Raw genomic sequence first — 57,671 nt, 5'->3', positions numbered from 1 at the left:
TGTGCCTGACCAAGCTGGACGTGCTCGATGGCCTGGACAGCATCAAGCTGTGCGTCGGCTACACGCTCGACGGCCAGACCGTCGACATCCTGCCGCGCGGCTCTGACGCCGTGGCGCGCTGCGAGCCGGTCTATGAAGAGTTCCCGGGCTGGAACGAGTCGACCTTCGGCGTGAAGTCGTGGGACGCGCTGCCCGAGGCGGCCCGCGTCTACCTGAAGCGCGTGGAAGAAGTGGTCGGCATCCCGATCGACATGATCTCGACCGGTCCGGACCGCGACGAGACCATCCTGCTGCGTCACCCGTACAAGGCCTGACCTGGCAACCACCGGAAGCACGACGTAGTGCCGCGGCGCCACGAACGCCGCGGCCTGCAACAGATCATCGGCCCGCGCAAGCGGGCCGAGCCTTATTGGCGATCCGGGCCAACCGGCCACGAAGATATCTAGAGCAAAACGATGAACCTGCCAACCAACGATGAAGAGAACCTGTGGGTCTCGTGGGACGAATACCACCGCCTGATCGCACGCCTGTCGCTGAACGTGCATGAGTCGGGCTGGAAGTTCGACAAGATCCTGTGCCTGGCGCGCGGCGGCCTGCGCGTGGGCGACCAGATGTCGCGCATCTTTGACGTGCCCCTGGCGATCCTGGCCACCAGCAGCTATCGCGAAGCCGCCGGCACGCAGCAGGGCGACCTGGATATCGCGCAGTACATCACCATGACGCGCGGCGAGCTGTCGGGCAAGATCCTGCTGGTCGACGACCTGGTCGATTCGGGTATCACGCTGGAACGCGTGGGCCGCCACCTGAAGGAACGCTATCCGGCGGTGACCGAGGTGCGCTCGGCGGTGCTGTGGTACAAGGCCTGCTCGAAGATCGAGCCGGATTATCACGTGACTTTCCTGCCGTCGAACCCCTGGATCCACCAGCCGTTCGAAGAGTACGACACGCTGCGCCCGCACAACCTGGGCGCGTGGCTCAAGCGCGGCAAGCGCGCCAGCCTGCTCGACGACGACGCGAGCGCCTGAGCGCGGCTCGCCGCACCTGTGCCGGCGTCGCCCGCCGCGCGGCACGGGCACGGATGGCGTCAATAGCCGACCGTGTAACGCTGGCGCGAATGCGCCGGCTTTTCGATCTCGTCGAGCATCGCAATCGCGTAGTCCTCCATCGCCAGTTCTTGCCCGCGGCATCGCTCAGCAGGGCTTCCTCGCCGATACGGAAGTTGCCGGTGCGCTCGCCCGGCTCGAACAGCGCCGACGGCGACAGGAAGGTCCAGTCGATCTGTTGCTCGCCATGCAGCGCATTGAGGAAATCGCGACCCGCCAGGGCTTCGGTCTGGTACGCGTGGGGAAAGGTCGGCGTATCCACCAGTTGCACATCCGGTGCGACATGGAGGCTGCCCGCGCCGCCCACCACCAGCAGGCGAGGCACGCCGGCCTGGCGCACCGCCGAGGTGACCTGATGCGCGTTCAGTTGCGCGAAGCGCGCCATGCTGATGACGACGTCACGATGGCAGGGACGGGGACGCGATATGGTGGTCGTCGGAATGCCGGAATCGCCACTGAAGCTGTTACACTCCTCGACATTGCCGGGCCGATGTGGTTTGGTTGCCGCGCAAGGCATTGCGCGCGGTTTCAAGGACGGGAAAAACCCCGTACGCTCACGTATGACACCGCGGCGGATTGCCGCCAAGCAAGGAGTGGAAGTTGCCGGATCTGGTACGCCAACAATGCGCCGAAAACAAAAAACCCGCAGGGCTCGAAAGCGCTGCGGGTTTCCCGGTGATCTGGTGCCCAGGAGAGGACTCGAACCTCCACAGTGTTGCCACCGCTAGGACCTGAACCTAGTGCGTCTACCAATTCCGCCACCTGGGCAGGTGTCGAAACAACCGAAGCGCTCATTATAGAGAGCGCGAGAATTTTGTCAAATAGTTTCCAGAAAAAATTGAATCAGAACAACTATCCGATCCCCAGCCGGGAAGAAATCCTGGGCGTGCTGAGAACGTCGGGATCTCCGCAGTCGGCAGGCGATATCGCCAAGGCCTTGTCGGTCACGCGCAAGGAGCATGACGGCTTCCAGAAGCGCCTGGCAGCGATGGAACGCGACGGCCAGATCGAACTGAACCGCAAGGGCCGCTATGAACTGGCCCACCAGCCCAACTTCGTCACCGGCCGCGTGCAGGGCCATCGCGACGGCTTCGGCTTCCTGATCCGCGACGATGGCGAAGACGATATCTTCCTGCCCGAGCGCGAGCTGCAGAAGGCCATGCACAACGACCGCGCGCAAGTGCGCGTGGTGGGCTACGACCGCCGCGGCCGGCCCGAGGGCCAGATCGTCGAGATCATCGAGCGCGCCAACCGCTACGTGATCGGACGGCTGCTGAGCGAGGGCGGCGTGCTGGTGGTCGCGCCGGAGGACAAGCGCATCAGCCAGGACATCCTGATTCCGCCCAAGGCGCAGGGCAAGGCGCGCGTGGGGCAGGTGGTCAGCGTCGAGCTGATCGAATATCCCGACCGCTATGTGCAGCCGGTGGGCCGCGTGGTGGAAATCCTCGGCGAGATCGACGATCCCGGCATGGAGATCGAGATCGCGGTGCGCAAGTATGGCGTGCCGCACGCCTTCTCCCCGGCGGCGGCCAAGGAAGCCGCCGCATTGCCGGACGAGGTGCGCCAGGCCGACCTGGACCACCGCATCGACCTGCGCGATATTCCGTTGGTGACCATCGACGGCGAAGACGCGCGCGACTTCGACGACGCGGTCTATTGCGAGCCGGTCAAGATCGGCCGTGCGAAAGGCTGGCGCCTGATCGTGGCGATCGCCGATGTGTCGCATTACGTGCGCCCCGGCGCGTCGCTGGATGCCGATGCGCTGGACCGCGCCACTTCTGTCTACTTCCCCCGCCGCGTGATTCCGATGCTGCCGGAGAAGCTGTCCAACGGACTGTGCTCGCTCAATCCCAACGTCGACCGGCTGTGCATGGTCTGCGATGCGGTGCTCACCGCCAAGGGCGAACTCAAGGGCTACCAGTTCTATCCCGCGGTGATGCACTCGACCGCGCGCCTGACCTACAACGAGGTCTGGTCGGTCCTGTCCAACACCAAGGGTCCCGAGGCACACAAGCGTGCCGAGCTGGTGCCGCACCTGCAGAACCTGTACGAGCTGTTCCAGGTCCTGCTCAAGGCGCGGCGCGAGCGTGGCGCGATCGACTTCGACACCACCGAGACCTATATCGTCTGCAATGCGCAGGGCAAGATCGAGCAGATCCTGCCGCGCACCCGCAACGATGCGCACCGGCTGATCGAGGAATGCATGCTGACCGCCAACGTGTGCGCGGCGGATTTCCTCGAGCGCTTCAAGCACCCGGCGCTGTACCGCATCCACGCCGGCCCCAGCGAAGAGAAGCTGAAGAACCTGCGCGAGTTCCTGAAGACCGCCGGCCTGTCGCTGGGCGGCGGCGACAAGCCGCAGGCGTCCGACTATGCCGAGGTGATGGACAAGATCAAGTCCCGCCCCGATGCGCCGATGCTGCAGACGATGCTGCTGCGCTCGATGCAGCAGGCCGTCTACAGCCCCGACAACATCGGCCACTTCGGCCTGGCGTACGGGGCCTATGCGCACTTCACCAGCCCGATCCGCCGCTATCCCGACCTGCTGGTGCACCGCGCGATCAAGGCCGTGCTTGCGCACACCAAGTACCAGCCGGCCTTTGCGCACGGTACCGAGCTGAACACCGCGATCTCGCCCAAGGCGCGCCGCCTGCAGGCCAAGGACGCCGAGCAGAAGGCGGAACTGGCCGCCGCGCGCGCCAGGCGCAACGAGGCGATCTGGGACGAGCTTGGCCTGCATTGCTCGGCCAACGAGCGCCGCGCCGACGAAGCGTCGCGCGATGTCGAGGCCTGGCTCAAGTGCTACTTCATGCGCGACAAGCTGGGCAGCGATTTTGCCGGCACCGTCAGCGCCGTGACGTCGTTTGGCATCTTCGTGCAGCTCGACGAACTATATGTCGAGGGGCTGGTGCACGTGACCGAACTGGGCAGCGATTACTTCCAGTACGACGAGGCCCGCAATGAACTGCGTGGCGAGCGCACCGGCATCCGTTATCGCCTGACCGACCGCGTGCGCGTGCAGGTCTCGCGTGTGGACCTCGATGCACGCAAGATCGATTTCCGCCTCGTGCAGGAACCGTCGGCCAAGACATTGCGCGCGCGCGCAACGGGCACCGACACCCAGCCGCGCGTTCCGGCCGCCCATGCGGTGCCGGCGCGCAAGAAGGGCCGCCAGCTGGCGGCGCTGCTGGGCGGATCGTCCAAGCCGGAGGAGTCGTTCGACGAGACGCTCGACCGCGTGATCGAGGAGCAGCCGGTGTTCGAAGCGGTGATCACGCCGCTCAAGCCACACATCGGTACTGGCGGCAAGCCGGCCAAGCGCGCGGCCAAGCCCAAGCCCGCGCACCTGGAGAAGCCGCGCAAGCCGGCTTCGAAGTCACGTCCTGCCAAAACGGCCGGCAAGTCCGCCGCCAAGCGCACGCCGCGCAAGCGTTAAGGCACGTCAGGCCTGGTTAAGGCTAACCGCTGTCCCCGCTGCGCGGGGACAGCGCCCGGGCGAGTACAATCGCGCCCATGGCTAAACAAAAACTCCTGATCGGCTTCCACGCCGTGACCGCGCGCCTGCGGCAAGATCCCAAGGGCGTGTCGGATATCTACATCGAATCCGCCCGCCGCGACCGGCGCATGCAAGACTTCGTGCGCCTGGCCGAAAGCCTGGGCGTGCGCCTGCATCCGGTCGACGCCGAGCGCCTGCGCGGCATGGCGGGCACCGACCGGCACCAGGGCGTGGTCGCGCGGGCCGAAGACGTTGCCCTCGCGCTGAACCTGGACGAACTGCTGGATGGCATCGAAGGCACGCCGCTGCTGCTGGTGCTCGACGGCGTCACCGATCCCCACAACCTGGGTGCCTGCCTGCGCGTGGCCGACGGCGCCGGCGCGCACGCGGTGATCGCGCCCAAGGACCGCAGCGTCGGCCTCAATGCAACCGTGGCCAAGGTGGCCAGCGGCGCGGCCGAGACCGTGCCGTATATCACCGTGACCAACCTGGCGCGCACGCTGCGCGAGCTGCAGGAACGCGGCATCTGGGTGATCGGAACCGCCGACGGTACCGAGAAATCCCTCTACGACATCGACTTCAAGGGCCCGACCGCGATCGTGATGGGCGCCGAAGGGGAGGGCATGCGCCGCCTGACGCGCGAGACCTGCGACGAACTGGTCGGCATCCCGATGGCCGGCGGTGTCGAGAGCCTCAACGTCTCGGTGGCCAGCGGCGTCTGCCTGTACGAGGCGGTGCGCCAGCGGCGCGTGCCGCGCTGACGCCATGGTGGCCGATCCGCTGCGCCCCACCTCTGAGCCCTGGCCCGGGATGGAAGAGGCGCGTCGGCTGATAGCGCAGGCGCGCAGCATCTTCGTGCTGACCGGCGCCGGTATTTCGGCCGAGTCGGGCGTGCCGACCTTCCGCGATGCGATGACTGGCCTGTGGGAACGGTTCAATCCGGAGGAACTGGCCAGCGAAGAGGCCTACCGGCGCCAGCCCGAACTGGTGTGGGAGTGGTATCTGCACCGGCGCGCGCTGGTCGCGGGCGCGCATCCCAATCCGGCGCACCACGCGCTGGTGGCGCTGGCCGTGCAAAAGCGCGTCACGCTGGTGACGCAGAATGTCGACGGCCTGCACCAGCGTGCCGGCAGCCAGCATGTGATCGAGCTGCATGGCAACCTGTTCGCCAACAAATGGCTGGAGGGGTGCGGACGCTGCGACGAAGCCAGCGCGTTGCCCGGCATGCCGCCGCGCTGCCACTTGTGCGGGGCGCTGATGCGCCCGGGGGTGGTGTGGTTCGGCGAAGACCTGCCGCGCGTGGCGCGCTTTCGTGCCGAGCATGCGGCGCAGACCTCGGACCTGTGCCTGGTAGTGGGAACGTCGGGACTGGTCTATCCCGCTGCCGCGCTGCCGGCGCTGGCGAAGGAGCACGGCGCGCCCGTCATCGTGATCAACCCGCTGCCGTCCGCGCTGGACCAGACCGCGGACCTCGTGGTGCAGGCAGCGGCAGGCGCCTGCCTGCCGCTGCTGTGGCCGCAGCCGGGCGTGGAGCCCGACTGAGCGCGACTGAGCCGGCCCTGCCGGCTTACCTGCCGACTTACCTGGCGCTTATTTGGCAATCTCGCCGATCAGCTTTTCCAGCTTGACCGCATCCGCCGCGAACAGCCGGATGCCTTCGGCCAGCTTCTCGGTGGCCATCGCGTCTTCATTCAGCTGCCAGCGGAACGATGCCTCGTCCGCCGCGATGCGGGCGATATTGGCGGCCTGGGCCTGGTCGACCGACAGCTTGCGCTCGGACGCACCCTGGCCGGCGGCCAGTTGCTCCAGCAGTTCCGGGCTGATGGTCAGCAGGTCGCAGCCGGCCAGCGACAGGATCTGCGCGGTGCTGCGGAAGCTGGCGCCCATCACCTCGGTCGGATAGCCGAACTTCTTGTAGTAGTCATAGATCTGGCGCACCGAGCGCACGCCGGGATCGTTGTCGCCGCCGTTGGCGACCGGGTCCCACTGCTCGCCGGCCTGCTTCTTGTACCAGTCGAAGATGCGCCCGACGAAGGGCGAGATCAGCTGCGCGCCGGCCTCGGCGCAGGCCACGGCTTGCACGAGCGAGAACAGCAGCGTCATGTTGCAGCGGATGCCGTCGCGCTGCAGGATCTCGGCCGCGCGGATGCCTTCCCAGGTCGACGCGATCTTGATCAGCACGCGCTCGCGCGCGATGCCGCGCTGCTCGTACAGCTGGATCAGGTGGCGGGCCTTGTTGACGGTGGCGGTCGTGTCGAACGACAGGCGCGCGTCGACTTCGGTCGAGACGCGGCCAGGCACGATCGCCAGGATCTCGCAGCCGAAGGCGATCAGCACCTCGTCCATTACCGCATCGACGCCGCCGTTGCCGTGGTGGTCTTGCACCGCCTTCTCCAGCAGGTGCCGGTATTCGGGCTTCTGCACGGCCTTCAGGATCAGCGAGGGATTGGTGGTCGCGTCCTGCGGGGTGTATTGCTTCATCAGCTGGAAGTCGCCGGTGTCGGCCACTACCGTGGTGAACTGCCTGAGTTGTTCGAGCTGGTTCATGTCGCTTAGTCGTTGGTGCTGAATTGGCGCTGAATCGTTGGCGATTCGGTTTGCGGTGGCGGCGCGGCAAGCGCTTGCCCCGGCTGATCCATTGTACCGCCGGTGGCGGGGTATGCCGCTCAATCCGCTACACTATGCGTTTCCCCAACGCAATCTGGCTGTTGTCATGACTCAGGACGAACTCAAGGCGCTGGTGGCGCAGGCCGCCGCCGACTATGTGAAGCAGGAAGTTCCCGAAGGCGCCGTGCTGGGCGTGGGCACCGGCTCCACCGCCAACCTCTTCATTGACGCCGTGGCGGCGTTCAAGGAGCGCTTCGCGGGTGCCGTGTCGAGCTCAGAGGCTTCCACGCGCCGCCTTCAGCAGCACGGGTTCAAGGTGCTGGACCTGAACGAAGTCGACGAGATTCCGGTGTACGTCGACGGCGCCGACGAGATCGATGCCAGCGGCGCCATGATCAAGGGCGGTGGCGGCGCGCTGACGCGCGAGAAGATTGTTGCCTCGGTGGCGAAGCGTTTTGTCTGCATCGCCGACGGCAGCAAGCTGGTTGGTACCATGGGCGCCTTCCCGCTGCCAGTCGAGGTGATCCCGATGGCACGTGCGGCGGTCGCGCGCAAGCTGCAGGCGCTGGGCGGCCAGCCGAAGCTGCGCATGACCAAGGAAGGCGGCATCTACAAGACCGACAACGGCAATGTGATCCTGGACGTCGCCGGCCTGAAGATCGACGATCCGCGCGGGCTCGAGCAAACCGTCAATCAGGTGCCGGGCGTGGTGACGGTGGGCCTGTTCGCGCTGCGTGGCGCGGACGTGCTGCTGCTTGGCACCGGCGACGGTGTGCAGCGCACGGACTACTGATCCGATGCATAGGTCAGTCGGCCGTTAAGCGGTAGTCGATCGGCCAGCAGTCGATCGGCCAGCAAAAAGGGGTGCCTCGGGCACCCCTTCGTCGTTTGACGCGGTCCGGGAATCAGGACTGCGGCGGCACGTAGCCCTGCGCCTGATCGGCGCCTTCGCCGAAGAAGTACTTTTCGGTCTGCTTGATCAGGTACTGGCGTGCGCGCGTGTCGGCCATATTCAGGCGGTTCTCGTTGATCAGCATGGTCTGGTGCTTGAGCCAGCCGGCCCATGCTTCCTTCGACACGCTCTGCCAGATCTTCTTGCCCAGTTCGCCGGGCAGCGGCGGGAAGTCGAGGCCTTCGGCTTCCTTGTTCAGCTTGATGCAATGGACCATGCGGGCCATGGGGGACTCCTTGTTCGTTCGTTAGACTGGGCTAGAGGGCGCTGGCGCTATTGTAGCCAAGCAGGGCGGCTGGCCGCGGCGCGGCGGCCATTGACCCTACGCCGTCACAGTTTTTTCATCAGCACCATCGACTTGCGCTGCCAGTTATAGAGCTTGCGCTTGTCTTCGGGCAGGTCGTCCACCGTGGCGTGGACGAAGCCGCGCTTGAGGAACCAGTGCTCGGTGCGCGTGGTGAGCACGAACAGCTTGTCCAGGCCCAGCGTGCGCGCGCGACGCTCGATGCGCTTGAGCAGGCGCTCGCCATCACCGGTGCCCTGGGCCTCGGCGGAGACCGTCAGGCAGGCCATTTCCCCCATGTTCTCGCGCGGGTAGTCATAGAGCGCGGCACAGCCGAACAGCACGCCATCGTGCTCGATCACCGAGAAGTTGGCGATATCGCGCTCGATCAGGTGGCGTCCGCGCGGCACCAGCGTGCCGTCCGCTTCCAGCGGCGCGATCAGCTGCAGGATGCCGCCAACGTCGTCCAGCGTGGCTTCGCGCAGGCTTTCGAGGTCGGTATCGGAAAGCATGGTGCCGACACCGTCGTGCAGGAACAGTTCCAACAGCACCGAGCCGTCCAGCGCATAGGGAATCAGGTGCGCGCGCGGCACGCCGCCCTTGAGCGCCTTGACCAGGTGGCGCAGGTAGTCGGCCACGTCGGGCGGCAGGTGGTTGTTCTGCAGGCGCTCCACGGCCGTGCGCAGCGACATTTCCGGCATCAGCTTGCCGACCGGGTCGGGCACGCCCGGCACCTCGGTGATGAAGATCAGCTTGTCGGCCTTGAGCGCGGTGGCGGTGGCGCTGGCCACGTCCTCCATCGACAGGTTGAAGGCCTGGCCGGTCGGAGAGAAGCCCAGCGGCGACAGCAGTACCACCTTGCCATGCGACAGCGACATGCGCACCGACTCGGCATCGATTTTGCGCACCAGCCCGGTGTGCTGGTAGTCGGTGCCGTTGACGATGCCGACCGGGCGCGCCGTGACGAAGTTGCCGGAAATCACGGACAGCTGCGCGCCGGCCATCGGCGTATTGGGCAAGCCCTGGCTGAATGCGGCCTCGATATCGAGCCGCAGCTCGCCGGCGGCTTCCTTGGCACATTCGAGCGCGGCGTTGTCGGTGATGCGCACGCCGTCGACGAATTGCGACTCGACATGGCGCAGCGCCAGTTGCTCTTCCACCTGCGGGCGCGAGCCATGCACCAGCACGATCTGCATGCCCATCGCATGCAGCAGCGCCACGTCGTTGACCAGCGCATTGAGCACGCCCGACTTGACCAGTTCGCCCGCGAAGGCGATCACGAAGGTCTTGCCGCGGAAGGCATGGATATATGGCGCCACCATGCGCAGCCAGTCGACGAACTGCTGGTGGTCGGGGCCGCCGCGTTCGATGGTGTCGGCGGCCACCGGCACCGGCGCGGTGGCGGGCGCGGTGGAAATCGGGGCGGGCGGTGGGAGTTCGGCCGTGGCGGGCGGCTCCGCCGCCGTGGCGGCTGCCGTGTCGGTAGAGGTCGCCGGCTGCGGCGTATCGGTTCTGGCGTTCATCCCGCGGATTATAATCCCGGCCAATGTCAGAACAACGCCCCTTCAAGGCTGCAAAGCCCGTCAGGCCAGGTCAACCCGCCGCCCCGCAGACGCCGGCCGGTGCCGGCCAGTCCACGCCATCCCATCCGTCCCGCCCGCCCAAAGGGCAGACGCCGGGCCAGGCCCCGGGGCAGCCCCGAGGACAGGCCCAGCGCCCGGCCAGGCCGCCCGCCGGACGCCCGGAGCCCGCTGCCGCCCGCCCGGCCGGCGAACCCGGCCAGCGCCAGCCGCGCGGCCCGCGCCAGGAGCGCCCGCCGCGCCCGCCACGGGTGGTCAATCCGCTGCCCTCGATCACGTTCCCCGAGGCCCTGCCGGTCTCGGCCCGCCGCGACGAGATCGCCGCCGCGCTGCTGGCCAGCCAGGTCGTGATCGTGTCGGGCGAGACCGGCTCGGGCAAGACCACGCAGCTGCCGAAGATCTGCCTGTCGATCGGGCGCGGTCCGGGGCGCGAGGGTGGGGGGCTGATCGGCCACACCCAGCCGCGCCGCATCGCCGCGACCTCCACCGCCAAGCGCATCGCGCAGGAGCTGGGGTCGCCGGTGGGCGAGCATGTCGGCTACCAGGTGCGCTTCAACGACACCATGTCGGCGGGCGCGTCGGTCAAGCTGATGACCGACGGCATCCTGCTGGCCGAGACACAGAACGACCCGCTGCTGCGCGCTTACGACACCCTCATCATCGACGAGGCGCACGAGCGCAGCCTGAACATCGACTTCCTGATCGGCTACCTGCGCCAGATCCTGCCGAAGCGGCCCGACCTGAAGGTGATCATCACCTCGGCCACCATCGATGCGCAGCGCTTTGCCGAGCATTTCACGCTCAACGGCAAGCCAGCGCCGGTGATCGAGGTCAGCGGCCGGCTGTATCCGGTGGAAGTGCGCTACCGCCCGATCACCGACGACGCGCCGCCGGGCGCCGCGCCGCGCAGCGCGCAGGCGCGCGAGCGCGACCTCTACGACGGCATTGTCGATGCCGTTGACGAGCTGTGCCGCGTCGGCCAGGGCGACGTGCTGGTGTTCCTGCCGGGCGAACGCGAGATCCGCGAGGCTGCCGAGGCACTGCGCAAGCACCATCCGCCGCATACCGAGATCCTGCCGCTGTTCGCGCGGCTGTCGGTGCAGGAGCAGGAGCGGGTATTCAAGCCGTCCAACGCGCGCCGCATCGTGCTGGCGACCAACGTCGCCGAGACCTCGCTGACGGTGCCGGGCATCCGCTACGTGGTCGATACCGGGATGGCCCGCGTCAAGCGATACTCCTATCGCAACAAGGTCGAGCAGCTGCAGGTCGAGTCGATCTCGCAGGCAGCCGCCAACCAGCGCGCCGGCCGTTGCGGCCGCGTGGCCAACGGCGTGTGCATCCGGCTATACGAAGAGTCGGATTTCACCGGTCGGCCGCGCTTCACCGACCCCGAGATCCTGCGTTCGTCGCTGGCGGCGGTGATCCTGCGCATGAAGGCGCTGCGGCTGACCGACATCGAATCGTTCCCGTTTATCGAACCGCCGCTGGGCCGCGCCGTCGCCGACGGCTACCAGCTGCTGCAGGAACTGGGCGCGGTCGATGACGCCAACCAGCTCACGCCGACGGGGCGGCAGCTGGCCAAGCTGCCGCTCGATCCACGCGTGGGCCGCATGATCCTGGCCGCGCGCGAGCACCAGTGCCTGCGCGAGGTGCTGGTCATCGCCAGCGCGCTGTCGGTGCAGGACCCGCGTGACCGCCCGCAGGAGGCGCAGGAAGCCGCAGACCAGGCGCATCGCAAGTTCATGGACGAGAGGTCCGAGTTCCTGGGCTGGGTCAAGCTGTGGAAGTGGTTCGAGGACGCGGTAACGCACAAGAAGTCGAACCGCCAGTTGCAGGACCAGTGCCGCGCCAGCTTCCTGTCGCACCTGCGCCTGCGCGAATGGCGCGACGTCCATTCGCAGCTGCTGACCACGGTGGCCGAGCAGGGCTGGCGCCTGAACGAGAGCGAGCCGACCTACGAGCAGGTGCACAAGGCGCTGCTTACCGGCCTGCTCGGCAACGTCGGCGTGCGCATCGAGGATGGCGACGGCAAGGGCCGCGAGTACCTGGGCGCGCGCGGCATCAAGTTCCACCTGTGGCCGGGTTCGCTGATCGCGCGCAAGGTCGGCCGCTGGATCGTGGCGGCCGAGCTGGTCGAGACCAGCCGCCTGTTCGCGCGCACGCTGGCGCGCATTGAGCCGGAGTGGCTGGAGCAGATCGGCGGGCACCTGCTCAAGGTGAGCTGGAGCGATCCGCACTGGGAAAAGAAGGCCGGCCAGGTGCTGGCGCTCGAACGGGCCACGCTGTACGGCCTGGTGGTCTACCAGCACCGCCGTGTCCACTACGGTCCGATGAACCCGCAGGAAGCGCGCGAGCTCTTTATCCGCCGCGCGCTGGTCGAGGGCGAATTCGATACGCGCCTGCCATTCTTCGCGCACAACCAGCGCCTGGTGCGGGAGATCGAAAACCTGGAGCACAAGTCGCGCCGGCAGGATGTGCTGGTCGACGACGAGCTGATCTACGCCTTCTATGATCGCGCCATCCCGGCCGAGATCAACCAGCAAACAACCTTCGAGCAGTGGTACCAGGCCGAAAGCGCCAAGGACCGCAAGCTGCTCTACCTGAACCGCGACGAGCTGATGCGGCACGAGGCGGCCGGCATCACCACCGACCTGTTCCCCAAGACCATGAACGTGGCCGGGGTGGACATGGGGCTGACCTACCACTTCGAGCCGGGCAGCCACCGCGACGGTGTGACGCTGACCGTGCCGCTGTACGCGCTCAACCAGGTGCGGCAGGAGCGCGCCGACTGGCTGGTGCCGGGCATGATCAAGGAGAAGGTCCACCTGCTGCTGAAGTCATTGCCGCAGAAGCTGCGCCGCCATTGCGTGCCGTTGCCGGACTTTGCGGCCGGCTTTGTCTCGCGCCAGCCGTTCGGCGAGGGCGAGCTGCTGGACGTGCTGATCGCCGATATCCGCGAGCAGACCGGCACCATGGTCAAGCGCGCCGACTTCAAGCTGGAAACGCTGCCGGCGCACCACGCGATGAACTTCAAGGTCATCGACGAGCACGGCCGCCAGCTCGACATGGGCCGCAACCTGGCGCAACTGCGCGCCGAGCTGGGCGGCCAGGCTCAGCAGTCGTTCCAGCGCGTTGCGGCGCAGGCGGCCGCGCAAGCCGGCTCGCCCGACCAGGCCGCGCAGCTGCCGGCCGCAGAGCCTGGCCAGTATGAGAACCTGACCGGCTGGACCTTCGGCGAACTGCCGGAGCTGCTTGAGATCCGCAAGGGCAGCCAGACGCTGTTCGGCTACCCGGCGCTGGTCGACCGCGGCACGCACTGCGACGTCGAGGTCTTCGACGATCCGCAGGAAGCCGCGCGCATCCACCACCTGGGGCTGCGCCGGCTGTTCGCGCTGCAGCTGCGCGAACAGGTCAAGTTCATCGAAAAGAACATACCCGGGCTGCAGCAGATGGCGATGCAGTACATGACGCTGGGTACGCAGGAAATGCTGCGCGACCAGATCGTGATGCTGGCGCTGGAACGCGCCTGCATGCAGGCGCCGCTGCCGCGCAATGAGGCCGAGTTCAACGCCCGCAAGGACGAAGGCCGCACGCGGCTGTCGCTGCTGGCGCAGGAGATTGCACGGCTGGCCGGCGCGATCCTTGCCGAATACGCCGGGCTGCCGCGCAAGCTGCTGCAGGCCAAGCCGTTCGCGGCAGCCTACGCCGACATGGAAGGCCAGCTTGGCCGGGTGATGAGCAAGCGCTTTATCGACGAGACCCCGTACACGCAGCTGGTCCACTTCCCGCGTTACCTGAAGGGCATCGCCATGCGCATCGACAAGCTCAAGGGCGATCCGGCGCGCGATACCCAGCGCATCCAGGAGATGGCGCCGCTGTTGCAGCAATGGCAGCGCGCCGAAAAGCAGCTGCGCACGCAAGGGCGGGGCGGGGAGGACGCGCGGCTGGAAGAATTCCGCTGGATGCTGGAGGAACTCCGCATCGCCCTGTTCGCGCAGGAGCTGCGCACCCCCGTGCCGATGTCGGTGAAGCGGCTGCAGAAGGTGTGGGAATCGATGCAGCGCTGAGGCGCGAGCGCCCGTACGGCCCGAATGGTCGTGCCGGCGCAACAATCTGCCAAATTCTTCTCCGCCGTCAACCGAGACGTCATCGGAATTAGCCGCCCAAACGTTAGAATCGCCGATTCAGTTCTTTCTTGTAGCGGGTCTTATGTTCGCATTGCGTCGGTGGGTGGCTGGTGGGATCACGGTGGGCGCGCTCGCGCTGGGCCTGATGGCCGCGCCGGCATCGGCGGAAGTGGTGGTGATCCTTAATTCGGGTGATGCAACCGTCACGCTGATCGACAAGGACACGCAGAAGGTGCTGGAGACCTTCCCGATTGGCAAGGAGCCGCACCACCTGATCGCGACGCCCGACGACAAGTCGCTGATCATCGCCAACGCGGTCGGCAACGACCTGGTGTTCCTGGACCCGGTAACCGGCAAGGTGCAGCAGCGCATGCCCAATATCGACGACCCCTACCAGATCGGCTTCTCGCCCGACCAGAAGTGGTTCGTCGCCACCGGCAACCGGCTCGACCGCGTCGACGTCTACCGCTGGGACGGCAAGGCGCTGAAGCTGGCCAAGCAATACCCGCTGGCCAAGACCCCCAGCCATATCGCGTTCACCGCCGACAGCCGCATCGCCTTTATCACGCTGCAGGACTCCAACGAGGTCGCCGCGATCGACCTGATCACGCAGAACGTGTTGTGGCGCATGGAGACTGGCTCCGCGCCGGCCGGCATCTGGGTCACGCCGGACCAGAAATACCTGCTGGTCGGCATGACGGGCGCGGACTACGTTGCCGTGATCGACTGGCGCACCCGCGCGGTGGTCAAGCAGATCCAGACGGGCAAGGGCGCGCACAACTTCCGCGCGGTGGGAGACAGGCGCCACCTGTTCCTGAGCAACCGCGTGACCGGCAGCATCAGCATCATCGACCAGCAGACGCTGGCCAAGATCGGCGACATCACGGGCCTGCCGCCGGGCCCTGACGACATGGAACTGACCTCCGACGGCAAGACGCTGTGGGTGACGTTCCGCTGGGCGCGCGCGGTCGGGCTGGTCGACGTGCCGAGCCGCAAGCTGGTCAAGACCGTGCGCGTTGGCCGCTCGCCGCACGGCATCTATTTCCGCACGCGCGCGCCGCTGTACTGAACCGGGCGGGGCAGGACCAATGCGCGATACCAGGGCTTCGCGATTCCGAGGATTCGTACGATTCGGCAGGATGCTGGCTGGGCTCGCGCTTGCCTGCGCCTTGCCCTCCGCGCTGCATGCGGCGGATGCCACCGGGGCGGCTGCGAAAGCCTGCCCGGCCGGCACGCTCTACCTGACCTTCGATACCGGCAGCATGAGCCAGGCGCAGCTGATCGCCGACACGCTGCGCCGGCACAAGATCCGTGCGACCTTCTTCCTGGCCAATGAACCGACGGTGCGGCAGGACAGTTCGCTCGACCGCTCCTGGGCGCCATACTGGAAGGCGCTGGCCGGGGACGGCCATGCCTTTGGCACGCATACTTTCGACCATGTCTACCTGCGCGGCGTGCGTGCCGGGCAGGTGACCATGCGGCCGCAGTTCGGTGCGCAGGCGGGCAAGGACACCGTGATGGATGCTGCCGGTTTCTGCAGCGAACTGCGTCGCAGCGCCGACGCTCTCCGCGACATGACCGGTGCCGAGATGATGCCGCTCTGGCGCGCCCCGGGCGGCCGCACCGCGCCGCAGACGCTGCAATGGGCCGAGCAGTGCGGCTTCCGCCACGTCGGCTGGGCGCCGGCCGGTTTCCTGGGCGATGAGCTGGCGTCGGATCGCTACCCGAATGCAATGCTGCTCGAGCGAGCGCTCGGCAAGCTGCGCGATGGCGACATCACCATGGCGCACCTGGGCATCTGGTCGCGCAAGGATCCGTGGGCGCCGGGCGTGCTGGAGCCGCTGCTGTCCGGGCTGGAGCGCAAGGGCTTCTGCTTCGCGACGCTGCGCGAGCATCCGGCCTACCGCGACTGGATCGCCCGGCATGCCAGCGGACAACAGGAGGGCAGGCGGTAATGTGGGAGTCGCTCAACGGCTGGATCGGGCAGGTCGAAGGCACGCTGTTCCAGGACGTGGTGCTGCCTGTGGTCTATGACCTGGGCTTCGGCCGCTATGCCGAAGAGGCCTTCACCGGCACCGAATGGCTGCTGGTGGGGCTGGTGCAGATCGCCGTGATGTTCCTGATCCTGGGTCCGCTGGAAAAATGGCGTCCCGTCGAGCCGGTGGCCGACCGCGCCGCGATCCGCACCGACATGATCTACACGGCGATCCACCGCCTCGGGCTGTTCCGGCTCGCCATGTTCTTCCTGCTGGCGCCGCTGACCGACTCGCTCGAAGGGCACCTGCGGCTGATGGGCTGGCACCGCATCAACGTCGAGGACTGGTGGCCGGGCGTGACTTCGGTGCCGCTGGTCAGCTTCTTCGTCTACCTGCTGCTGTTCGACCTGCTCGATTACTGGTATCACCGCCTGTCGCATACGTTCCGCTGGTGGTGGCACCTGCACGCGGTGCACCACAGCCAGCGCCAGATGACACTCTGGAGCGACAACCGCAACCACCTGCTGGACGACATGCTGCGCGACCTGGTGTTCGCGCTGGTGGCGCTGGGCGTCGGCGTCGAGCCCTCGCAATATGTGCTGCTGGTGGCGCTGTCGCAGTTGCTGCAGAGCCTGCAGCATGCCAACCTGCGGCTGCATTTCGGCAACATCGGCGAACGCCTGCTGATCTCGCCGCGTTTTCATCGCACCCATCATGCCGTTGGCATCGGCCATGAGGCCGACGGTGCCCCGGCGCGGCTGGGCGGCTGCAATTACGGGGTGATCTTCCCATGGTGGGACATGCTGTTCGGCACCGCGGTCTTTGCCGAAAGCTACCACCCCACCGGTATCCGCGACCAGCTGCCGCCGCCGCTGGGCAAGGGCCACGACTACGGCACGGGCTTTCTCGCCCACCAGTGGTACGGCATCAAGCGCCTGCTGCGGCTGCGCTGAAGCGATCCTCTACCGCCCCCGCCGCAGTCCGCGCGGCGGGGGCAAGTGGCGTATGCTAGTGTTCCGGTTTGCCGCCGGCACCGGCGCCGGCTCCAACGCCGGCTGTATTCGCCTTCCACCGCATAAACGCCGAGTCCACGCTCGGACCCACGCTGCATGAACGATATCTTCCGCTCGTTTGGCCGCGCGCTTGTCAGCCAGCTGCATCCGCGCATGCTGCTGCTGACCGTGCTGCCTTTCGTCCTGTCCACGCTCTTCTGGGGCGGGCTGCTCTGGTGGGGCTGGGATCCCATCATGACCGCCACGCGCGGTTTCCTCGAAGCCTCGGTGCTGACCAGCTGGATCTACAGCGCACTGGACTGGCTCAGCCTGCAATCGATGCGCGCGGTGGTGGCGCCGCTGTTCGTTGCCGCGCTGGCGGTCCCGCTGGTGATCGCATCGATGCTGATGTTTATCGGCGTGTTCTCGGTGCCGGCGGTGGTGCGCCACCTGGAGCGCAGCTACCCGGACCTGGCCAAGTCTCACGGCGGTAGCTTGCTCGGCAGCGTGTTCCAGTCGCTCGCCAGCACCGTCGTGTTCCTGTTGCTGGTGCTGGTGACGCTGCCGCTGTGGCTGGTGCCACCGTTCTTCGCCCTGATCCCGCCGGTGCTGTGGGGCTGGCTGACCTACCGGGTGATGACCTATGACGCGCTGTCCGACCATGCCAGCGCGGAAGAACGCAAGACGCTGATGCGGCGTCACCGCACGCCGCTGCTGGTGATCGGCGTGGCCGTGGGTCTGCTGGGCTCGGCGCCCACGCTGCTGTGGGTGTCGTCCGCGGCGGTGATCTTCCTGTTTCCGTTCGTGCTGGCCGGCATGCTATGGCTGTACGTGCTGATTTTTATCTTTTCGGCACTGTGGTTCGGCCATTTCTGCCTGCGCGCGCTGGCGCAGCTGCGCGCTGAACGCGCCGCACCGCCGCCGGCACAGCAACCCTCCGGTCCATCCGCGGGCGGCGACATCATCGACCTGGCGCCCTCCGACGTGCGGCGCATCGAACATTCCTGAAGCGAGGGCAACATGGGTTTCGGCCTGATCATCATCGGCGACGAGATTCTGTCGGGGCGACGCGAAGACAAGCATCTGCGCCGCACCATTGAACTGCTGGGCACGCGCGGCCTGGCGTTGGACTGGGCGCAGTATGTCGGCGACGACCGCGACCGCATCACCGCCACGCTCAAGCGCACCTTTGCCGGAACTGACGTGGTGTTCTGCACCGGCGGCATCGGCGCGACGCCCGACGACCATACGCGCCAGTGCGCGGCCGCGGCGCTCGGCGTGCCGCTGCAGCTGCATCCCGAGGCGCGCGAGCAGATCGCACTGCGCATCGCGGAGACCGCCGGCGGCGATCCCGTCAAGGCCGACCTGAACCAGCCGGAAAACCAGCACCGGTTCAAGATGGGCGAATTCCCCGAAGGCGCGCGCATCATCCCCAACAGCTACAACCGCATCCCGGGCTTTTCCGTGGGACATCACCACTTCATGCCCGGCTTCCCGGTGATGGCATGGCCGATGATGGAATGGGTGCTCGACCATGCGTATGCGCACCTGTTCCACCAGGTCCAGCGCCAGGAGCGCGCCTTCTATGTGTTCGAGGCGCCCGAGTCCACGCTGACTCCGCTGATGGAGAAAGTCGAAGCCGCCTTTGCCGGCATCCGCGTGTTCAGCCTGCCTTCGGTCGGCGACGTGCAGCGCGGCGACCGCTTCGCGCGCCGGCATATCGACCTGGGGGTCAAGGGGCCAGCCGACCTGGTGGCGCCCGCCTATGCCATGCTGCTCGACGGGGTGCGCGCGATGGGGTTTGAAGTCGTCGAGCAGCCGGCGAGGGAATCCGCGCAGGCCTGAGCGTCCGCGGCGGCGGTACAAACAAGAAGGGGCAGCCAGGCTGCCCCTTTCGTCATGCTGGCGTGGTAGCGCAGGTAGCTCAGGCCCCGTGCCACGGCAGGCCGCGCACGCACCAGCCTTCGACCGTCTTGCGGTGGTGGTGCTCGTCGCGATTGCCCTCGAACCCTTCCAGCACGTCCATGGCAAAGTGGTATCCGGCTTCGGTCGCCACGCGCGCGGCGTGCTTGGAGCGGGCCGCGCTGCGGCACAGGAACAGCACCGGCACGTCGGCCGGGACGCGCGCCTTCAGTTCCTCGACGAAGCGGGAGTTCTGCGCGCCGCCCGGGTAGGACATCCATTCGACATGGGCGAACTGCGCGTCGGGCACATCGACGCCGCCAACCCAGTCCAGTTCGGCCTGCGTGCGCACGTCGACCAGCACCGCGGCAGGGTCGTCCTGCAGCAGGGCATAGGCTTCCTGCGGCGACAGCGCACCGAAGTACGGAAGCTGGTTCTGTTGCTGGCGCTGCTGGGCGGCCTGGAGGAGATCGTCTCGGGTGGTCATCTGCGTGACAAAAGAAATGGATGGAATAGTGGCGCGAAGGCCGTAACCCGGTATTCTATAGCGCCGCGACAGCGCGGCGGCCGGAACGCGCGCTAGCGCTTGCGGGATGGCGCCACGAGCGGGCAGGAAATGACCGTTTTTGGTGCCACTGCACTATATCGGTGCTATTGCGGTGCGATAACTTGCCCATTGCACCATTCTGGTGTTTTATGGGTGGGCGGCCCGCGGATGTGCATGTCGATGGTGCGCCACCCGGCCGCAGCGTGGCGCGACGATACGGTCGGTGCCTACCCGCGACGGTGCGCGGTTCGCCGGAGTTGCACAATTTTCGGGCCGGGGAGGATAGTGGGGAGCTTGCTTGGCACGCTTTCTGCTAACATTCCTCGTCCTTTCGTGGCAAGGTCGGCAAGCGCGGCAACATGTAGCGGCGGCGCCGGCGACAGGCCCAAGAATTGGCTTTCTCAGACCTCAGATATTTGCCGAATACCCAGGAGATTGGCATGGCCCACAGCGTTGCAGACGTGATGAAGCTGGTGAAGGAAAACGACGTCAAGTTCGTCGACTTCCGTTTCACCGATACCAAAGGCAAGGAGCAACACGTGTCCGTGCCCGTGTCGCACTTCGATGAAGACAAGTTTGAGAGCGGCCACGCTTTCGACGGCTCGTCGATCGCCGGCTGGAAGGGTATCGAAGCTTCGGACATGCTGCTGATGCCGGATTCGAACACTGCTCACATCGACCCGTTCTATGAAGAGCCGACGCTGGTGCTGTCGTGCGACGTGATCGAGCCGTCGGATGGCAAGGGCTATGACCGCGACCCGCGTTCGATCGCCAAGCGCGCCGAAGCCTACCTGAAGAGCACCGGCCTGGGCGACACCGCCTTCTTCGGTCCGGAACCCGAGTTCTTCATCTTCGACGGCGTGACCTGGAACGTCGACATGCAAGGCTGCTTCGTGAAGATCCATTCGGAAGAAGCCCCGTGGTCGTCGGCCAAGGAATTCGAGCACGGCAACGCCGGCCACCGTCCGGGCAAGAAGGGCGGCTACTTCCCGGTTGCCCCGATCGACACCTTCCAGGACATGCGTTCGGAAATGTGCCTGATCCTCGAATCGCTGGGCATTCCCGTTGAAGTCCACCACCACGAAGTGGCTGGCCAGGGCCAGAACGAAATCGGCACCAAGTTCAGCACGCTGGTGCAGCGCGCCGACTGGACCCAGCTGCAGAAGTATGTGATCCAGAACGTCGCCCACACCTACGGCAAGACCGCTACGTTCATGCCGAAGCCGGTCGTTGGCGACAACGGCTCGGGCATGCACGTGCACCAGTCCGTGTGGAAGGACGGCCAGAACCTGTTCGCGGGCAACGGCTACGCCGGCCTGTCGGAATTCGCGCTGTACTACATCGGCGGCATCATCAAGCACGCCCGCGCGCTGAACGCCATCACCAACCCGGGCACGAACTCGTACAAGCGCCTGGTGCCCGGTTTCGAGGCTCCGGTCAAGCTGGCCTACTCGGCCCGCAACCGTTCGGCTTCGATCCGTATCCCGTATGTGGCCAACCCGAAGGGCCGCCGCATCGAGACCCGCTTCCCGGATCCGCTGATGAACCCGTACCTGGGCTTCTCGGCGCTGCTGATGGCCGGCCTGGACGGCGTGATGAACAAGATCCACCCGGGCGAAGCCGCCGACAAGAACCTGTACGACCTGCCGCCGGAAGAGGATGCAAAGATCCCGACCGTCTGCTCGAGCCTCGACCAGTCGCTGGAGTACCTGGACAACGACCGCGAGTTCCTGACCCGCGGCGGCGTGTTCTCGAACTCGATGATCGATGCGTACATCGAACTGAAGATGGAAGAAGTCACGCGTTTCCGCATGACCACGCACCCGGTCGAGTTCGAAATGTACTACTCGCTGTAAGCGGCCCTTGCCCGGGAATGACGCAGGTTGTGACCGGGCAACAGTTGCACCAGAAAGGGGCGGCTTCGGCTGTCCCTTTTTGCTTTGCTCGCTAGAATGGGGAATCCGATCCCATCCCGATCCATCCCCTGTTCACACCTGACGCCATGTCCATGGACGCTTCTTCGCGCAATGCCGGCCGGTCCGCATCGCCGCACCAATTTCGTGTTCGATTCCCTGTTCTGGTGAGTGCCGTGGCATTGACGCTGGGTGGCTGGGCCGGGCTGTCGCAGGCGCAGTCGTCTTCCGACGTCTACGTTTGCACCGGGCCCAACGGCGTCCCCGAATATCGCAATGGCAACGCCGGCAAGGGGTGCAAGAAGCTGAACCTGCCCGACGTGGTGACCGTGCCTGGCGGGCGCGTCGCGCCGGCTCCGGCCAAGGGCAGTGCGCCCGCGGCCAGCAACACCAGCTTCCCGCGCGTGGACAGTGCCACGCAGCGCAGCCGCGACAGCGAGCGCCGCACCGTACTCACGCAAGAGCTGCAGGCCGAAGAGGCCAAGCTGCAGGCGCTGCGTGTCGAATACAACAACGGCCAGCCCGAGCGCCAGGGCAACGAACGCAATTACCAGAAATACCTGGATCGCACCGCGGCGCTGCGCGACGACATCGCGCGCAGCGAGGCCAATGCGGCATCGCTGCGGCGCGAGCTTGGCAACCTGAAGGACTAAGTCTTATGCGTCGCCTGATTCGCGGTGTGTCGCGCAAGGCCGGTGATTCCGACAGCGCCCGTGGCGAGATCTCCGCGCCGGACTTCGCGCAATCGGGCGGCAGCGCCCAGGTGTTGCCCATGGGCGTGGCGGCCTTCCATGCCGGCCTCGACGTGGTGGCCAACCCGGTGCTGCTGGTGCGGCAGCCCGGCCTGCGCGTGGTCTACGCCAACCCTGCCGCCGAGGCGACCTTCGGCGTGTCGCGCCGGGGCATGGTGGAGCTGTCGCTGCCCGACCTGTTTGGCCGCTCGGATGAGTTGCACAACATGCTCGACACCGTGGTCGCGCGCCAGTTCGACGTGCGCCGCCAGGACCTTGTGCTACACCCGCCGCTGCAGGAGCCCATCCATGCGCACGTGGTGATCGCTGCGTTGGAAGCGGCGGGCGACACCGTGGTGGTGGAAATCCTCCCCAACGAACAGAAGGTGCGCAGCGATCGCGAGGAGCGCATCCTCGACCTGACCTCGGCCAACAAGGAACTGATCCGCAACCTGGCGCACGAGATCAAGAACCCGCTCGGCGGTATCCGCGGCGCCGCGCAACTGCTGGAGTTCGAACTGCCGGAGCGCTCGCTGCGCGAATACACGCAGGTCATCATCAAGGAGTCGGACCGGCTGCAGACGCTGGTGGACCGCCTGCTGGAGCCGCACCGCCATCCGCATATCGTGTCGAGCCTGAATATCCACGAGGTGCTGGAGCGGGTGCGCTCGGTGGTGCTGGCCGAGTTTCCAAACGGGCTCGAGATCGTGCGCGACTACGACGCCAGCCTGCCCGAGCTGCAGGGCGACATGGAGCAGCTGATCCAGGCGGTGCTCAACATCGTGCACAACGCCGCGCAGGCGCTGGCCGATCGCATTGCGCGCGGCGATGCGCAGATCGTGCTGCGCACGCGCGTGGCGCGCCAGGTCACCATCGCCAAGCGGCTGTTCAAGCTGGCATTGGACTTGCATGTGATCGACAACGGCCCGGGAATCCCCGAAGACATTCGCGAGCGCATTTTCTATCCACTGGTATCGGGTAGGGATGGCGGCAGCGGTCTCGGTCTCACACTCGCTCAAACCTTCGTGCAGCAGCACGAGGGCTTGATCGAATGCGAGAGCCGGCCGGGCTGTACCGACTTCCGCATCCTGCTGCCGTTGCACTAGCTGTCCGCGAGCGATCGCGCTGCAGTGCCGGGCATGCGGAAGACCAAATGACACCGAGCAGACAAGCGACGCACATGAAGCCGATCTGGATAGTCGACGACGATCAATCAATCCGCTGGGTCCTGGAAAAGGCCCTTGCCCGTGAAAGCCTGCTCTCGCGCAGCTTCACCAATGTGCGAGACGTGCTGGCCGCGCTGGAAGAAGACCAGCCGCAGGTGCTGATTTCCGATATCCGCATGCCCGGCGGCTCCGGGCTGGACCTGCTGCAGGCCATCAAGGCACGGCATCCGGGGCTGCCGGTCATCGTGATGACCGCCTACTCGGACCTGGACAGCGCCGTGGCGGCGTTCCAGGGCGGCGCCTTCGAATACCTGGCCAAGCCGTTCGATGTCGACAAGGCGGTCGAGCTGATCCGCCGCGCGCTCGAAGAAAGCCTGCGCGAAGAGGAGATGGATGACCGGCTGGTCGACGCGCCCGAGATCCTGGGCCAGGCGCCTGCGATGCAGGACGTGTTCCGCGCCATCGGCCGGCTGTCGCAATCGAACGTCACGGTGATGATCACCGGCGAGTCGGGTACCGGCAAGGAGCTGGTTGCGCGCGCGCTGCACAAGCACAGCCCGCGTGCCAATGGCCCGTTCATCGCGCTCAATACCGCAGCCATTCCCAAGGACCTGCTTGAATCCGAACTGTTCGGCCACGAGCGCGGTGCCTTCACCGGCGCGCAGACCATGCGGCGCGGCCGCTTCGAGCAGGCCGAGGGCGGCACGCTGTTCCTCGATGAAATCGGCGACATGCCGTTCGACCTGCAGACCCGCCTGCTGCGCGTGCTGTCCGATGGCAATTTTTATCGCGTGGGCGGCCACAACCCTTTGCGCGCCAACGTGCGGGTCATTGCCGCCACGCACCAGAACCTGGAGCTGCGCGTCAAGGAAGGTCTGTTCCGCGAGGACTTGTTCCACCGCCTGAACGTGATCCGGCTGCGCTTGCCGCCGCTGCGCGAGCGGCCCGAGGACATCACGCTGCTGGCCCGCCATTTCCTGCAGAAGAGCGCCAAGGAACTGGGTGTCGAGCCCAAGCGCATGTCGGACGAGGCGCTGGCCTATGTCAGCACGCTGCCATTCCCCGGCAACGTGCGCCAGCTGGAGAACCTGTGCAACTGGCTGACGGTGATGGCACCGGCCCAGACCATCGAGGTCAAGGACCTGCCACGCGAGATGCTGGAGGCGGGCACCAGCGAGCCGATCAATGCGCCGCGGCCCGAGCGCGTGGTCGAGGCGCGTGCGGCTGAGTACGAAACCGCTCACGAACTGGCTGACTACGGCGGGTTTGCCATGCCGGTGGCGGAGGCGGATACGGCTACCGTGGTGCGGCCGGCGCCGGCCGTCAGCGCCGCTCCGGTCGGCGCCGCCGGCTGGGAACACCTGCTGGCCGGCGAAGCGCGCGCCATGCTCGAGGCCGGGCAGCCGGAGGTCATGGATGTGCTGACACGCCGGTTCGAGAAGGCGGTGCTGGAGGCCGCGCTCGGTGTCACGCGCGGGCGCCGGGTCGAGGCCGCGACGCGGCTGGGTATCGGGCGGAACACCATTACGCGCAAGCTGCAGGAATTGGGATTCGACTGAGCGGCTGAGAGGCAACAACCAGACGGCCGGGCAATGCCCGGCCGTTTTGCATTCTTGCGCTTTTTGCGTTCTGCCTTGGGTGGTGCTCAGCCGCGCGCCTGCACCAGCCGCTGCGCCATTTCCGCGAACCCTTCGCCGCCCGCCGCCGCGGTGATATAAGCCGGCGGCACAGGCAGCTGCGGCAGGATATCCCGCACATTGGCCACCCCCACCGACAGCGGAAAATGCGCGAACATGCTGGCATCGTTGGCTGAATCGCCGATAAAGAGCCATTCGTCCCGGCACGCATCCAGGTCTTCCCCCAGCAGTTCCGCCACGCACAGCTTGCTCATCGACAGCTTGTCATGCTGTCCGAACCAGCCGTTGACATGGATGGAACTGACCGTGGCGGTCATGCCTGCCTCGCGCATCAAAGCGGCGATACGGGCCACCGCTTCCTGCGGTAATGGTGGCACGTCTTCGGCATGGTCGATCGCCAGGTCGGCGGCGTGCCAGGCCTGGTCCGACGCCAGCGCGCTGCCCGGCACCTCGAGCAGGATGCGCTGGCCAAGCGCATGGATGCGCTCGAGGTTGCGCGCGCGGGTGGGCGCATCATCCAGGAAGCGGGTATGCAGCCGGCCATTGCGCAGGTGCGAATAGAAGGCACCGTTCTCGCCGATGATCGCGTCCACCGGCCACAGGCGGGTCAGGATCTCGGCCCACGCAATGCAGCGCCCCGTCACCGGGATAACGTGCAGTCCAGCCTGGCGCAGCCTGTCGAGCGCCAGATAGGTGGAGGCGGGCAGCCTCCCATCCGTAGTCAGCGTGCCGTCGATATCGGTCAGCACGCCGCGCACGCGCTGCAGCGCGGAATTAGAGAGCTTGTTCAGGGATTGCATGGCGGGCCATTGTAATCGGCATCCTGCCGCCTTCGTCGCTTATATCGCTTATTGCGCTGCAAAACGGCCGGGATCCGTGAAGTTGCTGATTTGCTTGCCCGGGTGCGACCGGCGTAACATGCCGCTGTCACAAAAAAATCACATGCTGTCGGATTTTCCCTACCGCACAGAAACAGACAGACCAAGGAGAGCATCGATGTCCGTATCCCGTACCGCGCTCAAACTTGCCGTGCTGGCCGCCCTGACCGGGGCCGGCAGCGCGCAGGCTGCCGTTGAAATCCAGTGGTGGCACGCCATGCAAGGCGCCCTGAACGACAAGGTGAACGAGATCGCCAACAAGTTCAACGCGAGCCAGACCGAATACAAGGTGGTGCCGGTCAACAAGGGCAACTACGACGAAACCATGGCGGCCGGCATCGCCGCCTTCCGTGCCGGCGGCGCGCCGGCCATCCTGCAGGTATTCGAAGTCGGCACCGCCACCATGATGAGCGCGAAGGGCGCGATCAAGCCGGTGTCGACGGTAATGAAGGATGCCGGCGAGAAATTTGACCAAAAAGCCTACATCCCGGCCGTGGCGGGCTACTACACCTCGTCCAAGGGCGAGATGCTGTCGTTCCCGTTCAACAGCTCGACCACGGTCTTTTACTACAACAAGGACGCCTTCAAGAAGGCCGGCCTGGACCCGGAGAAGCCGCCCAAGACCTGGCCGGAGGTGATGCAGTACTCGGCCAAGCTGAAGGCATCGGGCACCAACTGCGCGTACACCACCGACTGGCAGGGCTGGGTCCACCTGGAAAGCTTCTCGGCCTGGCACAACACGCTCTATGCCACCAAGAACAACGGCTTCGGCGGCACCGACACGCGCCTGGTCTTCAACAGCCCGCTGCACGTCAAGCACATCACCAACCTGCAAGACATGGTGAAGAAGGGCTACTTCAGCTATGGCGGCCGCAAGGCGGAATCGCAGGCCAAGTTCTATAACGGCGAGTGCGCGATGTTCACCGGCTCGTCGGCCTCGCTGGCCAATATTCGCAAGAACGCCAAGTTCGCGTTCGCGGTGGCCCAGCTGCCATATTATCCGGACGTGCAGGGCGCGCCGCAGAACACCATCATCGGCGGCGCCTCGCTGTGGGTGATGGGCGGCAAGAAGCCGGACGAGTACAAGGGCGTGGCCAAGTTCTTCAACTTCCTGTCGCGCCCGGAAATTCAGTCCGACTGGCACCAGGCTACCGGCTACCTGCCGGTGACGATGGCCGCCTACGAGATGACCAAGAAGTCCGGCTACTACGACAAGAACCCGGGTGCCGATGTGTCGGTGCAGCAGATGGTGGTCAAGACCACCGACAAGTCGCGCGGCGTGCGGCTCGGCAACATGGTGCAGATCCGTACCGTGGTGGACGAGGAACTGGAAGCCGTCTGGGCTGGCAAGAAGGAGCCCAAGGTGGCGCTGGACTCGGCCGTGGCCCGTGGCAACGACCTGCTGGAGCGCTTCCAGAAGACCGCGCGCGAATAAGCGCGGCCTGAAAGCAAGCTGACAAGAAAGGGCGGGCGGCGGCGAAACCTCCGCCCGCTTGCATTGTGGCCGGCCACACCGGGCCGGCCGCAGCGCCGTACCTAGAACGATGCCGCAACCCGCGGCATCCGCCGGAATCCGTTCATGGAAAAACGCGTCGTTTTCCGCTCGCCATGGCTGCCGTATCTGCTGGTCTTGCCGCAGATCGCGATCACGCTGATCTTCTTTTTCCTGCCCGCGGGGCAGGCGCTGTACCAGTCGATGCTGCAGCAGGATGCCTTCGGCATCAACCTGGAGTTCGTCGGCCTCGACAACTTCCGCATGCTGTGGAACGACCCGCTGTATGTGGAGTCGTTCCAGACCACCGCGATCTTCGCCATCGGCGTCACCGTGGTGGGCCTGACCACCGCGCTCGCGCTGGCCTATTTTGCCGACCGCGTGATCCGCGCCGCGGTCGGCTACAAGACCTTGCTGATCTGGCCGTACGCGGTCGCGCCGGCGGTGGCGGGCGTGCTGTGGATGTTCATGTTCAACCCGACGCTGGGCGTGGTCTCTTACGCGCTGCGCAAGATGGGCGTGGAATGGAACTTCCTGCTAAACGGCAACCAGGCGCTGCTGCTGGTGGTGCTGGCCGCGGCATGGAAGCAGATCAGCTACAACTTTCTGTTCTTCCTGGCCGGGCTGCAAAGCATCCCGCGCTCGCTGATCGAAGCCGCGGCCATCGACGGCGCCGGGCCGTGGCGCCGCTTCTGGTCGATCATCTTCCCGCTGCTGTCGCCGACCACCTTCTTCCTGATGGTGATCAACGTGGTCTATGCGTTCTTCGATACCTTCGCGATCATCGACGCAGTCACGCACGGCGGCCCGTTCAACTCGACCAACACGCTGGTGTACAAGGTCTTCCATGACGGCTTCCGCGGCATGGATATCGGTGGCTCGGCCGCGCAGTCGGTGGTGCTGATGGTGATCGTGATCGCGCTGACCGTGGTGCAGTTCCGCTACGTGGAACGCAAGGTCCAGTACTGACGGAGGCAGCCATGGTAGAACGACGTCCTTTCCTTGATTTCCTGACCCACGCGGTGCTGGTCCTCGGCATCGTGGTGGTGGTGTTCCCGGTGTACCTGACCTTCGTCGCGTCGACGCTGACCGCGGAAGAAGTGCTGGACGCACCGATGACGCTGATCCCAGGCAGCCACCTGATCGAGAACTATCGCACCGTGCTGTTTCAGGGTGTGGGCGAGGCGGCTTCGCCGGTCTCGACCATGATGAAGAACAGCCTGATCATGGCGCTGGGCATCGCGCTGGGCAAGATCGCGATCTCGATCATCTCGGCCTTTGCCATCGTCTATTTCAAGTTCCCGCTGCGCAAGACCTTCTTCTGGCTGATCTTCATCACGCTGATGCTGCCGGTCGAGGTGCGGATCCTGCCGACCTACAAGGTGGTGTCGGACCTCGGGCTGCTCGACAGCTATTTCGGGCTGACCGTTCCGATCATCGCGTCGGCGACGGCGACTTTCCTGTTCCGCCAGTTCTTCCTGACGATTCCCGATGAGCTGGCAGAAGCCGCGCGCATCGATGGCGCCGGGCCGCTGCGCTTTTTCTGGGACGTGGTGCTGCCGCTGTCGCGTACCAGCATCGCCGCGCTGTTCGTGATCCAGTTCATCTATGGCTGGAACCAGTACCTGTGGCCGCTGCTGATCACTACGCAGAAGTCGATGACGCCGGTGGTGGTGGGCGTCACGCAGATGATCTCGCGCTCGGGCGATGCCGCCACCGACTGGAACCTGGTGATGGCCACGGTGATGCTGGCCATGATCCCGCCGGCGGTGGTGGTGGTGCTGATGCAGAAGTGGTTCGTCAAGGGCCTGGTCGAAACCGAAAAATAAGCGGAACAACAAGCGTGGCGCGCCACCCGCGCGCGCGCAGGACAACAGCAATGGCAAAACTGTCGCTTCGCAACGTTCAGAAAACCTACGCCGGCGGTACCCAGGTGGTGCACGGCATCGACATGGAAATCGCCGACGGCGAGTTCATCGTCATCGTCGGCCCGTCGGGCTGCGGCAAGTCAACGCTGCTGCGCATGGTGGCGGGGCTGGAAACCGTCACCGGCGGCGAGATCCATATCGGCGACAAGGTCGTCAACAACCTGGAGCCGGCCGAGCGCGACATCGCCATGGTGTTCCAGAACTACGCGCTCTACCCGCACATGAGCGTGTACGACAACATGGCCTACGGCCTGAAGATCCGCGGCATGGCCAAGGCCGAGATCCGGCAGCGCGTGGAGCATGCCGCCGGCATCCTGGAGCTGTCGCCGCTGCTGGACCGCAAGCCGCGCCAGCTGTCGGGCGGACAGCGCCAGCGCGTGGCCATGGGCCGTGCCATCGTGCGCGAGCCGGCGGTGTTCCTGTTCGACGAGCCGCTGTCCAACCTCGACGCCAAGCTGCGCGTGCAGATGCGGCTGGAACTGAAGGAGCTGCATCGCCGCCTCGGCACCACCAGCCTGTACGTGACCCACGACCAGGTCGAGGCGATGACGCTGGCCGATCGCATGATGGTGCTCAACGCGGGCCGCGTGGAGCAGATCGGCACGCCGCTGCAAGTCTATTCAAAACCGGCCAGCACCTTCGTGGCTGGCTTTATCGGTTCGCCGCCGATGAACCTGATCCCGGTGGTGCGCAACGGCGCCGGCAATGGTGGCGCGCAGATGCGGGTGGTGGCGAAGGAGGGCGGCGACAGCGCCACGCTCGGCCACCTGCCGATGGGGCTGCACTTGCCCGAACAGGCGTTGCTTGGGCTGCGGCCGGAACATATCGAGCCGTGCGCCGCGCACGAGGCCATCGCCGAAGTCGATGTGCGCGTGGTGGAGGCGCTCGGCGCCGATTCGTTCGCCTACGGCTCGCTCGGTGGCCAGCCGGTGGTGGTGCGGCTGGAGAGCCATGCCAGGGTGAGCGCCGGCGACCGCTTGCCGGTGACCTCGTCGCCCGACCACTTGCATTTCTTCGCGCCGGACACCGGCAAGCGCATCGAGGCCTGACATGGCAGCCATTGCAGACACCCAGGCATGGCCGTACCCACGCCATATCGCGCACCGCGGCGCGGGCAAGCTGGCGCCCGAGAACACGCTCGCCGCCTTCCGCCACGGTGCCGGCTTCGGGTACCGGATGTTCGAGTTCGACGTCAAGCTGTCCGCCGACGGCAAGCCGGTGCTGATGCACGACGCGACGCTCGACCGCACCACCAGCGGCAAGGGCAGGGTCGATGCGCTGACGCTGGGCGAGCTGGCGCTGCTCGATGCCGGCAGCTGGCACAGCCCGGCCTGGGCCGGCGAGCCGGTGCCGACGCTGGCAGCCATCGCCCGCTATACGCAAGCCAACGGCTTCCTGGTCAATATCGAGATCAAGCCGGTGCCTGGCACCGAAGCGCGCACCGGGGCGGCGGTCGCGCTCGATGCCGCGGCGCTGTGGGCCGGCGCCGCGGCGGGGCCGCTGCTGTCGTCGTTCTCGGAAGAGGCGCTGGCCGCGGCAGCACGCGTGGCGCCCGACCTGCCGCGGGCGCTCCTGCTCGACAAGCTGCCGGGGGACTGGCTCGAGCGGCTGCGCCGGCTCGGATGCGTGGCACTCGATGCGAATTACCGCGAGCTGGACGAGGGCGTCATTGCGGCCGCGCATGCGGCCGGGTACCGCGTCCTCAGCTATACCGTGAACGACCCCGCAAAGGCCGCGCAATTGCTGGACTGGGGGCTGGATGGGCTGATCACCGACGCCGTGGACAAGATAGCGCCGGGCTCTTGATTGTTGTGTGGCTGTTGCTAAAACATCCACGGCGATGCGAATTGTCGTGCGAACAGGTTTCGCATCGCGAAAAGTACACATTGCTTAAAAGCAAACGTGCTATGCTTACCGCCGTGAAGACTTAGGTCCTTCCCCGCACAACTTGCCCTTTCGGGCCTTGTGAGGAAGTCGGCACATGCGGCACCCCAGTGGTGCCGTTTGCGTAGGCGCCTCAGTTGGGCTCCCAAGAGTTGTTTGCAATCCGCTAACCGGTCAAGCCGTGTCGCGGAAGGTTGAATAACCCGCTGAACTCCGGCATTCCCGGAGAATAGTGAGCGTCCCATGATGCAGCAGTACCAGAGCAATTCGTACCTCTTCGGCGGTAACGCCCCGTATGTCGAAGAACTGTACGAAGCCTACCTCCAGAATCCCGCCTCGGTTCCCGACAACTGGCGTTCGTACTTCGACGCCATGCAGAACGTTCCCGCCGTTGACGGCTCGAACGGCCGGGATGTCGCCCACGCTCCCATCGTTGCCTCGTTCGCCGAGCGCGCCAAGCAAGGCCCCATCAGGACCATCGTTGCCTCGGCCGATTCCGACATGGGCCGCAAGCGCGTCGCTGCCACCCAGCTGATCGCCGCCTACCGCAACATTGGCTCGCACTGGGCCGACCTGGACCCGCTCAAGCGCCAGGAGCGCCCGCCCCTGCCGGATCTGGACCCCGCGTTCTACGGTTTTTCCGAAGCTGACCTCGACATCGTCTTCAATGCCAGCAATACGTACTTTGGCAAGGAGTCGATGAGCCTGCGCGAGCTGCTGAACAACCTGCGCGAAACCTACTGCGGCACCATTGGCGCCGAATTCATGTATGTGAGCGACCAGGCGCAGAAGCGCTGGTGGCAGGAGCGCCTGGAAACCACGCGCTCCAAGCCGGTCTTCACGCTGGAGAAGAAGAAGCACATCCTCGACCGCCTGACCGCGGCCGAAGGCCTGGAGCGCTTCCTCCACACCAAGTACGTCGGCCAGAAGCGCTTCTCGCTGGAAGGAGGCGAGAGCTTTATCGCCGCGATGGACGAACTGATCCAGCACGCCGGCACCAAGGGTGTGCAGGAAATCGTGATCGGCATGGCCCACCGCGGCCGCCTGAACGTGCTGGTCAACACCCTGGGCAAGATGCCCGCCGACCTGTTCGCCGAATTCGAAGGCAAGCACGTCGACGACCTGCCGGCCGGTGACGTCAAGTACCACAAGGGCTTCTCGAGCGATGTCTCGACCGAGGGCGGCCCGGTCCACCTGTCGCTGGCGTTCAACCCGTCGCACCTGGAAATCGTCAACCCGGTGGTCGAAGGCTCGGCCAAGGCCCGCCAGGAACGCCGCGGCGAAGTCGGCCACAAGGAAGTGCTGCCGGTGCAGGTGCATGGCGACGCCGCCTTTGCCGGCCAGGGCGTGGTCATGGAGACGCTGAACCTCGCGCAGACCCGCGGCTACGGCACGGGCGGCACGATGCACATCGTCATCAACAACCAGATCGGCTTCACCACCTCCGACCCGCGCGACGCCCGCTCGACGCTGTACTGCACGGACGTGGTCAAGATGATCGAGGCCCCGGTGCTGCACGTGAACGGCGACGATCCCGAAGCCGTGGTGTACGCCATGCAGCTGGCCGTTGATTTCCGCATGGAATTCAACAAGGACGTCGTGGTCGACATCATCTGCTTCCGCAAGCTGGGCCACAACGAGCAGGACACCCCGGCGGTCACGCAGCCGCTGATGTACAAGAAGATCAGCCAGCACCCGGGCACGCGCAAGGTGTACGCCGAAAAGCTGGCCGCGCAGAAGCTGGTCCCGGCCGAGTTCGGCGACGAGAAGGTCAAGGAATACCGCGCCGCGATGGACGCCGGCAAGCACACCGCCGACCCGGTCCTGTCGAACTTCAAGAACAAGTTCGCCGTGGACTGGATGCCGTTCCTGAACCGCAAGTGGACCGATGCCGCCGACACCGCGGTGCCGGTGACCGAACTGAAGCGCCTGGCTGAACGCATCACCACCACGCCTGAAACGCTGAAGCTGCACCCGCTGGTCGAGAAGGTTGTCAAGGACCGCGCCAACATGGGCCGTGGCGACCAGCCGCTGGACTGGGGCATGGGCGAGCACCTGGCCTTCGCCTCGCTGGTGTCGTCGGGCTACCCCGTGCGCATCACCGGCCAGGACGCCGGCCGCGGCACCTTCACCCACCGCCACGCCGTGCTGCACGACCAGGCGCGCGAGCGCTGGGATGCCGGCTCGTATGTGCCGCTGCAGAACGTGTCGGAAAACCAGGCACCGTTCACGGTGATCGACTCGGTGCTGTCCGAGGAAGCCGTGCTCGGCTTCGAATACGGCTACTCGGCCGCCGAACCGAACGCGCTGGTGATCTGGGAAGCCCAGTTCGGCGACTTCGTCAACGGCGCCCAGGTGGTGATCGACCAGTTCATCTCGTCGGGTGAAGTCAAGTGGGGCCGCGCCTCCGGCCTGACCCTGATGCTGCCGCACGGCTACGAAGGCCAGGGTCCGGAGCACAGCTCGGCCCGTATCGAGCGTTTCCTGCAGCTCTGCGCGGACCACAACATGCAGGTCTGCCAGCCGACCACGCCGGCCCAGATCTTCCACCTGCTGCGCCGCCAGATGATCCGCCTGTTCCGCAAGCCGCTGGTGATCATGACGCCGAAGTCGCTGCTGCGTAACAAGGACGCCGTGTCGCCGCTGTCGGACCTGGCCAAGGGCCACTTCGAGACCGTGATCGGCGAGCAGGAAGAACTGAACGCCGGCAAGGTGAAGCGCGTCATCATGTGCTCGGGCAAGGTCTACTACGACCTGGTCAATACGCGCAAGGAACGCGAGGCCAACGACACCGCGGTCATCCGCCTGGAGCAGCTGTACCCGTTCCCGCACAAGGCCATCGCAGCGGAGCTGAAGAAGTATCCGAACGCCACCGAGATCGTGTGGTGCCAGGACGAGCCGCAGAACCAGGGCGCCTGGTTCTTCGTGCAGCACTACATCATGGAAAACATGACGGATGGCCAGAAGCTCGGTTATGCCGGTCGTCCCGCCTCGGCTTCGCCGGCGGTGGGCTACTACGCAAAGCACAACGAGCAACAGAAGGCGCTGCTGGAGGCTGCCTTCGCCAAGCTCAAGGGCTTTGTTCTGACCAAGTAATCAGTGGCAGCCACGGCGACGCGCGCAGGTGCGCCGTGGCTTGCCAATATAAAGACAACACGCATAACACGAGGAATTCACAACCATGGCTATTGTTGACGTCAAGGTTCCGCAGCTGTCCGAATCGGTCGCCGAAGCGACCATGCTCAACTGGAAGAAGAAGCCGGGCGAAGCCGTTGCCCAGGACGAGATCCTGATCGAGATCGAAACCGACAAGGTGGTGCTGGAAGTGCCGGCCCCGTCGGCTGGCGTGCTGTCGATCATCGTCAAGAACGACGGCGACACCGTCGTCGCCGATGAAATCATCGCCAAGATCGACACCGAAGCCACCGCTGGCGCCGCTGCCCCCGCAGCCGCTGCCCCGGCTCCGGCTGCTGCCGCTCCGGCACCGGCCGCTGCCGCCGCTCCGGCCGCCGCCGGCGCCGTGGCGATGCCGTCGGCTGCCAAGCTGATGGCTGAAGCCGGCCTGTCGGCTGGCCAGGTTGCCGGCACCGGCAAGGACGGCCGCATCACCAAGGGCGACGCGATTGCCGCCGCCGCTGCTCCGGCCGCCAAGGCCGCCCCGGCCCCGGCCGCGGCCAAGCCGGCGCTGCAGCAGGTTTCCGCACCGGTCGACTTCGCCGCGCTGGGTGACCGTCCGGAAGAGCGCGTGCCGATGAGCCGCCTGCGCGCCCGTATCGCCGAGCGCCTGCTGCAATCGCAACAGACCAACGCCATCCTCACCACCTTCAATGAAGTCAACATGAAGCCGGTGATGGACCTGCGCAACAAGTACAAGGACCGCTTCGAGAAGGAACACGGCGTGAAGCTGGGCTTCATGTCGTTCTTCGTCAAGGCCGCGGTCCACGCACTGAAGAAGTTCCCGCTGATCAACGCCTCGATCGACGGCAACGACATCGTCTACCACGGCTACTTCGACATCGGTATCGCGGTAGGCTCGCCGCGCGGCCTGGTGGTGCCCATCCTGCGCAATGCCGACCAGATGAGCCTGGCCGACATCGAGAAGAAGATCGCCGAGTTCGGCGTCAAGGCCCGTGACGGCAAGCTGTCGCTGGACGAGCTGAGCGGCGGTACCTTCTCGATCTCCAACGGTGGCGTGTTCGGCTCGATGCTGTCGACCCCGATCATCAACCCGCCGCAATCGGCCATCCTGGGCGTGCACGCCACCAAGGATCGCCCGGTGGTGGAAGACGGCCAGATCGTGATCCGCCCGATGAACTACCTGGCCATGTCCTACGACCACCGCATCATCGACGGCCGTGAAGCCGTGCTGGGCCTGGTCGCCATGAAGGACGCGCTGGAAGATCCGGCCCGCCTGCTGCTGGACCTGTAATCGACGGTCCCCCGCGCGCGTTGGTTGGTGCCGACGCGCGCGGCGCGCATCTCCAGATTTGATCGCGCGCCGGCACACGCTGCCGGTGCCACAAAGGAATTCCCATGAGCAAACAATTCGACGTGCTGGTGATCGGCGCCGGCCCGGGCGGCTATATCGCCGCGATCCGCGCCGGCCAGCTCGGCCTGAACGTGGCCTGCTGCGAAGGCAACGCCTACGACGATCCCAAGAACGAACCGCGCCTGGGCGGCACCTGCCTGAACGTGGGCTGCATCCCGTCCAAGGCACTGCTGGCTTCCTCGGAAGAGTTCGAGAACGCCCAGCACCACCTGGCCGACCACGGTATCACCGTGGGCGACGTCAAGGTCGACGTGTCCAAGATGCTCAAGCGCAAGGACGATATCGTCGGCAAGATGACCAAGGGCATCGAGTTCCTGTTCCGCAAGAACAAGGTGACGCTGCTCAAGGGCTACGGCAAGTTCGTCGGCAAGACCGCCGAGGGCTTCCAGGTCGAGATCGCCGGTGAAGTCGTGACCGCCAAGCAGGTCATCATCGCCACCGGTTCGAAGGCTCGCCACCTGCCGGGCGTCGCCGTCGACAACGACCTGGTCAGCGATAACGAGGGCGCGCTCAAGTTCCCCGCAGTGCCGAAGAAGCTGGGCGTGATCGGCGCCGGCGTGATCGGCCTGGAACTGGGCTCGGTGTGGCGCCGCCTGGGTGCCGACGTGACCGTGCTGGAAGCGCTGCCTGCTTTCCTGGGCGCCGCCGACGAAGGCGTGGCCAAGGAAGCCCAGAAGCAGCTGACCAAGCAGGGCCTGAAGTTCAGCCTCGGCGTGAACGTGAACGAAGTGACGACCGGCAAGAACGGCGTTACCGTCAAGTACACGGACAAGGACGGCGCCGCCCAGACCCTGGAAGTCGATCGCCTGATCGTGTCGGTCGGCCGCGTGCCCAACACCGACAACCTGGGCCTGGATGCTGTCGGCCTGGCCGTCGACCAGCGCGGTTTCATCGAGGTGGACGACCATTGCGCCACCAAGGTGCCGGGCCTGTGGGCCATCGGCGACGTGGTGCGCGGCCCGATGCTGGCGCACAAGGCCGAGGACGAAGGCGTGGCCGTGGCCGAGCGCATCGCCGGCCAGAAGCCGCACATCGACTACAACTGCGTGCCGTGGGTGATCTACACCTTCCCGGAAATCGCATGGGTCGGCAAGACCGAAGCCCAGCTCAAGGCCGAAGGCCGCGAGTTCAAGGCTGGCCAGTTCCCGTTCATGGCCAACGGCCGTGCGCTGGGCATGGGCCATCCGGACGGCTTCGTCAAGATGCTGGCCGATGCCAAGACCGACGAGATCCTGGGCGTGCATATCGTTGCCGCCAACGCGTCCGACCTAATCGCGGAAGCCGTGGTGGCGATGGAGTTCAAGGCCGCCAGCGAAGATATCGGGCGCGTCTGCCACCCGCACCCGTCGATGTCGGAAGTCATGCGCGAAGCCGCGCTGGCTGTCGACAAGCGTCAGCTCAATATGTAAGGCGCATGCCTCGCATTGTTTGAGTACCGGCGCGCCGCACCAGCGGCGCGCCGTTTTCACTTGCGGCGCGCGCCGCGTGAGCCCCCAAGCATGAACGTCACTGAGTACTACGAGAAGGAACTGAAGGAGCGCGGCTACACGTCCGACGAGGCGCAATTGCGTGCCGTGGCGCGGCTGCAGCAGTGCTACGACGAATGGGTGGCCTACAAGAGCCGCCGCAACAACGCACTGAAGAAGCTGCTGGTCCGGCCCGACGTGCCCAAGGGCGTCTACATGTGGGGCGGAGTGGGGCGCGGCAAGTCCTTCCTGATGGACAGCTTCTATACCTGCGTGCCGGTGGTGCGCAAGACGCGGCTGCACTTCCATGAATTCATGCGCGAGGTCCACCGCCAGCTGGAAGAGCTGCGCGGCCGCCCCGATCCGCTGGACGAGCTCGCCAGGCGCATTGCGCGCCGGTTCCGGCTGATCTGCTTCGACGAGTTCCACGTCAGCGACGTCGCCGACGCGATGATCCTGCATCGCCTGCTGCAGCAGTTGTTCGACAACGGTGTGCAGTTCGTGATGACTTCGAATTACCGGCCCGACCTGCTTTACACCGACGGCCTGCACCGCGACCGCGTGCTGCCCGCCATCGCGCTGATCCAGCAGAAGATGGACGTGCTCAACGTCGATGCCGGCATCGATTACCGCAAGCGCGCGCTGGAACAGGTGCAGGCTTACCACACGCCGCTCGACGCCAGGGCGAACTCGGCGCTGCGCGATGCCTTCACGTCGATTGCCGGCGTGGCCGACGAATCGCCGCTGCTGCATATCGAGCACCGCGAACTGCGCGCGCTGCGCAAGGCCAATGGCGTGGTGTGGTTCGACTTCGCCACGCTGTGCGGCGGGCCGCGCTCGCAGAACGACTACCTGGAACTGGCTTCGCAATTCCATACCGTGATCCTGTCCGACGTGCCGCGCATGACGCCGCGCATGTCGTCGGAAGCACGGCGCTTTACCTGGCTGATCGACGTCTTCTACGACCACAAGGTCAAGTTGCTGATGTCGGCAGAAGTGCCGGCGGACGAACTTTACACAGAAGGCCAGATGGCCAACGAGTTCCACCGGACCGTGTCTCGCATCATCGAGATGCAGTCGCGCGAGTACCTGGAATCCGAGCGCCGCACCATGGATACGTCGCTCACCTGAGGGTTGCCGAGTGTTGTATTTTGGCCCGGCGCGACGATAGCCGGGCCGCATTGACCTAAATCAAGGTCGATGCCGGGACCGCCCTATACCCTGCAGGGGGTAGAAAAAGGTCCCCATGTCGTCCCCAGCCACCATCCCTTCCGCCAGCGTGCTGGCCTTGCATGCAGCGTCCGCGGCGCCTGCCGTCAACGCTGGCGCAGCCACTGCCGGGGCGCAACTCGCATGCTTCCACTGCGGCCTGCCGGTCGCGCAGGCCGAACCACTTGCAGCCGAACTGGACGGCGCACGCAGGGTCTTCTGCTGCGGCGGCTGCCAGGCGCTGGCGCAGACGCTCCATGCGGCTGGCTTTGCCCATCTCTATGGGGATGAAGCCCGCTTTGCCCGCCCGATCGACGATGCGGCGCGGCGCGAAGCCGAACCAATCTGGGCCGCCTACGACACCCCTGAATTACGCACCCAGTTCGTGCGTCCGCTCGACAATGGCCGCGCCGAGATCACGCTGGCGCCGGAGAACATCCGTTGCGCCGCGTGCGCCTGGCTGATCGAGCAGCACCTGACGCGCCAGCCCGGCGTGGAGTCCGCGGTTGCCAATGTCGCCACTCGGCGCGTGGTGGTGCGCTGGCGCGAGGGCACGCAGTCCGTGGCCGGATTGCTGGCCGCGCTCGCCGGCATTGGCTACATGGCGTGGCCGTTCGAGGTCTCGCGCTCCGACCAGCAGGACCGCCGCGCGCGCCGCGGCCTGCTGATGCGGATGGCCGTGGCCATGCTCGGCATGATGCAGGTGATGATGTATGCATGGCCGATCTATACCCACGAGGCCACCATCGACCCCGGCCAGCTGCAGCTGATGCGCTGGGCCAGCTTTGCGCTGACGTTGCCGGTGGTCTTCTATTCCGCATCGCCGATCTTTGCCGGCGCCTGGCGCAGCCTGCGTCAGCGCCATCTGGGCATGGACGTGCCGGTTGCCATCGGCGTCGGCGCGGGGTTTATCGCCAGCGCGCTGGCCACTGTGCGCGGCATCGGGGAGGTCTATTTCGATTCGGTGACGATGTTTGTTGCCTTCCTGCTGCTGGCGCGCTACCTGGAACTGCGCGTGCGCCAGGCATCGCGCAGCGGCGCCGAGATGCTGGCGCGCCAGCTGCCCGCCACCTGCGAGCGGCTTGCCGGAATAGGGGCCACGGGTGAACGCATCCCGGTGGCACGTTTGCGCCAGGGCGACCTGATCCGCGTGAAGGCGGGCGAGATCGTACCCGCCGACGGCACCGTCGTCGCCGGCGCCAGCGAACTGGATGAGTCCATGCTGACGGGCGAAAGCCGGCCGGTGCGCCGCAGTGCCGGTGAAACGGTGCTCGCCGGCTGCTTCAACACCGCCAGCCCGCTGGAGCTGCGTGTGTCGTGCGTGGGCGCCGGCACGCGCCTGGCTGAGATCGTGGCGGTGCTCGACCGCGCGCTGGCGGAAAAGCCCCGCCTGGCCACGCTGGCCGACCGTGTCGCCGGCTGGTTCGTGGCGACGCTACTGGTGCTTGCGGCGCTGACCGGGCTGGTGTGGGGGCTGTGGATCGATCCATCACGCGCTCTGCTGGTGACGATCGCGGTGCTGGTGGTCAGCTGCCCCTGCGCGCTGTCGCTGGCCACGCCCGCCGCGCTGGCCGCCGCGGGCGCCGCATTGTCGCGGCGCGGCGTGCTGCTGACGCGCGGCCATGCGCTGGAGACGCTGGCGCGCGTGACCGATGTGGTGCTGGACAAGACCGGCACGCTGACCGAAGGACGCTTTGCCGTGGCCGCGGTGCAGCCGCTGGCCGATCTTGGCGAGGCGCAATGCCTTGCACTAGCCGCGGCGATGGAGCGCGGCGGCGAGCACCCCATCGCGCGCGCGCTGCTCGCGGCAGTGCCTGATGGTGGTGGCCATGCCAGCACGGTCACCGGCATCCGCAACGTGCCCGGACAGGGCCTGGAAGCCACGGTCGACGGGCGCCGCCTGCGGCTCGGTCAGCTAGATTTTGTACGTGGCCTCGTTACCGGTGGCACTCCCATGCCAGGGCCGGCGGTAGCGGACCCGGCCCATCCCGGCGCCACGGTCGTGTGGCTGGCGGCGCAGGGCGGCGTGCTCGCCAGCTTCGTGCTGGCCGATGTCGAGCGCGCGCAGACGTCGGCGCTGCTGGCGCGGCTCGGTGAGCTGGGCGTGAGCTGCCACCTCGTCTCGGGCGATAACTCCGCGGCCGTGCACTGGTGGGCAAAGCGCTTCGGCATCGGCCATGTCGCCGGCGCAGTGACGCCCGAGGGCAAGCGCGACTACGTCGCGCGGCTGCAGCACGGCGGGGCGGTGGTGCTGGCCGTGGGCGACGGCATCAACGACGCGCCGGTGCTGGCGCAGGCGCAAGTTTCGATCGCGATCGGCAGCGGCGCGCCGCTGGCGCAGGCCGGCGCCGACGCCGTGCTCACGCACGGCGGCATCGACGAGATTGCGACAGCGCTGGCGGTGTCGCGCAAGGCGCGGCGCGTGGTGAGGCAGAACCTGGGCTGGTCATTCTTCTACAACATGGTGGCGATCCCGCTTGCGGCGACCGGGCTGGTGACGGCATGGATGGCCGGTATCGGCATGTCGCTGTCGTCGCTGCTGGTGGTGGCCAACGCCTGGCGCTTGCTGCGCGCCGGCCGCAAGAGAGTCTAGGAGCCGCATGGAAACGCTTTACCTGCTCGTGCCGATGAGCCTGGTGCTGGTCGTCGTGATTGCCGCCGCGTTGTGGTGGGCATTGCATGCGGGCCAGTACGATGACCTCGACCGGCCCGGGGAATCGATCCTGCTGGACAACGACAAGCCCTGATGCGCCCAGGTCTTGGCATGCCGTCGGCCTCGGACCGGGGCCTCGCCGCGAGGTTCATTACCCGTCCTCGGCGACTTGATAAAGATCAACACACCGGTGGCGGGGTTTTTCTAAAGTCACAACGTCAGTAGGTTTTTTCTTTTCTCTAAGCTTTGGGGGTCTGAATGGATGTCACTGCCGCGTCTTCACGCGTCGACACCTTCAATTACAGCGTCGTAAGACAGTTCGCTGTCATGACGGTAGTCTGGGGGATCGTCGGCATGGCCGTCGGCGTGCTGCTGGCAGCACAGCTGATCTGGCCTGAACTCAACTTCAACACGCCCTGGCTGTCGTTCGGCCGCCTGCGGCCGCTGCATACCAATGCGGTGATCTTTGCGTTTGGCGGCAGCGCGCTTTTCGCGACTTCGTACTACGTGGTCCAGCGCACCTGCCAGGCCCGCCTGTTCTGCGGCCCGCTCGCGGCGTTCACGTTCTGGGGCTGGCAACTGGTCATCGTTGCCGCGGCAATCACGCTGCCGCTGGGCATCACCTCCTCGAAGGAATACGCCGAGCTGGAATGGCCGATCGACCTGCTGATCACGGCGGTCTGGGTGGCTTATGCGATCGTGTTCTTCGGCACCATCGTCAAGCGCAAGACGCGGCATATCTACGTCGCCAACTGGTTCTTCGGTGCCTACATCCTGACCATCGCGCTGCTGCACATCGTCAACAACATCGAGATGCCGGTGTCGCTGTGGAAGTCCTACTCGGCCTATGCCGGCGTGCAGGACGCGATGATTCAGTGGTGGTATGGCCATAACGCGGTTGGCTTCTTCCTGACCACCAGCTTCCTCGGGATGATGTACTACTTCATTCCCAAGCAGGCCGAGCGCCCGATCTTTTCCTACCGCCTGTCCATCGTCCATTTCTGGGCGTTGAACTTCACCTACATGTGGGCCGGCCCGCACCACCTGCAGTACACAGCGCTGCCGGACTGGGCGCAGTCGCTGGGCATGGTGTTCTCGCTGATCCTGCTGGCGCCTTCCTGGGGCGGCATGATCAACGGCATCATGACCCTGTCGGGCGCCTGGCACAAGCTGCGCACCGACCCGATCCTGAAGTTCCTGGTAGTGGCGCTGTCGTTCTACGGTATGTCCACGTTCGAAGGCTCGATGATGTCGATCAAGACCGTCAACGCGCTGTCGCACTACACGGACTGGACCATCGGCCACGTACACTCCGGCGCTCTGGGCTGGGTCGCAATGATCTCGATCGGGTCGCTGTACTACCTGATCCCGCGGCTGTTCGGCGAAAAACAGATGTACAGCGTGCGCCTGATCGAATGGCATTTCTGGATCGCGACCATCGGCGTGGTGCTGTATATCGCCTCGATGTGGATTGCCGGCGTGATGGAAGGTCTGATGTGGCGCGCCACGCAACCTGATGGCACGCTGACCTATGCCTTCGTCGAAGCGGTCAAGGCCAAGTACCCGTTCTACCTGATCCGTCTGCTGGGTGGCATCTGCTTCCTGTCCGGCATGCTGCTGATGGCCTACAACGTCGCCAAGACCATCGTCGGCAAGCGTGCCGTGGATGCGCCGATCCCGGCCAGCATCCCCGCCTCCGCACACTGATCATTCCAGGATAGAAAGATGTCGGAAAAACAAAGATTCTTTTCCCACGAAACGCTGGAGAAGAACATCGGCTGGCTGATCATCTGCACGATCCTCGTGGTCAGCATCGCGGGTCTGGTGCAGATCGTGCCGCTGTTCTTCCAGCACTCCACGACCAAGCCGGATCCGGGCATCACGCCGTATTCGCCGCTGCGGCTGATGGGCCGGGATGTCTACATCCGCGAAGGCTGCGTCGGCTGCCACTCGCAGCAGGTGCGTACGCTGCAGGCCGAAACCGAGCGTTACGGCCACTTCTCGACCGCGGGCGAGTCCGTCTACGACCACCCGTTCCTGTGGGGCTCGAAGCGTACCGGTCCCGACCTGGCACGCGTTGGCGGACGTTACTCGGACGACTGGCAGCGCATCCACCTGCGCAATCCGCGCGATGTGGTGCCCGAGTCGGTCATGCCTTCCTACCCATGGCTGGAGAAGGCAACGCTGCCGACCGACGATATCCAGGCCCGCATGCGGGCGCTGGTGAAGCTGGGCGTGCCGTACACCGAGGCCGATATCGCCAAGGCGCCGGAGGAGCTCAAGGGCAAGACCGAGGAAGACGCGCTGGTGGCCTACCTGCAGGGCCTGGGCACCAATCGCCGCAATGTCCGCGTGGATACCGCTGCAGCGGCTACGCCGGCGGCGCCCGCAGCGGAAGCGGCTGCACCGGCGAAGGAGTAAGCCATGGCCATGATCACCGCCATTGCGACCGTCGTGTCGATGGTCGTCTTCCTTGGCATCTGCTGGTGGGCCTGGTCGGCCGGCCGGCAGGCCGCCAACCGTGAATCCGCCATGCTGCCGTTCGCGCTGCCTGACGAAACCACGACAACATCGAGCCGGAACACCTAGCCATGAGCGATTTCTTTTCCGATTTCTGGGGTTACTACATTGCCGCGATCGCGCTCGTCGGCATCGTCTGGTGCGTATGGCTGCTGTTCTCGCAACGCAAGATCACCAAGACCGCCAGCGCGGGCGACGACACCGGCCATGTCTGGGACGACGACCTGCGCGAACTGAACAATCCGCTGCCACGCTGGTGGATGTGGATGTTCCTGCTGGCCTGCATCTTCGGCCTGGTCTACCTGGTGTTGTATCCGGGCCTGGGCAAGTACGCAGGCGTGCTGAAGTTCTCCACGCAGGGCGAACTTGCGGCGCATCGTGCCGCGCAGGAGAAGATGCAGAATGAGATCTATGCCAAGTACCTGAAGATGGATGTCAAGCAGGTGGCCGGGGATCCGCAGGCCCGCGAAATTGGCCAGCGGCTGTTCCTGAACTACTGCGCGCAATGCCATGGTTCTGACGCACGCGGCAGCCGCGGCTTCCCCAACCTGACCGACGGCGACTGGCTGTATGGCGGCGAACCCGAAACCATCCGGCAGACCATTACCAAGGGCCGCAATGGCGTGATGCCGCCGTTTGCATCCACCGTTGACGGCAAGCTGGCAGGCGATGTGGCGCAGTATGTCCGTTCGCTGTCGGGATTGTCTTCGGATCCCATCCGCGCCTCGCGTGGCGAAAGCACCTTCAAGTCGACCTGCGCGGCTTGCCACGGTGCCGGCGGCAAGGGCAACCAGGCACTGGGCGCTCCGAACCTCTCCGATAACGTGTGGCTGTATGGCAGTTCGGAAGGCAGCATTGTCGACGCCATCCTGAAGGGGCATAACAACCATATGCCGGCACATGAAGAGATCCTGACGCCAGAGCGGATCCGCATGCTGACGGCCTATGTCTGGGGTCTGTCCAATACCGGCGGGGGTGCCGGCCAATGACAGGCGACTCATCTGAGCGGGCGCGGGCCGCCCGCGGGAGAAACCATCCATGAACGCACCCGGGACCGAAGAAGTGGCCCGGGCGGCCGACCGCCAGCGGCCGGCCGCTGCGCCTGCCGAGACCTCGGATGAAACGCTGTACGAGGTCCGGCGCAAGATCTATCCGCGCTCGGTCACGGGCGCTTTTTCCAGCTGGCGCGTCTGGCTGGTCCTCTTCACGCAGCTGATTTACTACGGCACGCCCTGGCTACAGTGGAACGGACGCCAGGCCGTGCTGTTCGACCTTGGCGAGCGCAAGTTCTATATCTTCGGGCTGGTGCTGTGGCCGCAGGACGTCATCTATCTCGCCGTCCTGCTGGTCATCTCGGCGTTGGCGCTGTTCCTGTTCACGGCGATCGCCGGGCGGCTGTTCTGCGGCTATGCCTGTCCTCAGACGGTCTACACCGAGATCTTCATGTGGATCGAGCGGCGGATCGAAGGGGACCGCATCGCGCGCATCCGGCTGGACGGCGATCCCTGGAGCCTGCGCAAGCTGCGCATCAAGGCCACGAAGCATTTCCTGTGGATACTGATCGCGTTGTGGACAGGCTTCACCTTCATCGGCTACTTCGCGCCGATCCGTGAGCTGGGCGGCGAGCTGGCGAGCCTGTCGCTGGGCCCGTGGCAGACCTTCTGGATGCTGTTCTATGCGTTTGCCACCTGGGGCAACGCGGGTTTCATGCGTGAGCAGGTATGCAAATACATGTGCCCGTATGCGCGTTTCCAGAGCGTGATGGTCGACCGCGACACTTACGTCGTGACCTACGACATCGGCCGGGGCGAGCCGCGCGGCAGCCGTTCGCGCAAGACCGACCATCACCAGGCGGGCCTGGGCGATTGCGTCAACTGCAGCATCTGCGTGCAGGTATGCCCGACCGGCATCGACATCCGCGATGGCCTGCAGTATGAATGCATAGGCTGCGGCGCGTGCATCGACGCCTGCAACCAGGTGATGGACAAGATGTCCTATCCGCGCGGCCTGATCCGGTACACGTCGGAGAATGCCATGCGCAAGGCGCTGTCGGCGGCTGCGTCGCGCAAGCGCTTGCTGCGTCCGCGTGTCATCATCTATTCCGTGATCTGGGTCGCGCTGCTTGCCGGCTTCGTGGCTTCGATCGCGCTGCGCACGCCGCTGAAGGTGGACATCATCCGCGACCGTGGCGCACTGGGCCGGGAGGTCGAAGGCCGCTGGATCGAGAACGTCTATCGCCTGCAACTGATCAACACGACCGAAGGGCCGATGCACATCAGTGTGCGAGCCGACAGTGACGAGCTGAAGAACCTGACGGTCGAATACGACAAGCAGGCCGAATCGCTGGCGCCGACGTCGAACCGGCTGTTGCCGATCCGCATACGCGTGCCGATCGATGACGCGGCGCAAGGCACGCACAAGATCAGCGTGACGGTGACCAGTGAAGGAACTGAGCGGGGCAACGCCGAAATCCGGCAAAGCACCAGCTTTATCGTGCCGCGCGGACTGTGACGGCAGGCGCTAGGTGCAGAATTCAAGGGGGCATGATGAATCAGCAAGGCAATCCGTGGTGGAAGGAGCCGTGGCCGTGGCTGTTGATGAGCGGCCCGCTGGTCGCGATGGTGGCGTGCGGCGTCACTATCTGGCTGGCGTCGTCGCACCCTGACGTGCCGGTGCAAGGTGCAACGCGCCATGGACTGGTGGTCGAGAAGGCCGAGGCGGCTCGGCCTCAGTCGAGCGCAGCGAGGCAGCCATGAGGTTGCGCTGGCTGATGTGGGTCTTGTGGCCGGGGTTCCTGATGGCGGGCTTCGCCACCGCGACTGTGTTCTCCGTCGTGGATCCTGGTGACCTGAAGTTCTTCGGGCATCCGATTGAGGCGTCGCGCGAATCGATCTATACGATGAGCTTCCTGCTGGCGTGGATCTTCTGCGCGCTGTCCAGCGGGTTGACGCTGTACACGATGCCGACCCGGCTGAGCGATACCGACGAGTTGGAGTGATGGTCGATGCTTGCGCCGCCGCGCGCGGCGCAAGCGCAACGCGGCGAAGCGGAGGGAAGGGTCAGCAGCTGCGGCTGTAGAGCTGCTTGATGCCGGCGAGATCCACCAGCTTGACGTGGCGCTGGCGAATCTGGATCAGGCCGGCTTCGGCGAAACGCGAGAACAGGCGGCTGACGGTTTCGAGTTTCAGGCCCAGGTAGCTGCCGATCTCCTCGCGGCTCATGCGCATCACGAATTCGGTCGACGAGTAGCCGCGCTCAGACAGGCGCTCCGACAGGTTGATCAGGAACGCGGCCAGGCGTTCTTCGGCGCGCATCGAGCCGAGGGTCACCAGCATCAGCTGGTCATGCGTGATTTCCTTGCCCATCAGCCGCAGGAACTGATGCTGCAGCGAAGGTAGGTCTGCAGACAGCGTCTGCAGGTCGCCAAGGCGGACTACGCAGACTTCGGTATCTTCCAGCGCGGTCGCGTCCGAAGCATGCTGCATCTCGCCGAGGCCGTCGAGGCCGACGATTTCGCCAGGCAGGTGGAAGCCGGTAATCTGTGAACGGCCGTCTTCGGTCGTGACATGCGTTTTCAGCGTGCCGAAGCGAATGGCATAAACCGCGGTGAGGGGGTCGCCCATGCGATACAAGGTCTCACCCTTATGGACCCGGATGCGTTCCTGCACCAGCTTGTCCATCTTGGTGAGGTCCTGCTGGGACATGCCAACCGGAAGGCACAGTTGCCCCATCGCGCATGTAGAGCAACGGGGCGACATCTCGGTGATTGGAATGGAGGTGAGCAATTGGAACCTGCAAGAGTGGATGCGGGGGCGCGATACGACATTTTACCGTGCGATGTGATGAGGCAGGGAGTCAGATTTGCCATTGGGTGTGCTAATTAGCGTTTTTATGCTGGCATTGCTGGGCGGCGTGCATTGCGCGGCAATGTGTGGCGGCATCGCGCTGGCCGTCGAGCAGCCGCGTGGCGGCGCCGTGACCATGACCTTCGTGCGCAGCCGCGCTGCCTGGGCCGGCGAGTTGCTGGCAATGCACCTGGGCAGGATTTCGACCTATATGCTGCTCGGCGCGCTGCTGGGCGCGGTCGGCGCTGGCGCGTGGAGGCAGGATTACCTGCCGGTGCAGCGCTGGCTGTTCGGCGCCGGCAGTGCCATGCTGTTGTGGTCGGGCTGGCGCTTGCTGCGCGGCAATGCCTTTACCGTGGCCTGGCTGGAGCGGCTGGCGATGCGGGCGGGCAGCGGCGTGGCGCGGGTGCTCGGCCGGCTGGGGGGCGGCATGCCCAGGTTCGTGCGTGCGCATGGGGGGCTGGCCAGGCGCTACGGTGTTGGCCTGGCCTGGGGGCTGGTTCCGTGCGGCATGGTCTATGGGGCGCTGACGCTGGCGCTGCTGGCCGGCAATGCCGGTTCCGGTGCGCTCGTGATGGGCGTGTTTGGCGTGGGCACGCTGCCCAACCTGCTGGTGTTGTCGGGGTTGTCCGGCTACCTGCGCAGCCTGTCCCGGCGGCGCGGGGTCCGCGTGGGCGCGGGCGTGGCGGTCATGGCGTTCGGGGCCCTTGGCCTGGCGCGCGCCGTGTTGCTGCCACATTCGCTGGCAGAGCAGGGTTTCTGTCTGGTCTTCTGAGACGCATGGGGCGCGCAACGCGGCGAATGGTGGTTGCGGGCGAGGGTGGGAATGCCATACAATCGCCAGCATTGCGGTATCGCGCGGTGTTTTGTAAGCAGCGGCGAGCAGCGCCAGCGGCCTTCCTGCCAGAAGGTGCGCCCACGGCGGCGGGAAGCGTTGGTAGTTCGATGCCCGGCCCGTCCCGCGGTCCATCCGGTTCAAAAGATCTGGTTCAAAAGCCCGGCTGGCACTGAGGTGTTGGAGATGCCGGCCTTGCTCCCGATATCCGTTTTTCTTGCGTCCGAGGCGTTCAGTTCGCCGACAGCGCCGTCCGTTGTACGGACGCGACACGCAAGAGGTTCGCTGACCGGCCCATGGCGGCATGCGAACGATCTCCTGCCGGAGTGACCCGGCAACTCGATGCAAAGAAAGGGAAGTGCACGGCTTGGATGCGGCGAGTATCCGGGTGAGCTGCGCGATGAGATGGCGATGGCATTGGCATCGCTGTATCCAAAATCTCCGGTGCCCCGGATCCGTCCGGGAGCAGGTGCAAAGACAGGCTGCACACCATCAACATGAATACCCAAGAGGCGAAAATCGTCCTCGAGACGGCGCTGATCTGCGCGCAGGAGCCTTTGCGCGTCAATGATCTGCGGCGGCTGTTCGCCGACGACGTCGGCGCGGACACCGTCCGCGTGCTGCTGGAGGAACTGCGCCAGGACTGGCGCCCGCGCGGCGTGGAACTGGTGTCGCTGGCCAGCGGCTGGCGCTTCCAGAGCCGCCCCGAGATGCGCGAATACCTTGACCGCCTGAATCCGGAAAAGCCGCCGAAGTACTCGCGTGCCGTGATGGAGACGCTGGCGATCATCGCTTATCGCCAGCCGGTGACGCGCGGCGATATCGAGGAAATCCGCGGAGTGACGGTCAGCACGGAAGTCATCAAGAAGCTGGAAGACCGCAGCTGGATCGAAGTGATTGGCCACCGCGACGTGCCGGGCCGGCCGGCCCTGTATGCCACCACCAAGGCCTTCCTGGATGATCTTGGGCTGCGCACGCTGGACGAGTTGCCTCCGCTGGAGGATGCCCAGGCGCAGGCGCAGGCAACGCTGCTGGACCAGCAGGCCATCGATTTCGAGGCGCTGGCGGCAGGCAAGCCCGGTAGTGCCGATGAAGAAGCGTTTGCCCAGCCGGCACAGGCCGAGGCATTCGCCGACGGCGAGCCAGACGCCGTGGATGCCAGCCAGGCATCCACGGACGGCGACATTGCCAACGGATTCGACCTGCAGCCGCGCCAGCATGGGGCGGAGGAGCCGGGCGCAGAAGGCGAACCAACCGAACCGGCCAATCCTGCCGATTCCGATCCGGAGGGGGTGCGGGGTGAACTGCCGGACGACGGCGCCACGCCGCACCCGAGCGAGCACGACGAGCGCGTGCCGAACTGAACAACATGCAACATCCGATAGTGAATACCTTGTCTGATTCCGTTGAGCAAGACGCCCGCCACGCGGGCGCACCCGCCGACCCCGGCGCCGCAGAACCCGGATCGGGCAGCGAAGCCGCGCCCCGCCGCAAGGGGCTGCGCCGAGGGCTCAGGAACCTGGTGGCGTCGCGCCGCCAGGCGACGCAAGATCGCGATGCCGGTCGCGCCGAAGGCGCCGAGGCTGGCGTGCCCGGCGAAGCCGCAGAAGCGGCTGCGGCGGCCGGCGGGCGCGGTGCCCAGCGTGGCCGCGGCAAGCGCAAGCCGGCTCAGGGCGAGGGCGGCCAGGCGCCGCAGGCGCCGGCCGACAAGGCGCCCAGGGCTGAAAGGGCTGATCGGGGCGAGAAAGCCGAAAGATCCGAGAAGGCAGACAAGGGTGAGCAGGCGGCCCGCAAGCGCAAGCCGAACCCGCGTGGCGGCAAGTCAGCCGCGCCGGCCGAGGGGCAGGGCGCTGCCGGCCGTCAGCCGCAGGGCCGCCGCAGGGAGGGTGCCAAGCCGCAGGGCCAGCGCAAGGGCCAGGGCGGCGCCGACAAGGCCGCGGCCAGCAGCGACGACCTGTTCCGCTTTGTGATTTCCGAGCAGTACGACAAGGAAGACACGGTCATCCCGCGCACCAAGGCGAAGCCGGTGCGCGAGCTGTCGGCCGAGGACGACGCCCCGAAGCTGCACAAGGTGCTGGCCGAAGGCGGCCTGGGCTCGCGCCGCGAAATGGAAGAGCTGATCCTGCAGGGTCGGGTTTCGGTCAACGGCCTGCCGGCGCATATCGGCCAGCGTATCCTGCCGGCCGACCAGGTGCGCGTCAACGGCAAGCTGATCCACCGCAAGGTGTCGAGCAAGCCGCCGCGCGTGCTGCTGTACCACAAGCCGGCCGGCGAAATCGTCAGCCAGTCGGATCCTGAAGGCCGTCCGACCGTGTTCGACAGCCTGCCGCGCATCAAGACCGGCAAGTGGGTCGCCGTTGGCCGGCTGGACTTCAATACGGAAGGCCTGCTGATCTTCACCACCTCGGGCGATATCGCCAACCGCTTCATGCACCCGCGTTACGGCGTCGAGCGTGAATACGCGGTGCGCACGCTGGGCGAGTTGGCCGAAGCCGATCGCCAGCGCCTGCTGCACGGTATCAAGCTGGACGACGGCGAGGCCAACTTCCTGCGCATCGCGGATGGCGGCGGCGAGGGCGTTAACCAGTGGTACCACGTGGCGCTGACCGAAGGTCGTAACCGCGAAGTGCGGCGCATGTTCGAGGCGGTCGGCCTGACCGTGTCGCGCCTGATCCGCACGCGCTACGGCCAGTTCCTGCTGCCGCGCGGCCTCAAGCGCGGCCGCTGGCAGGAGGTCGAGCCCAATGACGTCAAGGCGCTGATGACCTCGGTCGGCCTGAAGGTGCCGGGCAAGGGAGAGCAGTCCGGCAAGGGCGCGACCAAGGTCGGCGGGCGCAAGCAGCGCACCGAAGCGGCGATTGCCGGCATGCCGATGCACACAGGCATGGATGGCCTGCCGCGCTACGAGCAAGGCGGTGCACGGGGCGGCAGCCGCGGCGGCCAGCCGGATCCGATGAAGACGTCGATGGGCTACATCAGTCATGGCCCCACGCTATTGACCTCGCACGCGGCCAACCTTGGCGGCGGTCGCGGCACCGGCACGCGCCAGGCGCGTGGTGGCGGTGGCGCCGGCCTTGGCGGGCAAGGCAAGCCGCAGCGTCGTGGCGGTGGCGAACCGAACGGAAATGTCATGCCGAAGGCGGCGAAGCAGGGCGGAAACCGTACCCAGCGTGGCGGCGGTGGTGGCGGTGGCGGTGGCGGTGGCGGCAACCGCGGTGGAAACCGTGGGGGCAGCCGGGGCGGCAACCGCTGAGTGGCAGATGCTGCGCACGGCGGTCGGAGAGCCCGCCGGCGCGGCAAGTAACGTGTGAGTATGTCTGGCTTTTGCCTTTTCGACATAATCTGCGTATAATTCAAGTCTATTCAAAAAGCCATCCTCGCCGAGGGTGGGCGAATGATGGGCATTGCGCCCATTTTTTTTTGGTTCGCCCGAATTCGGTCCCGCGCCCCGGCGCGTGGGGATGGCGGACAGGCAGCACTGCAGCAGGGTCGTCCCGGACGGCCGCGGCGGGTTTGCCTGCCACGGTGTTGATGGCCATTACTCGGGATAACAGTGCATCTGGCAGATTTGATCGAAACCACCCTTAACGGCATGGGATATGAGCTGGTTGAGCTCGAGCGTGCCCCGGCCGGATTGTTGCGTGTCTATATCGATCAGCCTGAAACCGGCATTGCCATCGAGGATTGTGAAAAGGTGAGCCGCCAGCTCACCCACGTGTTCACGGTCGAGAACGTCGACTACGAACGCCTCGAGGTCTCGTCGCCCGGACTGGACCGGCCCCTGAAGAAGCTGGCTGACTACGTCCGCTTTGCCGGCGCCGAGGCGCGCGTGACGCTGCGCCTGCCGGTCAACGGGCAGAAGAACTTCACGGGCATCCTGCGCGAGCCGGCCGGCGAGGCCGGCGCGGAAAAGGTCGGCCTGGAGTTCGAGGGCAAGGATGGCCCGGCACTGCTGGAATTTGCCGTATCCGATGTCGACAAGGCACGCCTGGTGCCGGTATTCGACTTCAAAGGAAATCAAAGAAAAGGGAACAAGCAATGAGCCGCGAAGTTCTGTTGCTCGTCGATGCGCTTGCGCGTGAGAAGAACGTCGACAAGGATGTGGTATTCGGTGCCCTGGAGGCGGCGCTCGCCTCGGCCACCAAGAAGCGTTTCGAAGAAGACGTGGATATCCGGGTCGCGATCGATCGCGAGTCGGGCGAGCATGAAACCTTCCGCCGCTGGCTGGTCGTTCCCGACGAACAGGGCCTGCAGGAGCCGGACAAGCAGATCCTGCTGTTCGAAGCCCGCGATGAGAATCCCAGCCTTGAGCTTGGCGACTACATCGAGCAGCAGATCGAGTCGGTCGAGTTCGGCCGTATCGGCGCGCAGGCGGCCAAGCAGGTGATCCTGCAGCGCATCCGCGACGCCGAGCGCGAGCAGATCCTGAACGACTACCTCGATCGCGGCGAGAAGATCATGACCGGCACGGTCAAGCGCGCCGACAAGAAGGGCCTGATCGTGGAATCCGGCCGCGTGGAAGCGCTGCTGGCCCGCGACCAGATCATCCCGAAGGAAAACCTGCGCACCGGCGACCGTGTGCGTGCGTATATCCTGAATGTGGACCGCGCCGCGCGCGGCCCGCAGATCGAGCTGTCGCGCACTGCCCCTGAGTTCCTGATCAAGCTCTTCGAAAACGAAGTGCCGGAAATGGAACAGGGCCTGCTGGAAATCAAGGCCGCCGCCCGTGATCCGGGCGTGCGTGCCAAGATCGCGGTGGTCGCGCATGACAAGCGCATCGACCCGATCGGCACCTGCGTTGGCGTGCGCGGTACGCGCGTGACCGCGGTGCGCAACGAGATCGGCGGCGAGGCCGTGGATATCGTGCTGTGGTCGGAAGACCCGGCGCAGTTTGTGATCGGCGCGCTGGCACCTGCGCAAGTGCAGTCGATCGTTGTCGATGAAGAGAAGCACAGCATGGACGTGGTGGTCGACGAGGAAAACCTCGCCGTCGCCATCGGCCGCAGTGGCCAGAACGTACGCCTGGCGTCCGAACTGACCGGCTGGCAAATCAACATCATGACGCAGGAAGAATCGGCGCAGAAGCAGGCCGAAGAGAGCGATGTCGTGCGCAAGCTGTTCATGTCCAAGCTGGACGTGGATGAGGAAGTGGCGGACATCCTGATCGAGGAAGGCTTCTCCACGCTGGAAGAAGTGGCCTATGTCCCCATCAGTGAAATGATGGAGATCGAGGCCTTTGACGAAGACACCGTCAACGAGCTGCGCAACCGCGCGCGTGATGCGCTCCTGACGATGGAACTGGCCCGGGAAGAAAAGGTGGAAGAGGTGTCGCAGGATCTGCGATCGCTCGACGGCCTGAACCCGGAACTGATCGGCAAATTGGCCGAAGGTGACATCCACACGCGTGACGACCTGGCCGAACTGGCCGTCGACGAACTGGTCGAGATGACGGGCGTCACCGAGGAAGAAGCCAAGGCGCTGATCATGAAAGCACGGGAACATTGGTTCAACTGAGGGACACGGCCGGGCTGCCGACACCAGCCCGGGCGCGCTTTCCGCATACGATTTGTCCCGACGAAGACACCAAGCATTGAAAGGGTTTGAATGGCAAGCACAACAGTTGCCCAACTGGCCGCAGAACTGAGTCGCAGCGCAGCTGCCCTGCTGGAACAATTGCAGGCGGCTGGGGTGGGCAAAGCTGCGCCAGAAGACATCATCACGGAATCGGATAAGACCAGGCTGCTGGACTATCTGAAGCGCTCGCACGGCCAGGCCGACGACAGCGCCCGCAAGAAGATTACGCTGACCAAGCGCGAGACCTCGGAGATCCGCCAGTCGGATGGCACCGGCAAGACTCGCACCGTCCAGGTTGAGGTGCGCAAGAAGCGCGTGCTGATCAAGCGCGACGAAGCCCAGCCTGAAGTCCAGGCGGATGCCGCCGAAGGGCATGCAGCGGCCGCGGCCGAGGCTGCCGAACAGGCACGCCGCGACGAGGAAGAACGCCGTCAGGCCGAACTGCTGGCGCGCCAGGAAGCCGAAGCAAAGGCCGCCCGCGAGGCAGCCGAGCGTGAGGAAGCCGAGCGCCGCGCCCAGCAGGAAGCCCTGGAAGCGGAACAGCGCCGCCAGGCGGAACTCGCCGCCAAGAAGGTGGAGGAAGAGGCTGCCGCGTCGCGCGCCGTGACCGAGGCCGCGGAAGACTCCTCGCGCAAGAAGGCCGAGGACGAGAAGGCCCGCGTCGCCGCTGAACGCGCCGAGGCGCAGAAGGCTGCGGACGAGGCCAAGGCCGCTGCCGACAAGGCCCGCGCCGAGCAGGAAGTCGCTGCGCGCAAGCGCCGCGAGGCTGCCGAAGCCGAGGCTCGTGCGATCCAGCAGATGCTGAACGCACCTCCGCGCGTGCTGAAGGCGCCGTCCGAGCGCAAGGCTGAAGAAAAGAAGGCCGAGCAGACCGGTACGCTGCACAAACCGGTGAAGCCGGCCGGTGCGACCACGGAAGCGAAGAAAGACGACAAGAAGCCGGCCACCACGACCACGACCACGGCAACCGCCGACAAGAAGGGCAAGGTCGTGAAGGCAGGCTGGCAGGACGACAGCAGCCGCAAGAAGGGCAGCGGCCTGAAGACGCGCGGCGATTCGTCGGGCGGCGTGGGCGGCTGGCGCGGTGGCCCGCGTGGCCGTGGCGGCAGGCAGCAGCAGCACGACGACAGCCGCAGCAGCTTCCAGGCGCCGACCGAACCGGTGGTGCGTGAAGTGCACGTGCCCGAGACCGTCTCCGTGGCCGACCTGGCCCACAAGATGGCCGTCAAGGCGTCCGAGGTCATCAAACAGATGATGAAGCTCGGCCAGATGGTGACCATCAACCAGGTGCTGGACCAGGAAACCGCCATGATCGTGGTGGAAGAAATGGGCCACAAGGCGTTCGCCGCCAAGCTGGACGATCCGGAAGCGCTGCTGGTGGTGGACGGTGAAGAACACACCGACGCCGAACTGCTGCCGCGCCCGCCGGTGGTGACCGTGATGGGTCACGTCGACCACGGCAAGACCTCGCTGCTGGACTACATCCGCCGCACCAAGGTTGCCGCGGGCGAAGCCGGCGGCATTACGCAGCACATCGGTGCCTACCACGTGGAAACCGACCGTGGCGTGATCACCTTCCTGGACACCCCTGGTCACGAGGCCTTTACGGCCATGCGTGCCCGCGGTGCCAAGGCGACCGACATCGTGATCCTGGTGGTCGCGGCCGACGACGGCGTGATGCCGCAGACCAAGGAAGCGATCGCGCACGCCAAGGCTGCCGGCGTGCCCATCGTGGTGGCAATCAACAAGATTGACAAGCCCGACGCCAACCCGGACCGCGTGAAGCAGGAGCTGGTGGCCGAGCAGGTGGTGCCGGAAGAATACGGTGGCGATTCGCCGTTCGTGCCGGTGTCCGCCAAGATGGGTACAGGTGTGGAAGACTTGCTCGAGCAAGTGCTCCTGCAAGCCGAAGTGCTGGAGCTGAAGGCTCCGGTGGAAGCCCCGGCCAAGGGCCTGGTGGTGGAGGCCCAGCTCGACAAGGGCAAGGGCCCGATCGCTACCATCCTGGTCAGCAGCGGCACGCTCAAGCGTGGCGACGTGGTCCTGGCTGGCAGCGCCTACGGCCGCGTGCGTGCCATGCTGGACGAGAACGGCAAGCCGACCAAGGAAGCTGGTCCGTCGATCCCGGTGGAAATCCAGGGTCTGTCGGAAGTGCCTGCCGCCGGTGAGGAAGTGCTGGTGCTGCCGGACGAGCGCAAGGCGCGCGAAATCGCGCTGTTCCGCCAGGGCAAGTTCCGCGACGTGAAGCTGGCCAAGCAACAGGCCGCCAAGCTCGAGAACATGCTGGAGCAGATGACGGAAGGCGAAGTGCAGACGCTGCCGCTGATCGTCAAGGCCGACGTGCAGGGTTCGCAGGAAGCGCTGGTGCAATCGCTGCAGAAGCTGTCGACCGCCGAAGTGCGCGTGCAGATCGTGCACGGCGGCGTGGGTGGCATCTCCGAGTCCGACGTCAACCTGGCGACGGCGTCGAAGGCGGTCATCATCGGCTTCAACGTGCGTGCCGACGCCGGCGCGCGCAAGCTGGCCGAGCACAACGGCATCGATATCCGCTACTACAACATCATTTACGATGCGGTAGACGAGATCAAGGCGGCGATGTCCGGCATGCTGGCGCCGGAGAAGCGCGAGACCACGACCGGCACGGTCGAGGTGCGCCAGGTGTTCCGCGTGCCGAAGGTCGGCGCGGTGGCGGGTTGTATGGTCACCGATGGCGTGGTCAAGCGCTCCTCGCTGGTGCGCGTGCTGCGCAACAACGTGGTCATCTTCAGCGGCGAGCTCGATTCGCTGAAGCGCTTCAAGGACGACGTCAAGGAAGTGAAGCAAGGCTTCGAGTGCGGTCTGTCGATCAAGAACTTCAACGATGTTCAGGAAGGCGACCAGCTCGAGGTGTACGAAATCACCGAGGTGGCGCGTACGCTGTAAGCGTCGCAAGCAACGGCAGGCCTCGGCCTGCCGTTGTCATCTCAGCAGAACAGTATTGAATGGCCAAGAAAGGCAATATCTCCTCCCGCAACCTCCGCATCTCCGACCAGATCCAGAAGGACCTGGCCGAGATGATCCAGCGCGAGCTGCGCGACCCGCGCCTGGGCCTGGTCACGCTGCAGTCGGTCACGCTGACGCCGGACTATGCCCACGCCAAGGTGCACTTCACAGTGCTGGGTGCCGAGCCGGCAACGGCCGAAGCCATTCTCAACGAGAAGGCCGGCTTCCTGCACTCGCTGCTGTACAAGCGCCTGCACATCCACACCGTGCCGACGCTGCGTTTCCTGCACGATACCTCGGTCGAACACGCGATCGAGATGTCCAAGCTGATCAACGAAGCGAACGCCACGCGTTCGAAAGACGACTGAGCCGGTGCCCGTGCCGCCAGGCATGGGCAACGCGTCCCGCAGGGCCGCAAGCCGCGCCGCATCAGCGTCGCTCCTGTTTCCTCCGATGACCGAATCCAACGCCGCTCGTCCGCCGCGCCTGCCGCGCCGCGACGTCCATGGTGTGCTGCTGCTCGACAAGCCGCTGGGCCTGTCGTCCAACGATGCGCTGGTGCGCGCCAAGCGCCTGCTGCGCGCCAACAAGGCCGGGCATACCGGCACGCTCGACCCGCTGGCCACAGGCTTGCTGCCGCTGTGCTTCGGCGAGGCCACCAAGTTTTCGCAGGACCTGCTGGAAGCGGACAAGACCTATGACGCCGTGGTGCGGCTGGGTGCGCGCTCCAGTACCGGCGATGCCGAGGGCGAATTGCTCGATATCCGTGAGGTGACCTGCGACCGCGCCGCGGTGGAGCAGGCGCTGGCGCGCTTTACCGGCGAGATCGAACAGGTGCCGCCGA

Annotated in this window: 48 protein-coding genes, 1 tRNA gene and 1 pseudogene (2 of these 50 running past the window's edge); 42 read left to right on the top strand and 8 right to left on the bottom strand. The window is 65.8% G+C overall.

Features of this window, described 5'->3' with window-relative positions; all coding sequences use genetic code 11:
• Positions 1-314, top strand: partial view of an adenylosuccinate synthase gene (locus J8I34_RS08550; RefSeq protein ID WP_063238110.1) — the 3' end only. 1,027 nt of this gene lie to the left of the window's left edge; 314 of the gene's 1,341 nt are visible here — the last part of the coding sequence; the start codon falls outside the window, past its left edge; its stop codon occupies positions 312-314.
• A gap of 141 nt (positions 315-455) precedes the next feature.
• On the top strand, positions 456-1,025 hold the full coding sequence (locus J8I34_RS08545) for a phosphoribosyltransferase (RefSeq protein ID WP_029046156.1): 570 nt from the start codon (positions 456-458) through the stop codon (positions 1,023-1,025).
• Positions 1,026-1,084: 59 nt separating this feature from the next.
• Here J8I34_RS08545 and J8I34_RS08540 read toward each other — a convergent pair.
• Together J8I34_RS08540 and J8I34_RS08535 are read right to left on the bottom strand one after the other, a co-directional pair.
• Positions 1,085-1,503: pseudogene (locus J8I34_RS08540) on the bottom strand (NAD(P)-dependent oxidoreductase); the annotation flags it as partial.
• A 281-nt stretch (positions 1,504-1,784) separates the two neighbouring features.
• Positions 1,785-1,871, bottom strand: a tRNA-Leu gene (locus J8I34_RS08535).
• A 70-nt stretch (positions 1,872-1,941) separates the two neighbouring features.
• On the opposite strand from J8I34_RS08535, the gene rnr reads away from it, so the two are divergent.
• From rnr to J8I34_RS08520, 3 genes are all read left to right on the top strand, one after another.
• Positions 1,942-4,539 carry a ribonuclease R gene (rnr, locus tag J8I34_RS08530; protein ID WP_029046158.1) on the top strand — a complete coding sequence of 866 codons (2,598 nt, stop codon included), beginning with the start codon at positions 1,942-1,944 and terminating at the stop codon, positions 4,537-4,539.
• A gap of 77 nt (positions 4,540-4,616) precedes the next feature.
• Positions 4,617-5,360, top strand: a complete 744-nt coding sequence (gene rlmB, locus J8I34_RS08525) for a 23S rRNA (guanosine(2251)-2'-O)-methyltransferase RlmB (protein WP_029046159.1) — start codon at positions 4,617-4,619, stop codon at positions 5,358-5,360.
• Between the two features lie 4 nt (positions 5,361-5,364).
• Entirely contained in the window at positions 5,365-6,141 is a 777-nt protein-coding gene (locus tag J8I34_RS08520; protein WP_209771943.1) for an SIR2 family NAD-dependent protein deacylase, read from the top strand.
• A 48-nt stretch (positions 6,142-6,189) separates the two neighbouring features.
• Here the strand turns inward: J8I34_RS08520 and tal are convergent, their stop codons facing one another.
• Complete coding sequence (tal, locus tag J8I34_RS08515) at positions 6,190-7,146, bottom strand: transaldolase (RefSeq protein WP_029046161.1); 957 nt, start codon at positions 7,144-7,146, stop codon at positions 6,190-6,192.
• Between the two features lie 166 nt (positions 7,147-7,312).
• Here tal and rpiA point away from each other — a divergent pair, with 166 nt between their 5' ends.
• Positions 7,313-7,999 carry a ribose-5-phosphate isomerase RpiA gene (gene rpiA / locus J8I34_RS08510; RefSeq protein ID WP_029046162.1) on the top strand — a complete coding sequence of 229 codons (687 nt, stop codon included), beginning with the start codon at positions 7,313-7,315 and terminating at the stop codon, positions 7,997-7,999.
• Positions 8,000-8,111: 112 nt separating this feature from the next.
• On the opposite strand, the gene J8I34_RS08505 is transcribed toward rpiA, so the two are convergent.
• Both J8I34_RS08505 and argA read right to left on the bottom strand, forming a co-directional pair.
• A complete protein-coding gene (locus tag J8I34_RS08505) occupies positions 8,112-8,384 on the bottom strand; it encodes an oxidative damage protection protein (RefSeq protein ID WP_029046163.1) in 273 nt (90 codons plus the stop codon).
• A 104-nt stretch (positions 8,385-8,488) separates the two neighbouring features.
• Entirely contained in the window at positions 8,489-9,964 is a 1,476-nt protein-coding gene (gene argA, locus J8I34_RS08500; protein ID WP_029046164.1) for an amino-acid N-acetyltransferase, read from the bottom strand.
• 23 nt (positions 9,965-9,987) lie between these two features.
• On the opposite strand from argA, the gene hrpA reads away from it, so the two are divergent.
• From hrpA to J8I34_RS08470, 6 genes are all read left to right on the top strand, one after another.
• A complete protein-coding gene (gene hrpA, locus J8I34_RS08495; RefSeq protein ID WP_209805819.1) occupies positions 9,988-14,088 on the top strand; it encodes an ATP-dependent RNA helicase HrpA in 4,101 nt (1,366 codons plus the stop codon).
• Between the two features lie 142 nt (positions 14,089-14,230).
• Positions 14,231-15,217 (top strand): YVTN family beta-propeller repeat protein, encoded by a 987-nt coding sequence (locus tag J8I34_RS08490; RefSeq protein WP_029046166.1) that lies wholly within the window; start codon positions 14,231-14,233, stop codon positions 15,215-15,217.
• A gap of 19 nt (positions 15,218-15,236) precedes the next feature.
• Entirely contained in the window at positions 15,237-16,103 is an 867-nt protein-coding gene (locus J8I34_RS08485) for a polysaccharide deacetylase family protein (protein WP_029046167.1), read from the top strand.
• On the top strand, positions 16,103-17,077 hold the full coding sequence (locus tag J8I34_RS08480; RefSeq protein ID WP_209805818.1) for a sterol desaturase family protein: 975 nt from the start codon (positions 16,103-16,105) through the stop codon (positions 17,075-17,077). Before J8I34_RS08485 ends, J8I34_RS08480 begins: the two co-directional genes overlap by 1 nt.
• Before the next feature lie 156 nt (positions 17,078-17,233).
• Positions 17,234-18,124, top strand: coding sequence for an EI24 domain-containing protein (locus tag J8I34_RS08475; protein WP_029046169.1), 891 nt, complete (start codon positions 17,234-17,236; stop codon positions 18,122-18,124).
• A gap of 12 nt (positions 18,125-18,136) precedes the next feature.
• Complete coding sequence (locus J8I34_RS08470; protein WP_209771974.1) at positions 18,137-18,961, top strand: competence/damage-inducible protein A; 825 nt, start codon at positions 18,137-18,139, stop codon at positions 18,959-18,961.
• Between the two features lie 79 nt (positions 18,962-19,040).
• Here the strand turns inward: J8I34_RS08470 and J8I34_RS08465 are convergent, their stop codons facing one another.
• Positions 19,041-19,505, bottom strand: coding sequence for a rhodanese-like domain-containing protein (locus J8I34_RS08465; protein WP_209805817.1), 465 nt, complete (start codon positions 19,503-19,505; stop codon positions 19,041-19,043).
• A gap of 500 nt (positions 19,506-20,005) precedes the next feature.
• Here J8I34_RS08465 and J8I34_RS08460 point away from each other — a divergent pair, with 500 nt between their 5' ends.
• From J8I34_RS08460 to ntrC, 4 genes are all read left to right on the top strand, one after another.
• Positions 20,006-21,421 (top strand): 3-hydroxylaminophenol mutase, encoded by a 1,416-nt coding sequence (locus tag J8I34_RS08460; protein ID WP_029046172.1) that lies wholly within the window; start codon positions 20,006-20,008, stop codon positions 21,419-21,421.
• A gap of 152 nt (positions 21,422-21,573) precedes the next feature.
• A complete protein-coding gene (locus J8I34_RS08455; RefSeq protein WP_209771977.1) occupies positions 21,574-22,131 on the top strand; it encodes a DUF4124 domain-containing protein in 558 nt (185 codons plus the stop codon).
• Between the two features lie 5 nt (positions 22,132-22,136).
• Positions 22,137-23,315 (top strand): nitrogen regulation protein NR(II), encoded by a 1,179-nt coding sequence (gene glnL, locus J8I34_RS08450; RefSeq protein WP_209771980.1) that lies wholly within the window; start codon positions 22,137-22,139, stop codon positions 23,313-23,315.
• A 74-nt stretch (positions 23,316-23,389) separates the two neighbouring features.
• Positions 23,390-24,934: a nitrogen regulation protein NR(I) gene (gene ntrC, locus J8I34_RS08445; protein WP_209771992.1), complete on the top strand. Its 1,545-nt coding sequence runs from the start codon at positions 23,390-23,392 to the stop codon at positions 24,932-24,934.
• Positions 24,935-25,020: 86 nt separating this feature from the next.
• Here ntrC and J8I34_RS08440 read toward each other — a convergent pair whose 3' ends face one another.
• The gene (locus J8I34_RS08440; RefSeq protein ID WP_209805816.1) at positions 25,021-25,812 is read right to left on the bottom strand and encodes an HAD-IIB family hydrolase; all 792 of its coding nucleotides are present in this window, start codon (positions 25,810-25,812) and stop codon (positions 25,021-25,023) included.
• Positions 25,813-26,008: 196 nt separating this feature from the next.
• Here J8I34_RS08440 and ugpB point away from each other — a divergent pair, with 196 nt between their 5' ends.
• The 18 genes from ugpB (at position 26,009) to J8I34_RS08350 (ending at position 46,589) form a co-directional block, all read left to right on the top strand.
• Positions 26,009-27,325 carry a sn-glycerol-3-phosphate ABC transporter substrate-binding protein UgpB gene (ugpB, locus tag J8I34_RS08435; RefSeq protein ID WP_209805815.1) on the top strand — a complete coding sequence of 439 codons (1,317 nt, stop codon included), beginning with the start codon at positions 26,009-26,011 and terminating at the stop codon, positions 27,323-27,325.
• Between the two features lie 144 nt (positions 27,326-27,469).
• Entirely contained in the window at positions 27,470-28,351 is an 882-nt protein-coding gene (gene ugpA / locus J8I34_RS08430) for a sn-glycerol-3-phosphate ABC transporter permease UgpA (protein WP_029046178.1), read from the top strand.
• A gap of 11 nt (positions 28,352-28,362) precedes the next feature.
• The gene (ugpE, locus tag J8I34_RS08425; RefSeq protein ID WP_209772016.1) at positions 28,363-29,211 is read left to right on the top strand and encodes a sn-glycerol-3-phosphate ABC transporter permease UgpE; all 849 of its coding nucleotides are present in this window, start codon (positions 28,363-28,365) and stop codon (positions 29,209-29,211) included.
• A 50-nt stretch (positions 29,212-29,261) separates the two neighbouring features.
• Positions 29,262-30,359, top strand: coding sequence for a sn-glycerol-3-phosphate import ATP-binding protein UgpC (locus tag J8I34_RS08420; RefSeq protein ID WP_209805814.1), 1,098 nt, complete (start codon positions 29,262-29,264; stop codon positions 30,357-30,359).
• 1 nt (position 30,360) lies between these two features.
• Positions 30,361-31,116: a glycerophosphodiester phosphodiesterase gene (ugpQ, locus tag J8I34_RS08415; protein ID WP_029046181.1), complete on the top strand. Its 756-nt coding sequence runs from the start codon at positions 30,361-30,363 to the stop codon at positions 31,114-31,116.
• A 321-nt stretch (positions 31,117-31,437) separates the two neighbouring features.
• The gene (locus J8I34_RS08410; protein WP_029046182.1) at positions 31,438-34,290 is read left to right on the top strand and encodes a 2-oxoglutarate dehydrogenase E1 component; all 2,853 of its coding nucleotides are present in this window, start codon (positions 31,438-31,440) and stop codon (positions 34,288-34,290) included.
• Between the two features lie 85 nt (positions 34,291-34,375).
• Positions 34,376-35,623: a 2-oxoglutarate dehydrogenase complex dihydrolipoyllysine-residue succinyltransferase gene (gene odhB, locus J8I34_RS08405; RefSeq protein WP_209805813.1), complete on the top strand. Its 1,248-nt coding sequence runs from the start codon at positions 34,376-34,378 to the stop codon at positions 35,621-35,623.
• 104 nt (positions 35,624-35,727) lie between these two features.
• On the top strand, positions 35,728-37,152 hold the full coding sequence (gene lpdA, locus J8I34_RS08400) for a dihydrolipoyl dehydrogenase (protein WP_209772032.1): 1,425 nt from the start codon (positions 35,728-35,730) through the stop codon (positions 37,150-37,152).
• Between the two features lie 90 nt (positions 37,153-37,242).
• Positions 37,243-38,340, top strand: a complete 1,098-nt coding sequence (gene zapE, locus J8I34_RS08395; protein ID WP_029046185.1) for a cell division protein ZapE — start codon at positions 37,243-37,245, stop codon at positions 38,338-38,340.
• A 115-nt stretch (positions 38,341-38,455) separates the two neighbouring features.
• Positions 38,456-41,011 carry a heavy metal translocating P-type ATPase gene (locus tag J8I34_RS08390; RefSeq protein WP_209805812.1) on the top strand — a complete coding sequence of 852 codons (2,556 nt, stop codon included), beginning with the start codon at positions 38,456-38,458 and terminating at the stop codon, positions 41,009-41,011.
• Positions 41,012-41,018: 7 nt separating this feature from the next.
• Positions 41,019-41,165: a cbb3-type cytochrome oxidase assembly protein CcoS gene (ccoS, locus tag J8I34_RS08385; protein ID WP_029046187.1), complete on the top strand. Its 147-nt coding sequence runs from the start codon at positions 41,019-41,021 to the stop codon at positions 41,163-41,165.
• 164 nt (positions 41,166-41,329) lie between these two features.
• Entirely contained in the window at positions 41,330-42,778 is a 1,449-nt protein-coding gene (gene ccoN, locus J8I34_RS08380; RefSeq protein ID WP_209805811.1) for a cytochrome-c oxidase, cbb3-type subunit I, read from the top strand.
• Between the two features lie 18 nt (positions 42,779-42,796).
• Entirely contained in the window at positions 42,797-43,492 is a 696-nt protein-coding gene (gene ccoO, locus J8I34_RS08375) for a cytochrome-c oxidase, cbb3-type subunit II (RefSeq protein ID WP_209805810.1), read from the top strand.
• Between the two features lie 3 nt (positions 43,493-43,495).
• Positions 43,496-43,660, top strand: coding sequence for a cbb3-type cytochrome oxidase subunit 3 (locus J8I34_RS08370; RefSeq protein WP_010809472.1), 165 nt, complete (start codon positions 43,496-43,498; stop codon positions 43,658-43,660).
• Positions 43,661-43,662: 2 nt separating this feature from the next.
• Positions 43,663-44,580: a cytochrome-c oxidase, cbb3-type subunit III gene (gene ccoP / locus J8I34_RS08365; protein ID WP_029046190.1), complete on the top strand. Its 918-nt coding sequence runs from the start codon at positions 43,663-43,665 to the stop codon at positions 44,578-44,580.
• A 49-nt stretch (positions 44,581-44,629) separates the two neighbouring features.
• Positions 44,630-46,102: a cytochrome c oxidase accessory protein CcoG gene (gene ccoG / locus J8I34_RS08360; protein WP_209805809.1), complete on the top strand. Its 1,473-nt coding sequence runs from the start codon at positions 44,630-44,632 to the stop codon at positions 46,100-46,102.
• Between the two features lie 35 nt (positions 46,103-46,137).
• Entirely contained in the window at positions 46,138-46,347 is a 210-nt protein-coding gene (locus J8I34_RS08355) for a FixH family protein (RefSeq protein WP_029046192.1), read from the top strand.
• A complete protein-coding gene (locus J8I34_RS08350) occupies positions 46,344-46,589 on the top strand; it encodes a hypothetical protein (RefSeq protein ID WP_029046193.1) in 246 nt (81 codons plus the stop codon). The genes J8I34_RS08355 and J8I34_RS08350 overlap by 4 nt, the downstream gene beginning before the upstream one ends.
• A 61-nt stretch (positions 46,590-46,650) precedes the next feature.
• On the opposite strand, the gene fnr is transcribed toward J8I34_RS08350, so the two are convergent.
• Positions 46,651-47,376: a fumarate/nitrate reduction transcriptional regulator Fnr gene (gene fnr / locus J8I34_RS08345; RefSeq protein WP_029046194.1), complete on the bottom strand. Its 726-nt coding sequence runs from the start codon at positions 47,374-47,376 to the stop codon at positions 46,651-46,653.
• A 76-nt stretch (positions 47,377-47,452) separates the two neighbouring features.
• Between fnr and J8I34_RS08340 the strand changes: the two genes are divergently transcribed.
• The 8 genes from J8I34_RS08340 to truB all read left to right on the top strand — a co-directional run.
• Entirely contained in the window at positions 47,453-48,211 is a 759-nt protein-coding gene (locus J8I34_RS08340; RefSeq protein ID WP_029046195.1) for a sulfite exporter TauE/SafE family protein, read from the top strand.
• 557 nt (positions 48,212-48,768) lie between these two features.
• Positions 48,769-49,635 (top strand): SMC-Scp complex subunit ScpB, encoded by an 867-nt coding sequence (scpB, locus tag J8I34_RS08335; RefSeq protein ID WP_209805808.1) that lies wholly within the window; start codon positions 48,769-48,771, stop codon positions 49,633-49,635.
• 5 nt (positions 49,636-49,640) lie between these two features.
• Positions 49,641-51,524, top strand: a complete 1,884-nt coding sequence (rluB, locus tag J8I34_RS08330; protein ID WP_209805807.1) for a 23S rRNA pseudouridine(2605) synthase RluB — start codon at positions 49,641-49,643, stop codon at positions 51,522-51,524.
• A 300-nt stretch (positions 51,525-51,824) separates the two neighbouring features.
• Entirely contained in the window at positions 51,825-52,313 is a 489-nt protein-coding gene (gene rimP, locus J8I34_RS08325) for a ribosome maturation factor RimP (protein ID WP_029046198.1), read from the top strand.
• Positions 52,310-53,785: a transcription termination factor NusA gene (gene nusA / locus J8I34_RS08320; RefSeq protein WP_029046199.1), complete on the top strand. Its 1,476-nt coding sequence runs from the start codon at positions 52,310-52,312 to the stop codon at positions 53,783-53,785. Before rimP ends, nusA begins: the two co-directional genes overlap by 4 nt.
• A gap of 90 nt (positions 53,786-53,875) precedes the next feature.
• Positions 53,876-56,767, top strand: a complete 2,892-nt coding sequence (gene infB, locus J8I34_RS08315; protein WP_029046200.1) for a translation initiation factor IF-2 — start codon at positions 53,876-53,878, stop codon at positions 56,765-56,767.
• 59 nt (positions 56,768-56,826) lie between these two features.
• Positions 56,827-57,195, top strand: a complete 369-nt coding sequence (gene rbfA, locus J8I34_RS08310) for a 30S ribosome-binding factor RbfA (RefSeq protein WP_029046201.1) — start codon at positions 56,827-56,829, stop codon at positions 57,193-57,195.
• Between the two features lie 85 nt (positions 57,196-57,280).
• On the top strand, positions 57,281-57,671 hold the 5' portion of the coding sequence (gene truB, locus J8I34_RS08305; protein ID WP_209805806.1) for a tRNA pseudouridine(55) synthase TruB. 566 nt of this gene lie beyond the right edge of the window; only the first 391 of its 957 coding nucleotides appear in the window; its start codon is at positions 57,281-57,283; its stop codon lies off the right edge, out of view.

The organism is Cupriavidus phytohabitans (genome assembly GCF_017815025.1).
In the GTDB taxonomy this organism is placed as follows: domain Bacteria; phylum Pseudomonadota; class Gammaproteobacteria; order Burkholderiales; family Burkholderiaceae; genus Cupriavidus.
Note: the sequence above shows the minus strand (reverse complement) of the source record. Positions and strands in the feature narration are given on the sequence as shown.

Bases quoted from the DNA above. Each gene is read 5' to 3' on its own strand.
- hrpA (WP_209805819.1), top strand. From the start codon at position 9,988: ATGTCAGAACAACGCCCCTTCAAGGCTGCAAAGCCCGTCAGGCCAGGT.
- ccoS (WP_029046187.1), top strand. From the start codon at position 41,019: ATGGAAACGCTTTACCTGCTCGTGCCGATGAGCCTGGTGCTGGTCGTC.
- J8I34_RS08455 (WP_209771977.1), top strand. From the start codon at position 21,574: ATGGACGCTTCTTCGCGCAATGCCGGCCGGTCCGCATCGCCGCACCAA.
- zapE (WP_029046185.1), top strand. From the start codon at position 37,243: ATGAACGTCACTGAGTACTACGAGAAGGAACTGAAGGAGCGCGGCTAC.
- J8I34_RS08350 (WP_029046193.1), top strand. From the start codon at position 46,344: ATGAGGTTGCGCTGGCTGATGTGGGTCTTGTGGCCGGGGTTCCTGATG.
- ugpQ (WP_029046181.1), top strand. From the start codon at position 30,361: ATGGCAGCCATTGCAGACACCCAGGCATGGCCGTACCCACGCCATATC.
- J8I34_RS08475 (WP_029046169.1), top strand. From the start codon at position 17,234: ATGAACGATATCTTCCGCTCGTTTGGCCGCGCGCTTGTCAGCCAGCTG.
- J8I34_RS08505 (WP_029046163.1), bottom strand. From the start codon at position 8,384: ATGGCCCGCATGGTCCATTGCATCAAGCTGAACAAGGAAGCCGAAGGC.
- ugpE (WP_209772016.1), top strand. From the start codon at position 28,363: ATGGTAGAACGACGTCCTTTCCTTGATTTCCTGACCCACGCGGTGCTG.
- ugpA (WP_029046178.1), top strand. From the start codon at position 27,470: ATGGAAAAACGCGTCGTTTTCCGCTCGCCATGGCTGCCGTATCTGCTG.
- J8I34_RS08470 (WP_209771974.1), top strand. From the start codon at position 18,137: ATGGGTTTCGGCCTGATCATCATCGGCGACGAGATTCTGTCGGGGCGA.
- rpiA (WP_029046162.1), top strand. From the start codon at position 7,313: ATGACTCAGGACGAACTCAAGGCGCTGGTGGCGCAGGCCGCCGCCGAC.
- ugpB (WP_209805815.1), top strand. From the start codon at position 26,009: ATGTCCGTATCCCGTACCGCGCTCAAACTTGCCGTGCTGGCCGCCCTG.
- J8I34_RS08545 (WP_029046156.1), top strand. From the start codon at position 456: ATGAACCTGCCAACCAACGATGAAGAGAACCTGTGGGTCTCGTGGGAC.
- J8I34_RS08440 (WP_209805816.1), bottom strand. From the start codon at position 25,812: ATGCAATCCCTGAACAAGCTCTCTAATTCCGCGCTGCAGCGCGTGCGC.
- rluB (WP_209805807.1), top strand. From the start codon at position 49,641: ATGCAACATCCGATAGTGAATACCTTGTCTGATTCCGTTGAGCAAGAC.
- J8I34_RS08390 (WP_209805812.1), top strand. From the start codon at position 38,456: ATGTCGTCCCCAGCCACCATCCCTTCCGCCAGCGTGCTGGCCTTGCAT.
- odhB (WP_209805813.1), top strand. From the start codon at position 34,376: ATGGCTATTGTTGACGTCAAGGTTCCGCAGCTGTCCGAATCGGTCGCC.
- J8I34_RS08370 (WP_010809472.1), top strand. From the start codon at position 43,496: ATGGCCATGATCACCGCCATTGCGACCGTCGTGTCGATGGTCGTCTTC.
- J8I34_RS08465 (WP_209805817.1), bottom strand. From the start codon at position 19,505: ATGACCACCCGAGACGATCTCCTCCAGGCCGCCCAGCAGCGCCAGCAA.
- argA (WP_029046164.1), bottom strand. From the start codon at position 9,964: ATGAACGCCAGAACCGATACGCCGCAGCCGGCGACCTCTACCGACACG.
- J8I34_RS08420 (WP_209805814.1), top strand. From the start codon at position 29,262: ATGGCAAAACTGTCGCTTCGCAACGTTCAGAAAACCTACGCCGGCGGT.
- ccoG (WP_209805809.1), top strand. From the start codon at position 44,630: ATGAACGCACCCGGGACCGAAGAAGTGGCCCGGGCGGCCGACCGCCAG.
- scpB (WP_209805808.1), top strand. From the start codon at position 48,769: ATGAATACCCAAGAGGCGAAAATCGTCCTCGAGACGGCGCTGATCTGC.
- J8I34_RS08490 (WP_029046166.1), top strand. From the start codon at position 14,231: ATGTTCGCATTGCGTCGGTGGGTGGCTGGTGGGATCACGGTGGGCGCG.
- nusA (WP_029046199.1), top strand. From the start codon at position 52,310: ATGAGCCGCGAAGTTCTGTTGCTCGTCGATGCGCTTGCGCGTGAGAAG.
- J8I34_RS08485 (WP_029046167.1), top strand. From the start codon at position 15,237: ATGCGCGATACCAGGGCTTCGCGATTCCGAGGATTCGTACGATTCGGC.
- glnL (WP_209771980.1), top strand. From the start codon at position 22,137: ATGCGTCGCCTGATTCGCGGTGTGTCGCGCAAGGCCGGTGATTCCGAC.
- ntrC (WP_209771992.1), top strand. From the start codon at position 23,390: ATGAAGCCGATCTGGATAGTCGACGACGATCAATCAATCCGCTGGGTC.
- ccoP (WP_029046190.1), top strand. From the start codon at position 43,663: ATGAGCGATTTCTTTTCCGATTTCTGGGGTTACTACATTGCCGCGATC.
- J8I34_RS08460 (WP_029046172.1), top strand. From the start codon at position 20,006: ATGGCCCACAGCGTTGCAGACGTGATGAAGCTGGTGAAGGAAAACGAC.
- J8I34_RS08520 (WP_209771943.1), top strand. From the start codon at position 5,365: ATGGTGGCCGATCCGCTGCGCCCCACCTCTGAGCCCTGGCCCGGGATG.
- J8I34_RS08480 (WP_209805818.1), top strand. From the start codon at position 16,103: ATGTGGGAGTCGCTCAACGGCTGGATCGGGCAGGTCGAAGGCACGCTG.
- ccoO (WP_209805810.1), top strand. From the start codon at position 42,797: ATGTCGGAAAAACAAAGATTCTTTTCCCACGAAACGCTGGAGAAGAAC.
- rbfA (WP_029046201.1), top strand. From the start codon at position 56,827: ATGGCCAAGAAAGGCAATATCTCCTCCCGCAACCTCCGCATCTCCGAC.
- tal (WP_029046161.1), bottom strand. From the start codon at position 7,146: ATGAACCAGCTCGAACAACTCAGGCAGTTCACCACGGTAGTGGCCGAC.
- ccoN (WP_209805811.1), top strand. From the start codon at position 41,330: ATGGATGTCACTGCCGCGTCTTCACGCGTCGACACCTTCAATTACAGC.
- lpdA (WP_209772032.1), top strand. From the start codon at position 35,728: ATGAGCAAACAATTCGACGTGCTGGTGATCGGCGCCGGCCCGGGCGGC.
- J8I34_RS08410 (WP_029046182.1), top strand. From the start codon at position 31,438: ATGATGCAGCAGTACCAGAGCAATTCGTACCTCTTCGGCGGTAACGCC.
- rlmB (WP_029046159.1), top strand. From the start codon at position 4,617: ATGGCTAAACAAAAACTCCTGATCGGCTTCCACGCCGTGACCGCGCGC.
- J8I34_RS08355 (WP_029046192.1), top strand. From the start codon at position 46,138: ATGAATCAGCAAGGCAATCCGTGGTGGAAGGAGCCGTGGCCGTGGCTG.
- infB (WP_029046200.1), top strand. From the start codon at position 53,876: ATGGCAAGCACAACAGTTGCCCAACTGGCCGCAGAACTGAGTCGCAGC.